58 protein-coding genes and 1 tRNA gene (2 of these 59 only partly in view) are annotated in these 54614 nt (G+C 62.4%); 32 read left to right on the top strand and 27 right to left on the bottom strand.

Annotation, left to right across the window (positions count from 1 at the left end; genetic code table 11):
• Nucleotides 1-100: the 5' portion of a signal peptide peptidase SppA gene (gene sppA, locus HNR59_RS15375; protein WP_183831901.1), read on the bottom strand. Its footprint begins 851 nt before the window's first position; only the first 100 of its 951 coding nucleotides appear in the window; its start codon is at nucleotides 98-100; its stop codon lies off the left edge, out of view.
• Between the two features lie 258 nt (nucleotides 101-358).
• On the opposite strand from sppA, the gene lptC reads away from it, so the two are divergent.
• The 6 genes from lptC to ptsN all read left to right on the top strand — a co-directional run bounded on the left by lptC (nucleotide 359) and on the right by ptsN (nucleotide 5542).
• Nucleotides 359-1060, top strand: coding sequence for an LPS export ABC transporter periplasmic protein LptC (gene lptC / locus HNR59_RS15370; protein ID WP_183831900.1), 702 nt, complete (start codon nucleotides 359-361; stop codon nucleotides 1058-1060).
• A complete protein-coding gene (locus HNR59_RS15365) occupies nucleotides 1047-1619 on the top strand; it encodes an LptA/OstA family protein (RefSeq protein ID WP_183831899.1) in 573 nt (190 codons plus the stop codon). Before lptC ends, HNR59_RS15365 begins: the two co-directional genes overlap by 14 nt.
• Before the next feature lie 8 nt (nucleotides 1620-1627).
• Entirely contained in the window at nucleotides 1628-2440 is an 813-nt protein-coding gene (gene lptB / locus HNR59_RS15360) for an LPS export ABC transporter ATP-binding protein (RefSeq protein WP_183831898.1), read from the top strand.
• A gap of 206 nt (nucleotides 2441-2646) precedes the next feature.
• Nucleotides 2647-4173 carry an RNA polymerase factor sigma-54 gene (gene rpoN / locus HNR59_RS15355; protein WP_183831897.1) on the top strand — a complete coding sequence of 509 codons (1527 nt, stop codon included), beginning with the start codon at nucleotides 2647-2649 and terminating at the stop codon, nucleotides 4171-4173.
• Between the two features lie 251 nt (nucleotides 4174-4424).
• On the top strand, nucleotides 4425-5006 hold the full coding sequence (gene hpf / locus HNR59_RS15350) for a ribosome hibernation-promoting factor, HPF/YfiA family (protein ID WP_183831977.1): 582 nt from the start codon (nucleotides 4425-4427) through the stop codon (nucleotides 5004-5006).
• A gap of 71 nt (nucleotides 5007-5077) precedes the next feature.
• The gene (gene ptsN, locus HNR59_RS15345) at nucleotides 5078-5542 is read left to right on the top strand and encodes a PTS IIA-like nitrogen regulatory protein PtsN (protein WP_183831896.1); all 465 of its coding nucleotides are present in this window, start codon (nucleotides 5078-5080) and stop codon (nucleotides 5540-5542) included.
• Between the two features lie 139 nt (nucleotides 5543-5681).
• Here ptsN and HNR59_RS15340 read toward each other — a convergent pair whose 3' ends face one another.
• The 5 genes from HNR59_RS15340 to HNR59_RS15320 all read right to left on the bottom strand — a co-directional run bounded on the left by HNR59_RS15340 (nucleotide 5682) and on the right by HNR59_RS15320 (nucleotide 9055).
• Nucleotides 5682-5951, bottom strand: coding sequence for a BQ00720 family protein (locus HNR59_RS15340; RefSeq protein ID WP_183831895.1), 270 nt, complete (start codon nucleotides 5949-5951; stop codon nucleotides 5682-5684).
• A gap of 59 nt (nucleotides 5952-6010) precedes the next feature.
• Nucleotides 6011-6436: an Hsp20 family protein gene (locus HNR59_RS15335; RefSeq protein WP_183831894.1), complete on the bottom strand. Its 426-nt coding sequence runs from the start codon at nucleotides 6434-6436 to the stop codon at nucleotides 6011-6013.
• A 168-nt stretch (nucleotides 6437-6604) separates the two neighbouring features.
• Nucleotides 6605-7513 carry a ribokinase gene (locus HNR59_RS15330; RefSeq protein ID WP_183831893.1) on the bottom strand — a complete coding sequence of 303 codons (909 nt, stop codon included), beginning with the start codon at nucleotides 7511-7513 and terminating at the stop codon, nucleotides 6605-6607.
• 69 nt (nucleotides 7514-7582) lie between these two features.
• Nucleotides 7583-8473: a methylated-DNA--[protein]-cysteine S-methyltransferase gene (locus HNR59_RS15325; RefSeq protein WP_183831892.1), complete on the bottom strand. Its 891-nt coding sequence runs from the start codon at nucleotides 8471-8473 to the stop codon at nucleotides 7583-7585.
• Between the two features lie 87 nt (nucleotides 8474-8560).
• Nucleotides 8561-9055, bottom strand: a complete 495-nt coding sequence (locus HNR59_RS15320) for a DUF2244 domain-containing protein (protein WP_183831891.1) — start codon at nucleotides 9053-9055, stop codon at nucleotides 8561-8563.
• A 22-nt stretch (nucleotides 9056-9077) separates the two neighbouring features.
• Here HNR59_RS15320 and nth point away from each other — a divergent pair, with 22 nt between their 5' ends.
• On the top strand, nucleotides 9078-9878 hold the full coding sequence (gene nth / locus HNR59_RS15315; protein WP_183831890.1) for an endonuclease III: 801 nt from the start codon (nucleotides 9078-9080) through the stop codon (nucleotides 9876-9878).
• A gap of 30 nt (nucleotides 9879-9908) precedes the next feature.
• On the opposite strand, the gene HNR59_RS15310 is transcribed toward nth, so the two are convergent.
• The 4 genes from HNR59_RS15310 to HNR59_RS15295 form a co-directional block, all read right to left on the bottom strand.
• Nucleotides 9909-10400, bottom strand: coding sequence for an NUDIX hydrolase (locus HNR59_RS15310; protein WP_183831889.1), 492 nt, complete (start codon nucleotides 10398-10400; stop codon nucleotides 9909-9911).
• 61 nt (nucleotides 10401-10461) lie between these two features.
• Nucleotides 10462-10731 (bottom strand): hypothetical protein, encoded by a 270-nt coding sequence (locus HNR59_RS15305; protein WP_246374734.1) that lies wholly within the window; start codon nucleotides 10729-10731, stop codon nucleotides 10462-10464.
• 155 nt (nucleotides 10732-10886) lie between these two features.
• Entirely contained in the window at nucleotides 10887-11078 is a 192-nt protein-coding gene (locus HNR59_RS15300; RefSeq protein ID WP_183831887.1) for a Flp family type IVb pilin, read from the bottom strand.
• Nucleotides 11079-11319: 241 nt separating this feature from the next.
• The gene (locus HNR59_RS15295; protein ID WP_183831886.1) at nucleotides 11320-12210 is read right to left on the bottom strand and encodes a phosphatase PAP2 family protein; all 891 of its coding nucleotides are present in this window, start codon (nucleotides 12208-12210) and stop codon (nucleotides 11320-11322) included.
• Between the two features lie 168 nt (nucleotides 12211-12378).
• On the opposite strand from HNR59_RS15295, the gene HNR59_RS15290 reads away from it, so the two are divergent.
• Both HNR59_RS15290 and msrA read left to right on the top strand, forming a co-directional pair.
• Nucleotides 12379-12702, top strand: coding sequence for a hypothetical protein (locus HNR59_RS15290; protein WP_183831885.1), 324 nt, complete (start codon nucleotides 12379-12381; stop codon nucleotides 12700-12702).
• A gap of 47 nt (nucleotides 12703-12749) precedes the next feature.
• Complete coding sequence (gene msrA / locus HNR59_RS15285) at nucleotides 12750-13415, top strand: peptide-methionine (S)-S-oxide reductase MsrA (RefSeq protein WP_183831884.1); 666 nt, start codon at nucleotides 12750-12752, stop codon at nucleotides 13413-13415.
• Between the two features lie 31 nt (nucleotides 13416-13446).
• Here the strand turns inward: msrA and HNR59_RS15280 are convergent, their stop codons facing one another.
• Together HNR59_RS15280 and upp are read right to left on the bottom strand one after the other, a co-directional pair.
• Complete coding sequence (locus tag HNR59_RS15280; protein ID WP_183831976.1) at nucleotides 13447-13665, bottom strand: SlyX family protein; 219 nt, start codon at nucleotides 13663-13665, stop codon at nucleotides 13447-13449.
• A 7-nt stretch (nucleotides 13666-13672) separates the two neighbouring features.
• On the bottom strand, nucleotides 13673-14302 hold the full coding sequence (gene upp, locus HNR59_RS15275) for a uracil phosphoribosyltransferase (protein WP_183831883.1): 630 nt from the start codon (nucleotides 14300-14302) through the stop codon (nucleotides 13673-13675).
• Between the two features lie 212 nt (nucleotides 14303-14514).
• On the opposite strand from upp, the gene ubiE reads away from it, so the two are divergent.
• The 3 genes from ubiE to coaBC all read left to right on the top strand — a co-directional run bounded on the left by ubiE (nucleotide 14515) and on the right by coaBC (nucleotide 18197).
• Nucleotides 14515-15291 (top strand): bifunctional demethylmenaquinone methyltransferase/2-methoxy-6-polyprenyl-1,4-benzoquinol methylase UbiE, encoded by a 777-nt coding sequence (gene ubiE / locus HNR59_RS15270; protein ID WP_183831882.1) that lies wholly within the window; start codon nucleotides 14515-14517, stop codon nucleotides 15289-15291.
• A gap of 13 nt (nucleotides 15292-15304) precedes the next feature.
• Nucleotides 15305-16879: a 2-polyprenylphenol 6-hydroxylase gene (ubiB, locus tag HNR59_RS15265; protein WP_183831881.1), complete on the top strand. Its 1575-nt coding sequence runs from the start codon at nucleotides 15305-15307 to the stop codon at nucleotides 16877-16879.
• 79 nt (nucleotides 16880-16958) lie between these two features.
• A complete protein-coding gene (gene coaBC / locus HNR59_RS15260) occupies nucleotides 16959-18197 on the top strand; it encodes a bifunctional phosphopantothenoylcysteine decarboxylase/phosphopantothenate--cysteine ligase CoaBC (RefSeq protein WP_183831880.1) in 1239 nt (412 codons plus the stop codon).
• A gap of 221 nt (nucleotides 18198-18418) precedes the next feature.
• On the opposite strand, the gene HNR59_RS15255 is transcribed toward coaBC, so the two are convergent.
• The 4 genes from HNR59_RS15255 to HNR59_RS15240 form a co-directional block, all read right to left on the bottom strand.
• Nucleotides 18419-18895, bottom strand: coding sequence for a DUF992 domain-containing protein (locus HNR59_RS15255; RefSeq protein ID WP_183831879.1), 477 nt, complete (start codon nucleotides 18893-18895; stop codon nucleotides 18419-18421).
• Nucleotides 18896-19061: 166 nt separating this feature from the next.
• Nucleotides 19062-19898 (bottom strand): tetratricopeptide repeat protein, encoded by an 837-nt coding sequence (locus HNR59_RS15250; RefSeq protein WP_183831878.1) that lies wholly within the window; start codon nucleotides 19896-19898, stop codon nucleotides 19062-19064.
• Between the two features lie 149 nt (nucleotides 19899-20047).
• On the bottom strand, nucleotides 20048-20299 hold the full coding sequence (rpsU, locus tag HNR59_RS15245; RefSeq protein ID WP_183831877.1) for a 30S ribosomal protein S21: 252 nt from the start codon (nucleotides 20297-20299) through the stop codon (nucleotides 20048-20050).
• Nucleotides 20300-20465: 166 nt separating this feature from the next.
• Complete coding sequence (locus HNR59_RS15240; RefSeq protein ID WP_183831876.1) at nucleotides 20466-21974, bottom strand: helicase HerA domain-containing protein; 1509 nt, start codon at nucleotides 21972-21974, stop codon at nucleotides 20466-20468.
• Between the two features lie 215 nt (nucleotides 21975-22189).
• On the opposite strand from HNR59_RS15240, the gene HNR59_RS15235 reads away from it, so the two are divergent.
• The 6 genes from HNR59_RS15235 (at nucleotide 22190) to HNR59_RS15210 (ending at nucleotide 28062) form a co-directional block, all read left to right on the top strand.
• Nucleotides 22190-23443, top strand: a complete 1254-nt coding sequence (locus HNR59_RS15235; protein ID WP_183831875.1) for a sarcosine oxidase subunit beta family protein — start codon at nucleotides 22190-22192, stop codon at nucleotides 23441-23443.
• A complete protein-coding gene (locus HNR59_RS15230) occupies nucleotides 23443-23874 on the top strand; it encodes a hypothetical protein (protein WP_183831874.1) in 432 nt (143 codons plus the stop codon). Before HNR59_RS15235 ends, HNR59_RS15230 begins: the two co-directional genes overlap by 1 nt.
• An 18-nt stretch (nucleotides 23875-23892) precedes the next feature.
• Complete coding sequence (locus HNR59_RS15225) at nucleotides 23893-24183, top strand: sarcosine oxidase subunit delta (RefSeq protein WP_183831873.1); 291 nt, start codon at nucleotides 23893-23895, stop codon at nucleotides 24181-24183.
• Between the two features lies 1 nt (nucleotide 24184).
• A complete protein-coding gene (locus tag HNR59_RS15220) occupies nucleotides 24185-27181 on the top strand; it encodes a sarcosine oxidase subunit alpha (protein ID WP_183831872.1) in 2997 nt (998 codons plus the stop codon).
• A complete protein-coding gene (locus HNR59_RS15215; RefSeq protein ID WP_183831871.1) occupies nucleotides 27174-27749 on the top strand; it encodes a sarcosine oxidase subunit gamma in 576 nt (191 codons plus the stop codon). Before HNR59_RS15220 ends, HNR59_RS15215 begins: the two co-directional genes overlap by 8 nt.
• Before the next feature lie 85 nt (nucleotides 27750-27834).
• Nucleotides 27835-28062, top strand: a complete 228-nt coding sequence (locus HNR59_RS15210) for a hypothetical protein (RefSeq protein WP_183831870.1) — start codon at nucleotides 27835-27837, stop codon at nucleotides 28060-28062.
• A 109-nt stretch (nucleotides 28063-28171) separates the two neighbouring features.
• On the opposite strand, the gene HNR59_RS15205 is transcribed toward HNR59_RS15210, so the two are convergent.
• The 6 genes from HNR59_RS15205 to HNR59_RS15180 all read right to left on the bottom strand — a co-directional run bounded on the left by HNR59_RS15205 (nucleotide 28172) and on the right by HNR59_RS15180 (nucleotide 35626).
• Nucleotides 28172-28411, bottom strand: a complete 240-nt coding sequence (locus tag HNR59_RS15205) for a DUF680 domain-containing protein (RefSeq protein WP_183831869.1) — start codon at nucleotides 28409-28411, stop codon at nucleotides 28172-28174.
• A 586-nt stretch (nucleotides 28412-28997) separates the two neighbouring features.
• Nucleotides 28998-29669 carry a WHG domain-containing protein gene (locus tag HNR59_RS15200; protein WP_183831868.1) on the bottom strand — a complete coding sequence of 224 codons (672 nt, stop codon included), beginning with the start codon at nucleotides 29667-29669 and terminating at the stop codon, nucleotides 28998-29000.
• Between the two features lie 76 nt (nucleotides 29670-29745).
• On the bottom strand, nucleotides 29746-30216 hold the full coding sequence (locus HNR59_RS15195; protein ID WP_183831867.1) for a MaoC family dehydratase: 471 nt from the start codon (nucleotides 30214-30216) through the stop codon (nucleotides 29746-29748).
• 108 nt (nucleotides 30217-30324) lie between these two features.
• On the bottom strand, nucleotides 30325-33453 hold the full coding sequence (locus HNR59_RS15190) for an efflux RND transporter permease subunit (protein WP_183831866.1): 3129 nt from the start codon (nucleotides 33451-33453) through the stop codon (nucleotides 30325-30327).
• 31 nt (nucleotides 33454-33484) lie between these two features.
• Entirely contained in the window at nucleotides 33485-34627 is a 1143-nt protein-coding gene (locus tag HNR59_RS15185; protein ID WP_183831865.1) for an efflux RND transporter periplasmic adaptor subunit, read from the bottom strand.
• A 171-nt stretch (nucleotides 34628-34798) separates the two neighbouring features.
• A complete protein-coding gene (locus HNR59_RS15180; protein ID WP_183831864.1) occupies nucleotides 34799-35626 on the bottom strand; it encodes a MurR/RpiR family transcriptional regulator in 828 nt (275 codons plus the stop codon).
• Nucleotides 35627-35768: 142 nt separating this feature from the next.
• Here HNR59_RS15180 and HNR59_RS15175 point away from each other — a divergent pair, with 142 nt between their 5' ends.
• From HNR59_RS15175 to HNR59_RS15125, 11 genes are all read left to right on the top strand, one after another.
• Complete coding sequence (locus tag HNR59_RS15175; protein ID WP_183831863.1) at nucleotides 35769-36557, top strand: N-formylglutamate amidohydrolase; 789 nt, start codon at nucleotides 35769-35771, stop codon at nucleotides 36555-36557.
• Nucleotides 36550-37062, top strand: coding sequence for a TRAP transporter small permease subunit (locus tag HNR59_RS15170; RefSeq protein ID WP_183831862.1), 513 nt, complete (start codon nucleotides 36550-36552; stop codon nucleotides 37060-37062). The genes HNR59_RS15175 and HNR59_RS15170 overlap by 8 nt, the downstream gene beginning before the upstream one ends.
• On the top strand, nucleotides 37059-38387 hold the full coding sequence (locus tag HNR59_RS15165) for a TRAP transporter large permease (protein ID WP_183831861.1): 1329 nt from the start codon (nucleotides 37059-37061) through the stop codon (nucleotides 38385-38387). Before HNR59_RS15170 ends, HNR59_RS15165 begins: the two co-directional genes overlap by 4 nt.
• Nucleotides 38388-38496: 109 nt before the next feature.
• A complete protein-coding gene (locus HNR59_RS15160) occupies nucleotides 38497-39567 on the top strand; it encodes a TRAP transporter substrate-binding protein (RefSeq protein WP_183831860.1) in 1071 nt (356 codons plus the stop codon).
• Nucleotides 39568-39661: 94 nt separating this feature from the next.
• Entirely contained in the window at nucleotides 39662-41032 is a 1371-nt protein-coding gene (locus HNR59_RS15155) for a glutamine synthetase family protein (RefSeq protein WP_183831859.1), read from the top strand.
• Nucleotides 41033-41147: 115 nt separating this feature from the next.
• A complete protein-coding gene (locus tag HNR59_RS15150; RefSeq protein ID WP_183831858.1) occupies nucleotides 41148-42536 on the top strand; it encodes an aldehyde dehydrogenase family protein in 1389 nt (462 codons plus the stop codon).
• 94 nt (nucleotides 42537-42630) lie between these two features.
• Nucleotides 42631-43803: an iron-containing alcohol dehydrogenase gene (locus HNR59_RS15145; protein ID WP_183831857.1), complete on the top strand. Its 1173-nt coding sequence runs from the start codon at nucleotides 42631-42633 to the stop codon at nucleotides 43801-43803.
• A gap of 271 nt (nucleotides 43804-44074) precedes the next feature.
• Nucleotides 44075-45127, top strand: a complete 1053-nt coding sequence (locus HNR59_RS15140) for an ABC transporter substrate-binding protein (protein WP_425488670.1) — start codon at nucleotides 44075-44077, stop codon at nucleotides 45125-45127.
• A gap of 166 nt (nucleotides 45128-45293) precedes the next feature.
• Nucleotides 45294-46181, top strand: a complete 888-nt coding sequence (locus HNR59_RS15135) for an ABC transporter permease (RefSeq protein ID WP_183831855.1) — start codon at nucleotides 45294-45296, stop codon at nucleotides 46179-46181.
• A complete protein-coding gene (locus HNR59_RS15130) occupies nucleotides 46178-46969 on the top strand; it encodes an ABC transporter permease (protein WP_183831854.1) in 792 nt (263 codons plus the stop codon). The genes HNR59_RS15135 and HNR59_RS15130 overlap by 4 nt, the downstream gene beginning before the upstream one ends.
• Nucleotides 46970-46989: 20 nt before the next feature.
• Nucleotides 46990-48054: an ABC transporter ATP-binding protein gene (locus HNR59_RS15125; protein ID WP_183831853.1), complete on the top strand. Its 1065-nt coding sequence runs from the start codon at nucleotides 46990-46992 to the stop codon at nucleotides 48052-48054.
• Here HNR59_RS15125 and HNR59_RS15120 read toward each other — a convergent pair.
• The 3 genes from HNR59_RS15120 to HNR59_RS15110 form a co-directional block, all read right to left on the bottom strand.
• Nucleotides 48028-49764 (bottom strand): ABC transporter permease, encoded by a 1737-nt coding sequence (locus HNR59_RS15120; protein WP_183831852.1) that lies wholly within the window; start codon nucleotides 49762-49764, stop codon nucleotides 48028-48030. The genes HNR59_RS15125 and HNR59_RS15120 overlap by 27 nt on opposite strands.
• A 41-nt stretch (nucleotides 49765-49805) precedes the next feature.
• Nucleotides 49806-50828 (bottom strand): Fe(3+) ABC transporter substrate-binding protein, encoded by a 1023-nt coding sequence (locus tag HNR59_RS15115; protein WP_183831851.1) that lies wholly within the window; start codon nucleotides 50826-50828, stop codon nucleotides 49806-49808.
• 114 nt (nucleotides 50829-50942) lie between these two features.
• Nucleotides 50943-52016, bottom strand: a complete 1074-nt coding sequence (locus HNR59_RS15110; RefSeq protein ID WP_425488667.1) for an ABC transporter ATP-binding protein — start codon at nucleotides 52014-52016, stop codon at nucleotides 50943-50945.
• Nucleotides 52017-52212: 196 nt separating this feature from the next.
• On the opposite strand from HNR59_RS15110, the gene HNR59_RS15105 reads away from it, so the two are divergent.
• Nucleotides 52213-53058 (top strand): EamA family transporter, encoded by an 846-nt coding sequence (locus HNR59_RS15105; protein ID WP_183831849.1) that lies wholly within the window; start codon nucleotides 52213-52215, stop codon nucleotides 53056-53058.
• 123 nt (nucleotides 53059-53181) lie between these two features.
• Nucleotides 53182-53433 carry a GlsB/YeaQ/YmgE family stress response membrane protein gene (locus HNR59_RS15100; protein WP_183831848.1) on the top strand — a complete coding sequence of 84 codons (252 nt, stop codon included), beginning with the start codon at nucleotides 53182-53184 and terminating at the stop codon, nucleotides 53431-53433.
• A 269-nt stretch (nucleotides 53434-53702) separates the two neighbouring features.
• On the opposite strand, the gene HNR59_RS15095 is transcribed toward HNR59_RS15100, so the two are convergent.
• Nucleotides 53703-53777 (bottom strand) — tRNA-Val (locus HNR59_RS15095).
• Nucleotides 53778-53845: 68 nt separating this feature from the next.
• Complete coding sequence (gene cpdR / locus HNR59_RS15090) at nucleotides 53846-54208, bottom strand: cell cycle two-component system response regulator CpdR (protein WP_183831847.1); 363 nt, start codon at nucleotides 54206-54208, stop codon at nucleotides 53846-53848.
• Between the two features lie 163 nt (nucleotides 54209-54371).
• Between cpdR and HNR59_RS15085 the strand changes: the two genes are divergently transcribed.
• A protein-coding gene (locus HNR59_RS15085; RefSeq protein ID WP_183831846.1) for an N-formylglutamate amidohydrolase crosses the window boundary here: on the top strand, nucleotides 54372-54614 show its 5' portion. 699 nt of this gene lie beyond the right edge of the window; only the first 243 of its 942 coding nucleotides appear in the window; it begins with the start codon at nucleotides 54372-54374; the stop codon falls past the right edge of the window.

The raw sequence follows: 54614 nt of genomic DNA, 5'->3' as shown, positions 1-54614 counted from the left end.
CTATGGCAAGCAGGATGACGATGATTGTCAGTGCGCGCCAGAATGTCAGCTTGCGCCGAAGTCTGCGCCGGTCGATCAGGTCATCGGCTCTCTGTGCCATGCTCAGCCTCTTGGATGGGATATGGGCAGTGCCTATCTAGATCATCGTGCCGCCGGCGACCACCACTTTTGCCCGTTTTGCGCCGTAAAGGAGGTCTTGCGGGCCATTTGCGCCATCGTGTATCCTTAGACTGGTCATATTTTTACGGTTTTGATCCGTCCGGACTTGTTTGAAACGTTCCGCCTCCCGAATTACTGGGCATAAGGCGTGAGCTTCCTTTTGTAGAAAGTAGTTGTTTTGTCACCAGTGACAGATCCGATGGGCATGGAAGACAGACTGCCGCGGCCCGCGCTTGCCCAGGCGGGCGACGGCCAGCGCGAAGCAGCCTTCGACCGCGCCCAGCAGCATTCGCGCCGGGTGCGCAGGCTTAAATTCGTGGTTCCGGCGATCGCCATTGCCATGGCCGTCGCCTTTCCGCTTTATTCTTATATGGTTGCTCCCGACGAGGTGCCGGTCACGACCGAGAGCAGCGCTTTTTCCGATGGCAAGCTGGTGATGTCCAATCCGAAGCTGGAAGGCTTCACCAAGGCGCTTCTGCCTTACGCGATGACGGCGGTTCGGGCCGTGCAGGATACCGCCAAAGAAGGCGTGATCGAGCTGGAGGGCATCAGCGCCCGGCTGCCGCTGAATGCGGAGACCACCGCGAAGGTGGATGCGTTAAACGGTTCTTATGATCGTTCGGGCAATACGCTGCAGCTGGACAACGAAATTACGGTCACGACCACCGACGGAATGGTTGCAAAGCTGAAATCGGCCTTTCTCGACATGGACAAAGGCAATATGAAGACGGAGCAACCCGTCGAAATCAGCCGGGCCGGATCGCGTATCACTTCCGACACGATGTCGGTGGAAGATGGCGGCAAGGTCATGATATTCGAGAAGCGGGTTCGCGTGAGCATCGACCCCGCCGCCCGGAAGGCGGATCAGAAAAAGAGCGGAGACACCAATGCTACGCAGTGATTCGATGAGGCTTGCAGCGCTTGCATCTGCCTTGTCCCTTGTCGTGGCGGGCTCCGCCTTTGCCCAGTCGGGCGGCACCGGCACCATGTCGGGCCTGAAGCTGGCGGGTGATCAGCCAATCGAGATCGAAAGCGACAAGCTGGAAGTGCGTGAGAACGAAAGTCTCGCCATTTTCACCGGCAATGTGCAGGTTATTCAGGGGCCGACCCTGCTCAAGGCCGGTTCCATGGATGTTTATTACGTCAACGACAAGGGCGGTAATGCCGACGCTGCTGCGGGCTCCGCCACCACCGGCACGGCCAACATCGACCGGCTTGAGGTCAGGGACAAGGTTTACATCAAGTCCGACACGCAGGTCGCCACGGGCGATCGCGGCACCTTCGACATGAAGACCGAGGTTCTGGTTCTGTCGGGCGACAAGGTGGTCCTGTCTGACGGCGACAATGTTCTTACCGGCTGCAAGCTGACCGTGCAGATGAAAACCGGCCTCGCTCAGGTGGAGGCCTGCGGCAAGAGGGTCATGATGTCGATCTCTCCGGGTTCGCAGAAGAAACCGTAGGATCGCGGATGCTTTCACTTCAGAAGTTCGGCCTGTCCGGACGCAAGGCCAGCGAGACTGCTTCCCCGCCGAAGGATGAGGCCGTTTCGTCCGGGCTCAAGGGTACGCTGATCGCCCGCGGCCTGACCAAGAGCTATAAGGGCCGAAGGGTCGTCAACGGCGTTTCGCTTGGCGTGCGCGCCGGCGAGGCCGTGGGCCTGCTTGGGCCCAATGGCGCCGGCAAGACGACCTGCTTCTACATGGTTACCGGGCTGGTTCCGGTGGACGAAGGCACCATCGAGATCGATGGTTACGATGTCACCTCGATGCCCATGTATCGCCGGGCGCGGCTGGGCATCGGCTATCTGCCGCAGGAAACCTCCATCTTCCGGGGGCTGAGCGTCGAGCAGAACATACGCGCGGTGCTGGAAGTCGTCGAAAAGAGCCGCAAGCAGCGCGAGAAGAACCTCGATGAGCTGCTCGAAGAGTTCCATATCAGCCATCTTCGCCATGCGCCGTCGATGGCGTTGTCTGGCGGCGAACGCCGGCGACTGGAGATCGCGCGGGCGCTGGCCAGCCGGCCGGCCTATATGCTGCTGGACGAGCCATTCGCGGGTATCGATCCCATTGCTGTGGCCGATATCCAGCAACTGGTGCGCCATCTCACCAAGCGCGGCATCGGCGTGCTGATCACCGATCACAATGTGCGCGAGACGCTGGGGCTCATCGACCGCGCCTACATCATCCACGCCGGCGAAGTTCTCACCCATGGTCGGGCCGAGGAAGTGGTCGCCAACGCCGATGTGCGGCGTCTCTATCTCGGCGAAGGCTTCACGCTCTGAAGCCTCTCGCTGCGATAGCGCCTTTTCTTCCGAAAGCTGTCTTTTCCCTCCCGAACGCTGCTCCGCCTGACGCTTTCTGATGCAAATGCGGGCGCGAGCAGGGTTTGCGCGTGCCATCGCGCTTGACAAGCAAAAGCCGGGCCAGTTTGAATTGCTGGCACGGAAAATCTCTTTTCCCGTTGCTTCGTGGGAAGAAACGCTACCGGATGGCACTCTCGGCAAAATTGCAGGTCAGGCAGACGCAGTCGCTGGTGATGACGCCGCAACTGCTGCAGTCGATACGCCTGCTGCAGTTTACCCATGCCGAGCTGGAGCATTTCGTCGACGAAGAGGTTGAGCGCAATCCTCTGCTGGAGCGGGCGGAGAGCGTCCCCGAAGATATGGCCGGACCGGAGCCGGAATCCGGATCGAACAGTGCCGGCGAAACCGGCGACGACTGGTTCGGCAAAGAAGCGGGGCTCTCTTCCGAGGCGATATCGGAGCGGTTGGATTCGTCTCTTGAAAATCTGTTTCCGGATGATCCGGGGCGTTCCGAACAGCTTGACCCTTCCTTGTCGATGCAGTGGAAATCCGCCGCTGGCGGATCCGCCGGTGGAACTTCCGAGGGGTTCGATCTTGAGGATCTGGCGGCCGCACCCGTCACATTGCGCGATCACATCGCGGAACAGATTGCCTTTGCGTTCACCGATCCGCGGGAACGGATGATCGCGGCCGAGCTTGCCGATTGTCTCGACGAGGCCGGTTATTTGCGGGCCGATCCGGGCGAATGTGCCGAACGGCTCGGCACGGATGCCGACAGCGTCGAGGCCGTGCTCTCCCGTTGCCGGAATTTCGATCCGCCGGGGCTGTTCGCACGTGACCTTGCCGAATGCCTGTCCATCCAGCTTCGTGCCCGCAACCGGCTCGATCCGGCCATGCGGGCGCTGCTGGAGAGGCTCGATCTTCTCGCCCGCAGGGATTTCCAGTCGCTCAGGCGCATCTGCGGCGTCGATGAGGAAGACCTTCTGGATATGCTGGCCGAGATCCGGGGGCTGGATCCGCGTCCGGGCCTCGCCTTTTCCGGAGGGAACAGCGAGACGCTCGTGCCCGATGTCGAGGTGCGGCCCGCCAGCGATGGTGGGTGGACGGTGGAACTGAATGCCGATGCCCTGCCGCGCGTGCTGATCGACCAGACTTATTTTGCACGGGTGTCCGCCCAGACGCGGGATCAGGGCGAAAAGGATTTTCTCGGGCAATGTCTGCAGAGCGCCAACTGGCTGGCGCGCAGCCTCGACCAGCGCGCGAGGACCATCCTGAAGGTGGCTTCCGAGATCGTGCGCCAGCAGGATGCCTTTCTGGCTCATGGCGTGCGGCACCTGCGGCCGCTCAACCTGAAAACCGTGGCCGACGCCATCGGCATGCACGAATCGACTGTCAGTCGGGCCACCGCCAACAAGTACATGAACACGCCGCGCGGCGTGTTCGAGATGCGCTATTTCTTCACCGTGGCGATCGCAGCATCCGGCGAGGGCGAATCCCATTCCTCCGAAGCCGTGCGTGACAGGATTCGCGAACTGATCGAAGCCGAGGAAATGAGCTGTGTACTTTCGGATGACACGATTGTTGATCGCCTGAAGGAGGAAGGCATCGATATCGCTCGACGCACGGTCGCCAAGTATCGGGAAGCTATGAATATTCCCTCTTCGGTCCAGCGCAGGCGCGAGAAGCGGGCGCGCGCCGGCCTGAAAGGCTGACGCCGGGGCACAGCGCTGCCGGTCGCCGTTTCGTTGACAAGCACCCATGAAGTGTCTAGAAGCCCGCCCGCATGAGGCGGGTCTGACCCGCGCAGGGAATGGCCATCGATGCTTGGACGGCAGGCTTTGAGAGTCGGCTGCGACGTTCTCGGGCAAATTCGGCACAAGGGGTGCCGTGTGGCTTGTACGAACGGACTACGCGTATAAACTCCGGTAAGTTTGAAGTCTGTACAGGGAAGGTCGGTAATCAGATGGCATTGCGGATTGCAGGAAAACATATGGATGTCGGTGATGCGTTCCGGACGCGCATCGATGAACGTGTTACTGACATCATTGCGAAATATTTCGACCGCGGTTTTTCGGGCCAGGTCACTGTCATCAAGTCCGGCTCGCGTTTCACCTGCGATTGCGTTGTGAGGCTTGATTCGGGCGCCTCCCTGCAGGCTGCAGGCGAATCCCACGATCCCATTCAGGCTTTCGAGGCTGCCGCTGAGCGGCTGGAAAAGCGTCTGCGCCGCTACAAGCGCCGTCTGAAGTCGCATTATCCGGTGAATGCCTCTTCCGAGGGGCAGAATATCGCCTATACGGTGGTGGAAGCGCTGGCCGAGGATGACGAGGAGGATATCCCGGAGGATTTCGCTCCCACCATCGTCGCCGAATCGAGCCTTGCGCTGAAGACGATGTCCGTCGCTTCGGCTGTCATCGAACTCGACACGACGGGCAGCCCCGTCCTTGTGTTCCGTAACGGCGGGACAGAACAGCTCAACATCGTCTATCGCCGGCCGGACGGGAACATCGGCTGGATTGATCCCGCGACGGTAAAAACCGCGTAAGGGTAGAAAAGACGGCCGGTACCTGCGTTCTTAGGGCCGGCCGCGGCAGGCGAAGCAGAGGAATTTCAAAAATGGCTCTGAACGATCTTGTCGACGTTCCGGCAATCCTGCCGGCGTTGAAGGCCAGCTCCAAGAAGCAGGTGCTCCAGCTTCTGGCCGAGCGCGCATCCGCTATCTCGGGTATTCCCGAGCGCGACATTTTCGAAACGATCCTGCAGCGCGAAAAGCTGGGATCCACCGGTGTCGGCAACGGCATCGCCATTCCGCACGGCAAGCTGGCCGGCGTGAAGGGCATCACTGGCGTCTTCGCGCGACTGGAAACGCCTGTCGATTTCGAGGCGCTGGACGATCAGCCGGTCGATCTCGTATTTCTGCTGCTGGCGCCCGAGGGTGCCGGCGCGGACCACCTCAAGGCCTTGTCGCGCATTGCGCGTGTGTTGCGCGACACCGACACCGTGAACAAGATCCGCGGCACCCGCGATGCGCAGGCAATTCACGCGCTGCTTTCCGAAACGCCGGCTTCGCACGCAGCCTGAAGGACAGGCCGCGCCGAGCGCCGTTTTTCCTGATTGAACCCGTACCGCAGGGGCCGCACACAGCGGCCCTTCTGCTTCATGATGGCTTCGGGAGCGTTCCGCCTCCGGCTCCGGCATCATTGCCGAACTGTCATGGAGCTCAGTGCGTGGCAACCGTGGTCAGGTCGTTTTCCATCGCTCCGGCAAGTGCGCGGTCGCGTTCGTCGGCCAGCAGGATCGGCTGGCCGTTCGCCGCGAACAGTGCCCACAGCTCAAGTCCGGGCGTGATCTGCGCCAGGCCGGGGAAGCGACCCCGCAGGTCGTCGCTTGACATCTTTCGCAGATAGGCAACTGTACCTTCGCCGAGATGGGCCAGTTCGCCTTCGCTCATCACCTGGCTGTCGGCAATCGTGTCAACGGTTCTGGTCATATCCAGGCCTCCTGTCTATGAGCCGCCTTCCAAGGCCGGCTCTTCAGCATCGGCAAAGATCAGTCTTTCACCGATATGTTTATTTTTCGTACCAGCCTTTCGGCTTCGGGCCGGTCGAGATCTATGGACAGAAGCCCGTTCCTGAGCTCTGCCCCGATCACGCGCATTCCATCAGCCAGCACGAAACAGCGCTGGAACTGGCGGGCAGCGATGCCACGGTGGAGGAATTCGCGCTCGGAGTCGTCTGTCTGCCGGCCCCTGACGATCAACTGGCTTTCCTCCGTGGTCACGTCGAGGTCGCTTTCAGCGAAGCCTGCGACTGCCAGCGTGATCCGCAGCTTTTCTGTGGTGCCGTCTGCGCCGCGAAGGCGCTCGATATTATAGGGAGGGTAGCCGTCACCCGACTTTGCCAGGCGTTCCAGCGTTTTTTCCATGGCATCGAAGCCGAGGAGAAGCGGGCTGGAAAAAGGCGTCATTCTGGTCATGCAATCCTGTCCTCTTGAGAGCGACAAATTCCGGAAGAACCCACACGGCATTCTTCCATGCACCAGATATGGTCTGCCGCAGCCCCGAGTTCAAGATTTGGCCGTCCGGGCTGCACAGGAAAGGCAGGCTTGCCTTCGGCTTTCGCCGGTTTGCGCCGATGGTGACCTTCACCGGGCCCTGCGGGAGAGGGCAGTATCCACCTCGCTCGCGAGTGGGATGGAAGGCTGGGCGCCGGCTTTGAGGCAGGCGAGGGAACCTGCCGCAGCCGCGCGCGCAAGCACCTTTTCAAGAGACAGGTCCATGCTGAGGCCCGCTGCCAGATAACCGCAGAAGGTGTCGCCCGCACCAACCGTATCGACCGGCTGTATGTCCATGGCTGGCACCTCCAGAAAATTGTCGGGCGTCGCGGCCAGAACGCCGTCGGGGCCCAATGTAACGATGATCGTTCCGCCGGTCCGGGATATGAAGCTCCGCATGCGTCGCTTTACGTCGCTGCCTTCAATCCCGATGGTGCGGCAGCACTGGTCGAACTCCGTTTCGTTTGCGACTATGAAGTCCGCTTTGGTGAGGCACCGGCCTGACTCATCGCGGTAGGGCGCGATGTTGAGCACGCTGAGCGCACCCGCGTCCCGGGCCATATCGAGTGCAGCCTCGACGGTTTCGGGTGGTATCTCCTGCTGAAGCAGCAGGACATCACCCTTCTTCAGCTCTGCCTTTCCAAGATCAGCGGGACGAACTTCGCTGTTGGCGCCCGCTACCAGCGCGATCATGTTTTCACCATCGGCGCCGACGAAGATAAGCGCGGTGCCGGTCGGGGCCGTGCTGACGGCCACGCCGGAAAGATCGAGCCCGCCGGCGCGTAGAAGGCACAAAGCCTCACCGGCGAAGGCATCGTTGCCGACGGATCCTATCATGCGCACTCTTGCGCCGGCGCGCGCTGCCGCCAGAGCCTGATTGGCACCCTTGCCTCCGGGAGCTTTGTCAAAGCCGGTGCCCTGCAATGTCTCACCGGGAGAGGGCAGGCGATCCAGCCTGACGATCAGATCCAGATTGATCGATCCGACAACGATGATCATGCCCGCAAAACTCCCTGACCTTGCGAGCTTATCGTGCGCCGCAGAAAGCGCAAAGGCGCGCTTCCTGCGTCAGGCTACCTGTCCCGCTTCCCAGCCGAGGATGGCCCGCTTGCGGGTCAGGCCCCAGTGATAGCCGGTGAGCGCACCGGATTTCGCCAGGGCGCGGTGACAGGGCACCACGAAGGAGATGGGATTGGCCCCGCAGGCAGCGCCCACGGCGCGCGAGGCCTTCGGTTCCCCGATCTGTCCGGCGAGATCGGAATAGGTTCTGGCCGTGCCCATGGGGATAGACAACAAAGCCTCCCATACCCGCACCTGAAAGTCGGTGCCGATCATGACCACGCGCAGGGGCTGGTCGGCGCGCCAGCGGGACGGATCGAAGATGCGCTGCGCATAGGGCAGGATGGCGGCCATGTCTTCGATGTAGGTGGCGTTGGGCCAGCGGCCGGCCATATCGTCGAACGCGGCCTTTTCATCGCCGGGATCGTTGAAGGAAAGGCCGGCAAGCCCCCGGTCGGTTACCATGATCAGCGCGATGCCGAAGGGCGAGACGTGGTAGCCATAATTTATGGTCAGGCCTTCGCCGCGGTTCTTGTAGGCACCCGGCGACATCGCCTCATGGGTGACGAACAAATCGTGCAGGCGGGCAGGGCCAGACATGCCAACTTCCATGGAGGCTTCCAGCAGCGGCGCGCCCGATTCGAGCAGTCGCCGCGCATGATCGAGCGTCACCGCCTGCAAAAAGCCCTTGGGCGAAAGTCCGGCCCAGCGGGTGAACAGTTTCTGCAGGCCGGTCGGGGTCTCGCCCACATCGGCGGCCAGCTCTTCCAGTGAGGGCTGGTCGCGATATTCGAGGCTGATCTTTTCGATGACCTGGCGCACGATCTCATAATCGCTGCCTTGCGGGGTGATGTCGCGTTCGAGAACGGGTACGGGCTTCATCTGGGTGCGGGCGTTCATGGCCTGTCTCGCTGATATCTGTCTGTTCTCAAATATCGTCCCAAAAGAGCGCCATTCCCACCCGTTTCCTGCCGGATGCGTGCTTTCTTAACGGGCCTTTGCTGTGGCAAGGGCGCGGGAAAACGCGGTGGCGAAGCTTTCGCGGTCGTCCGGGTTGAGGAAACTGCCGATCGCCACGCTTTGCTCGCGCGTTTCCACCGCCATGCGGGTGATGCCGATTTCGGTGTGGCGGGCCACGGAAAAGCGCGTCCAGAACGGATTGAAGCGATGCTGCTCGGATTTGCCGGAAGGCGAAATCTTGCGAATATGCAGTTCGGTGCGGGAAACCGACACTTCCTCGCGAGCGCGGGCAGCCCGATAGTTGAACCGGAATGCGACATAGAGGGCCACCACGTCGAGACCGAAGAAGCCGAAGATCGGCCATGCGCCGTGGCTGAGGAAAATGATGCCGATGATGGCCCAAGCAGACAGCATGGCACCGAACAGGATCAGAAAGCCGGTGCGCCCAAGCGATCTGTACGGCGTCAGCAGCGCTGTGAAGAAGGGCTGATCCGCGGCAAAGTCGGCATTTGTCTCGCTCATGCGGCGATACTATAGGATGAGGATGAGCAAGCCCAAGTCAAAAGATCGGCCTGTGCCCGGAAATGAGGTCGCGCAGCCGGAGCCCAAAGCAAAGACGGTGAACGCGCGGCCCGCGCCGCGCCGTCCGCGTTCACTGTACACGCCGGCCGAGGTTCATGAGATTTTCCGCCGGTTCTCGGTGCAGCGCCCGGAACCGAAAGGCGAACTCGAGCACGTCAACGCCTTCACCCTGCTGGTGGCGGTGGTGCTGTCGGCGCAGGCCACCGATGCCGGCGTCAACAAGGCGACACGCGCACTGTTCCAGGTCGCCGACACGCCGCAGAAGATGCTGGCGCTGGGTGAGGAGAAGGTGGGCGACTATATCCGCACCATCGGCCTGTGGCGCAACAAGGCAAAGAACGTGATTGCCCTTTCGCAGGCGCTCATTCGCGATCATCACGGTGAAGTTCCTGATGATCGCGACGAACTGGTGAAGCTGCCGGGTGTTGGCCGCAAGACCGCCAATGTGGTGCTCAACATGGCTTTCGGCCAGCATACGATGGCGGTGGACACCCACATCCTGCGCATCGGCAACCGCATCGGACTGGCTCCGGGCAAGACGCCGGAGCAGGTGGAGGCGGAGCTTGTCCGCATCATTCCCGACGAATTCATGCGCCATGCCCATCACTGGCTCATCCTGCACGGGCGCTATGTGTGCAAGGCACGCAAGCCGGATTGCCCGGCATGTGTGATTGCCGATATCTGCAAATCTGCGGAAAAAACCACCTCCATACCCGCTCCGCTGGTGGAGCTGGCGCCGCAGGAAATCCCGCAGTCACTTTAAAGAGCTATAGAACCTGGCAGACCTGCCGGATCAGGCTTTGGCTTTTTCGGGCTTTGCCGGCACGGTCTCCTGCGGAATTTTCAGCTGGCGCACGAGGCTTGCCAGTTCCGGCTCATCGATCAGCACGGCTGCCTGCGCGGGTGAAAGCCATGCCCGCTGGCGGCGGGCGGATTCCGGCCACTGCTTCATCTGTTCGGAGACTTCCAGAAGATAGACGGTGACATCGATGCGCACGAAGGCTGCCGGCAGGCGCTTCCAGTAAGTGTAGGTTCCTGCGGGTTCCTTGAGTGTCTTGCCGGCTACGCCGGCCTCCTCCTCGGCCTCGATGGTGGCGGCCTTGCGGCCGCTCTTGCCTTTCATCGGCCAGCCTTTGGGCAGAATGAAGCGCTGGGTTTCGCGCGAGGTGACCAGCATGACCTGCAAATCGCCATCGGCTCCGATCCTGAAAGGGATCGCCGCCACCTGGCGAATCTTCTCGCCTTTCTTCGCTTTACGAAGGACCTGCTTCTTCTGTTTCGCCATATTCCGTCGATTCGATCTGTACCGAACAGAATAGTCGGCTAATCAATTGAGGCAAGCCGCGTCAGCGGCAATTCCTTACATAACCGCTGCTTGTCACCTGATTTTGACAGTTTTGCTGAAAAGCAGGCACCTGCGGGCGCTGCACGGGAGGCTGGGTAACCTGCTGGCGGTCGATCTGCCGGTTAAACTGCTGCTGCTGCTCGAACTGCTGTCGCTGGATGCGGTTCTGAAGCTGGATGATTTCAGACGGGTTCTGCACGACGGGCGGGCGCTGTTGGGCCGAAGCCGGACCGCTCATGGCCAGAAGCGCTGCGGCGAAGACCGCCGCCAAGCATGAATTTCCGAGATGGTTCAGCATCTGTTTGCGACCGTTGATACTGTCTGAATATAGGCCTGATGCATCATTGTTCCAGATGATTGAGGCCGAAAACAGAAAAGGCCGCCCGAAGGCGGCCTTTCGCGATTTGCTTAATCCCTTATCCGTTATCAGGTATCAGGGGTTTCCGTGATGGCAGTTCCGAGTTCCGTGCTCACGCGGCCGAAAGTCGCGCTGATCTGCGAGCCAAGCGTCGTTGCGGCACCGATGATGCCAACGGCGATCAGAGCTGCGATCAGGCCGTATTCGATGGCGGTGGCGCCGGACTCGTCCTTGGCGAAGCGTGCGAAAAGCTTGGTCATATCTGTATTCCTTGTTGCCCAGGTTGTGACTTGTTTGAACGGCTTCTTGATGAACCGTGACCCCACTATCGCGGGTGCAGCTTTCGGTTGTGTTAAGCCCGATGGTAAACGAAAAATGTCGAAAAAATGTACTTAACAAAGGCGCAACAGAGCAGGTTGAATTGTTGGAATCCGGGTCCCTCAAACAGGCATGAAAGGTCAGAGGCTATCGCGCTCGCCTTTTATGCCCGCATTTCTCTATTCAGGTGTTTGATGCGGGAGTTACGGCGAACCTGCCGGGCCCCACGGGATAGCCAAGGGTCATTACTTTTCCTGTCGCCATGAGCGCCAGTACCATCAGCGTCAGCCCGGCGGGAATATCGACCAGGTGATGACCGCCATGCACCAGCACGCCGGGAATGACCATGATCACGATAGCCAGATAGGGGAAGAACAGCCACTTCATCGGCCGCGAAAAAAGCAGAGACAAACCGGCCATCACGATATGCATCGATGGAAATGCGATCATGCCGCGGATTTCGTCCGGGCTTATTATGGATGAGCCATGCTTGAAATGGGACAGGATCGTTGCCCTGTATTCTGTCGATACGACAGGGTGTACACGCAGCAATATGTCTTTCGGCACCTGATAATACGCACTTGGTCCAAGACTTGGAAAGAAAGCCCAGAAAATAACGGCGATGAGGCCTGAGATAGACAGGCTCAATGTAAATGCGTGCAGGTGCCGGATGCGATTGGTGAAGACCAGAGCAATGATGAGGACCGCGACTTGTATCAGAGTGGCGTTGTAGGCCAGACGCATCGCCTGGCTGATCAACGGATAGTCGGCCGCCCATGCGATTATCTGCGGCCAGGAATAGCCGAGCAGAGTGTCCATTCGGATCAGCCAGTCGTCGATCAGAGGCCTGCTGTTGGGCGTCAGCAGGTAATTGAGCAGCGAAACCGAGTTGGAAAACAGAATGAAAATGCCCACTGTGGTGATCGCGCTGCCCAGTTCCCGGCTTCTTCCGCTGTGGCGATACCACGAACCAAGACCCAGAAAGAGCATCACCAGCAGACCGAGCACGGCATAGGAGCCCCAGGCAACCTTTGCAGGGTGCAGCAGGATCAACATCGCATCGATGGCCAGCACCGTGAACGTGATCCGGAACAGGAAAAGCTCGGCCGGAGGATAAAGGCGATCAGATGTGAACATGGCTGATTTTGATCACAACATGGCTTACAAATCTCTAATGGCCACTCTGTCGAACTTGTGTAGACGGGCCTCTGCTCATATCTCTTGTGCCAGAAAGGTGCACTGATGTTCCGTTTCCTGTTCCGGCTTGCCGCGATGGTTTCACTTTCGGTCGCCGTGATCATGGCGGTGCTGGATGCGACGCGTACGGTTGCGGCTTCTCAGCTGATCACCACGCCGCTGAAAACCAGCTGGAACGCGGTGTCGCCACAAACACTCGGCACGGCCGAAATGTTTGTGCGCGACAAGATCGGTCCGCTGGTGTGGGATGTGGGCGTGAACTTCATTCTATCTCTGCCGGGTTTTGCGGTGTTCGCGTGCCTGGCATTGCTGCTCTATGCCATCGGCTACCGGCGCGAACGTCCGGCCATACGCTACGCAGCTGGCTGATCGGTGATAGCCCTTTGGCGCTAACCCTTTAAGGAAGGAAGACCGACATGTTTTCCCTGAATGATCTCCTGAGCAAGAAATCCTCCATGCCGAAGCCTGAGGAGGCGTTGCCGGGACGCGATCAGCCGCTCCCGACCGCTGAAACCCATTACGTCAACGGCAATCCGCTCAAAGGGCCTTATCCGGCGGGCATGCAGAGCGCCGTGTTCGGCATGGGCTGCTTCTGGGGTGCGGAGCGGCTGTTCTGGCAGGTGCCGGGCGTCTGGGTCACCGCCGTCGGCTATGCGGGTGGCCTCACGCCCAACCCGACCTATCGTGAAACCTGCACCGGGCTCACCGGCCATGCCGAAGTGGTGCTGGTGGTCTTCGATCCGGCCGTTGTGTCCTATTCCGACCTGCTGAAGCTGTTCTGGGAAAATCACGACCCGACGCAGGGCATGCGTCAGGGCAACGATATCGGCACCACTTATCGCTCCGTGGTCTTCACCACCAGCGAGGCGCAACTGGAGCAGGCAAAGGCTTCGCGCGATGCCTATGAGGCCTCATTGCTGGCAAGCGGCCGCGGCAAAGTCACCACGGAGATTGCGCAGGCGCCGGAGTTCTATTTCGCTGAAACCGAGCACCAGCAATATCTGGCGAAGAACCCGGATGGCTATTGCGGCTTGCAGGGCACCGGCGTTTACTGCCCGATCCCGACCGGCGTGCGCGCCTGACCGTCTATTCTTGTCGCGGCCGCCTTTCTGGTCACCAGTGGGGCGGTTTGGTAACCGGTATGTCGGGCGAGGCCTGTTCTTCCAGTTCCAGAAAACGCTCGGTCAGGGCATCGAGCTTCTTCTGAAGCCGGTCGATCACCTTCCACTGTTCGGCAAGCTGGCCGGACAGTTCCTCGATGGTCTTTTCCTGTTCTGTCGCGCGGATTTCCAGCGCGACCAGCCGGTCCCCATCCTTGCCATTGTCGCTCATGGCGGGTCTATTTCGTGCCATACATGCGGTCGCCCGCATCGCCGACGCCGGGCATGATGTAGCCCTTCTCGTTGAGCTGGCGATCGATGGAAGCGGTATAGACCGGCACGTCCGGATGGGCGGCGGTGAAGCGGGCAATGCCTTCCGGTGCTGCCAGCAGGCACAGGAAGCGAATGTTGGTGGCGCCGCGCGCCTTCAGCCTGTCGATTGCCGCCGTGGCCGAGTTGGCCGTCGCCAGCATGGGGTCGACCACGATCACCAGCCGGTCGGCGAGGTCGCTGGGCGCCTTGAAGAAATATTCGATCGCTTCCAGCGTATCGTGATCGCGATAAAGCCCGATATGGGCGACGCGCGCGGCCGGTACGAGATCGAGCAGACCCTCGAGCAGCCCGTTTCCGGCGCGCAGCACCGAGGCGAACACCAGCTTCTTGCCTTCCAGCACCGGCGCTTCCATTTCCTCGATCGGCGTTTCGATGGTCGTCGTCGTCAGTTGCAGGTCGCGCGTCACCTCATAGCCGAGCAGCAGCGAGATCTCGCGCAGCAGCCGGCGAAAGCCTGCCGTCGAGGTGTTCTTGTCACGCATGATGGTGAGCTTGTGCTGCACCAGCGGATGATCGATGACGGTGACGCCCTTCATGGTGTTCTCCGGCTAATTCACAGCTCGATTGTGAATGGTGGAAAGAAATTAGAAAAGGCCTATGCGGGCTGAGCCTCATAAAGTCCACAGGTGGGCTGCGACCTTTTACCGGGTAAATGCGGGGCACCGGGTAAATGAAATGACGGCTAAAGCCATGGCGCGGCCAAATTCGTTCCTGTATGGTCCGCGCGCATAAAAGGCGGATCATGATCATGTCAGTTGAAAGAACCACCGCCCGTGGCGGCATGGAAACCTCCTATGGATTCCGCCAGGTCGGCGCCGGCGAAAAGCAGCCTCTGGTCAACGAGGTGTTCCACAAGGTCGCCAATCGCTACGACCTGATGAACGACCTGATGTCGGCGGGCATGCACCGCATCTGGAAGGACGCCATGATCGCCTGGCTCAACCCGCCCAAGCGGCCGGGCTGGAAGGGGCTGGACGTGGCCGGCGGCACCGGCGACATCGCCTTCCGCATCATCGAGGCCAGCCGGCGCAATGCTCACGAAACGGTGCTCGACATCAACGGTTCGATGCTTCAGGTGGGGCGCGAGCGCGCGGAAAAGAAGGGGCTTTCGCCTTATCTCGATTTCGTCGAGGCCAATGCCGAGGAACTGCCTTTCGCCGATTCCACCTTCGATGCCTATACGATCGCCTTCGGCATCCGCAATGTGCCGCGCATCGATGTGGCGCTGTCGGAAGCCTTTCGCGTGCTGAAGCCCGGCGGACGTTTTCTCTGCCTCGAATTCTCCGATGTCGACATGCCGCTGCTCGACCGCTTCTATGAGGCATGGTCGTTCAACGCCATTCCGAAGATCGGCGAAATGGTGACCGGCGACGGCGAGCCTTACGCTTATCTGGTGGAATCGATCCGCAAGTTCCCCGACCAGAAGAATTTCGCCGAGATGATTTCCTCCGCCGGCTTCGAGCGCGTGAGCTTCCGCAACTATTCGGGCGGTATCGCCGCACTTCATTCGGGCTGGAAGCTTTGACTGGACAGCCTTCATGAGCAGTGTGATTGCGGGTTTCCGGCTGGTCAGGGCCGGCTGGGTTCTGGTGCGTGAGGGTGTGGTTGCCGCCCTGCCGGGCGATCAGCTTTCGGGTCTGCCGAAACTTGGCTGGCGGGTCGCCACGATGTTTACGCGGCGGCGCGCGCTGAGAGAGCAGCGCAGCGACCGGCTGGCGCATGCTGTGGCGCGGCTCGGGCCATCCTATGTCAAGCTCGGTCAGTTCCTTGCTACCCGCCCCGATGTGGTCGGCAACGACATCGCGCTTGAGCTTGCGCTGTTGCAGGACAAGATGCCGACCTTCCCCAAGGCGGCCGCGCAGGCAGCTGTCGAGGCGTCGCTGGGGCGCACGATCGGCGATCTCTACCATGACTTCGGGGATGCCGTGGCCGCCGCCTCCATCGCGCAGGTGCATCCGGCCGACGTCGATTATCCCGAAGGCCGGCGCAAGGTGGCGGTGAAGGTCATCCGCCCGGGCGTGCGGCGGCGCTTCAATCAGGATCTTGAAAGCTATTTCCTCGCTGCCCGCCTGCAGGAGAAGTACATTCCTTCAAGCCGGCGGCTGCGCCCCGTGCAGGTCACCGAAACGCTGGCGCAGACCACCCGCATCGAGATGGACCTGCGGCTCGAAGGGGCAGCTCTTTCCGAGCTTGGCGAAAACACGAAGGACGATCCCGGCTTTCGCGTGCCGGCGGTTGACTGGGAGCGTACCGGCCGCGACGTGCTCACCATGGAGTGGGTCGACGGTATCAAGATGAACGACATCGCCGCGCTCGCTGCGGCAGGTCACGATCTGAGGGCCATCGCCACCAATCTGATCCAGTCTTTTCTGCGCCATACGCTGCGCGACGGCTTTTTCCATGCCGACATGCACCCGGGCAATTTGTTCGTGGAGGCAAATGGCACAATCGTCGCAGTCGATCTCGGCATTTCCGGGCGTCTCGGCAAGAAGGAGCGTCGCTTCCTTGCCGAAATTCTCTACGGCTTCATCACGCGCAACTATCTGCGCGTGGCGGAAGTGCATTTCGAGGCCGGTTATGTGCCTGCCAGGCACGATGTCGCCGCCTTCGCGCAGGCCATCCGTGCCATCGGCGAGCCGATCCATGGCCAGCCGGCCGAGACCATCTCCATGGCCAAGCTGCTGACGCTGTTGTTCGAGGTAACGGAGCTGTTCGACATGCAGACCCGGCCGGAACTGGTGTTGCTGCAAAAGACCATGGTGGTGGTGGAAGGTGTGGCCCGTACGCTCGATCCGGCCTTCAACATGTGGAAGACGGCGGAGCCGGTCGTCGGAGACTGGATACGGGACAATCTGGGCCCGCGCGGTTTGCTGACCGACGCCCGGGACGGGCTCTATGCGGTTACGGCGCTGGCGCGTCAAATGCCCGAATTTGCCAAGCGCACGGAGCGCCTGTCGCGCGAAATCGATCATATGGCCGAGAACGGCCTGCGGTTCGATGCCGAGACCGCGCTGGCGATCGGCGAGGCCGAAGCCCGCCACACCCGCTCCGGCCGGCTGGCGCTGTGGGTGATCGCGCTGACGCTCATCTACATTGCGTGGAAGGTGTTCTGAACGGCAAATTGACCGCACCGGCAGTCCTGCCTAATTTGCTTTTCCAGTCAGGACGCTGCTTACGGAGTTGATCAACGGCATGTCGAGCACCCTTTCCGGCAAGCGCATCCTGCTTATCATTGGCGGCGGCATTGCCGCTTATAAAACGCTGGATCTCATCCGGCGGCTGCGCGAGCGCGGTGCGGCGGTGCGGCCGGTGATGACGCAGGCGGCGCAGCAGTTCATCACGCCGCTGGCAGTCGGGGCGCTGGCGGCGGACCATGTGTTCACCGACCTGTTCGACCGGCAGGACGAGCAGGATGTCGGCCACATCAGACTGGCGCGCGAGGCCGATCTGGTCGTGGTCGCGCCGGCAACAGCCGATCTGATGGCAAAGCTTGCCAATGGTCTGGCCAATGATCTGGCTTCTGCCGTTTTGTTGGCAACGGACAAGCCCGTGCTGATCGCACCAGCGATGAACCCGAAGATGTGGGCGCACCCGGCAACACGCCGCAACCGCGAGACGCTGGCAGGCGATGGCGTTTCATTCGTCGGGCCGAAGCGGGGCGAAATGGCCGAAAGCGGCGAGGCGGGCGAGGGCCGCATGGCGGAACCGCTGGAAATCGTCGCTGCCATTGAGGCGCTGCTGGAGCCGGCGGCGAAACCGCTGGCGGGACGGCGCATTCTCGTCACCTCCGGCCCCACGCATGAGCCGATCGATCCGGTGCGCTACATCGCCAATCGCTCGTCGGGCAAGCAGGGCCATGCCATCGCGGCCGCCCTTGCCCGGCTGGGAGCCGATGTGCAGCTCGTCTCCGGCCCGGTGACGATTGCCGATCCGGCTGGTGTGTCGGTTACGCATGTGGAAAGCGCGCGCCAGATGCGTGACGCCGTCGAAAGCCTGCTGCCGGCCGATGCGGCGATCTTCGTTGCCGCCGTGGCCGACTGGCGCACGGCCGATGCTGCCGGGGAAAAGATCAAGAAGGTGGCGGGCGAGGGACCGCCGGCACTTCAGATGGTGGAAAATCCCGACATTCTGGCCCGCATTGGTCACCATTCGGGGCGACCATCGCTGGTCATCGGCTTCGCCGCCGAGACGCAGGATGTTGTGAGAAACGCACAGGCTAAGCTCGACAAGAAGGGCGCCGACCTGATCGTCGCCAATGACGTGTCGCATGACAGCGGCATCGGCGCTGGTGGGGTGATGGGCGGTGATCGCAACCGGGTGCGCATTGTGTCGCGAACCGGCGTGGAGGAGTGGCCGGAACTCACCAAGGATGAGGTCGCGGCCCGGCTTGCTGCTCTGGTTGCAGATCGTCTGGGCGGTGCAACCGGCTAAAGCGCATCGCCAGAAAATGGCCAGCGGATGCGACCCGACGACAGATGTGACAAACGAATAGTAAACTAAAGCTTTGGGAACGAATCTGAAGGATCGCGACGCGCTTTAAGCCTGCAGGCATTCGGCAGGACGCCGTAGATGGCCCTGCAGTGTGTTCGGCCCGGCTGCCCGATACCGTGAAGGACGCCGGCGAAACGCTGGGTTCCGCCGGCGAAATTTACTTATTTCAGCGAGTGAACCAGTTCTAGCGACTGCACGGCCACCGCGAGGTTGAGGCCGGTCTGCGCCTGAACGCTGAGCGGCTGCAGGGCATAAGAGCGCTCGAAGCCGCCAAGCAGCAGATTGGCGCCGCCACCGGTGATGACGCTGGCTTCGGCGTTCACACCGAAATACTTGCCGGCGATGCGGCCGCTGTCATAGTTGCGGTTGGCGGCAAGCACTGCCCAGACGAGATTGCCCTGATGGGTCTTGCCGAGATCCACGCCAAGCTTGGAGACGACGCCGCTGTAATACTCGGTCGCGCGGCCATTGGAGGGCTTGAAGGAGCAGGCCAGGCCCTTGTTCGAGGTGATGAGGTAGCCAACGCCGCCGTCGATCTTGCAGTCGAGAATGCCGAGTTCGAACATGTCGGCTGCATTTGCGGTGGCGGTCATCGAAGCAAGGCCGACCACTGCGGCGGCAACAAATTTCCTGATCATGAGAGAACTCCTGAATTCCTGATCGCGCATTGGCAGAATCGCCATGGCGATCAACGCCTGAAAGCGCGATACGTTGCGTCGAACCATGGCGCGATCATGGCGCGGCGATGCCGGATCGCCGCGATATGGCTGACGCTGCGGAAGAATATGTGCCCTTATCGGGTGCTTACTGGGTGCGGGAAAGCCCGTCCTTGGCCGGCTGATAGGCCGGCTTGAGGCGTACCGCCTCGCGATAGGATTTGGCGGCCTTCGCCTTTTCGCCGCGCCGCTCATAGATCAGCGCCTGATTGGTCCACGCTTCGGCGTTCTTCGAATCGAGCTTGATCGCCATGTTGAAGTCGGCGAAGGCGTTATCCTCCTGGTTCATGGCCAGATAGGAAAGGCCGCGGCCATTGTAAGGCTCGGAGGCGTCCGGGGCGAGGGAAATGGCCGACGAGAAGTCCTCGATGGCATAGCTGTGCTGGCCCTGTCCCTGATAGATCAGGCCTCTGTTGTGATAGGCGCGGGCATCGGTGGTGTCGAGCTGGATCGCCTTTTCGAAGTCGTTGAAGGCTTCCTGCGTGCGGCCTCCCTGCCGGTAGACATTGCCGCGGCCGATATAGGCTGCGTCATAGCTCGGGTTGATCTGCAGGGCGCGGTTATAGTCGGCCAGCGCCTTGCCGCTGTCGTTCATGAAGCGATAGATCAGGGCGCGGTTTGCATAAGCCTGATAGAAATTCGGATTGAGCGAGATGGCGGTGTCGAAATCCTTCAGCGCCTGCTGGTAGCGGCCGCCGCGTCCATAGGCGGAGCCGCGCACATTGTAGCCTTCGGGATCGCGCGGATTGGCGTTGATCACCTGCGTCAGCGAAGAAATGTTCTCGCTCGAAGCCTGCGTGACGTCGACATTGCTGAGGTCGATGGCGGAGCCAGACTGGCAGGCGGCCAGAATCAGTCCGCTCAGGGCGAGCGCGGCGATGGAAAATCCGTGACGCGCGGCGCGCCGTTCGTTCACTGTTTCCATGGCAGTCTGTCCTCGCTTTGTCTTGTGTAGACCCTAGCCTGCAGCTAAAGCCCTGTCCCGGCTAAATTGCCCCGGTAAAAACAAAAGGTGGCCGCGACCGAAATCGCGCCACCTCGATACCCTGCAAAAAGGGCGAAAGACAGATCGTATCAGCGCGCGGCGCGGGCGGCCGGAGCCGGGCGGGGAGCGGCGCCGGGAAGCAGGCCTTCGCGCTGCGCGCGCTTGCGGGCCAGCTTGCGCGCACGGCGCACGGCCTCAGCCTTTTCGCGCGCCTTCTTCTCGGAAGGCTTCTCGTAGTGGCCGCGCATCTTCATTTCACGGAAGATGCCTTCGCGCTGCATCTTCTTCTTGAGGGCGCGGAGCGCCTGATCAACATTGTTATCGCGAACGAGTACCTGCACGGGCGTTCCTGTCTCTCAGGTTAGGATGCATAAAACTGGCGGACAAAGCCTCCAGCTTCCGTGACGGCTCCCGCCACGAATTTGCGGCGGCTAGTATCAGAATGGGGGTTTGTTGTCCATACCATATTTCGCCGGTGGACCTGAGATTGCAGCGCTGTGGCGCATGTTATTCGGCAGCATCGGCCGAAGGTGCGGCTTCATCGGGCGCGTTGGGATCTCCGGGCGCGGTTTCGCAGCCGAGATCCGGGAAGGCCACCACGCGGTTGTGGTGGAAATCGGTGCGCACGACGATCAGGTCGCGCTCCTCGAAATAGGTGAGAAGCCTGCGGGCACGGCGCGCCGAATGGGTGCCGTAGGCGCGCGCCAGCGTGGCGTCGGAGGGGCAGGGCGCGCCGGTGACGGCGGCCTGCGCCACCATCAGGAACACGCCCTGCACGTCGTCGGGCAGGCTTTCGGACAGCTGGAGCGCCTGCGGCCAGGCTTCGCCACCGGCGGTCTTGCGGTCGACGCCCGCACGGGCGACGGCAAGACGCCTGCGGAAGGCGGCCAGTTGTAGCGGCTCCCCCACGACCCGGCGAATGCGGCAGCGCACCAGAAAATCCTGATAGAGAACGGCATCGGTGCGGAAGCCGGCGTCAGGATCTTCGAGGATTTCCTTCAGCACGGTGTCGATGCCCGCCTCGCGCTCCGCCTCGTCGATTTCGGGGAACATCGGCTCGACCGGGGGCGGCATCGGGGCCGGTTGCGGACGCGCAAGCTGGGCCATCAGATCGGCGGTGGGAATGGGTTGCGGCGCGGCCTTGCGCACCGGCATGCGCGCCTCTTCCGGACCCGGCGTGAACACCAGATCGGCCATGTCCTCCGTCTTCTCGGGAAGCGGCATCAGCTTCGGGCTGACCGAGCGGGCCGAGGTTTCAACCGCGCCGATGGTGATCGGCAGGGGGCGGCGCGACATGGCGGGCCCCAGCGCCACGAAACGGCCACGCGCCAGATCGCGGAACATTTCGGCCTGCCGCCGCTCCATGCCCAGAAGGTCGGCGGCGCGGGCCATGTCGATGTCGAGGAAGGTTCGTCCCATGAGGAAATTGGAGGCTTCCGCCGCGACGTTCTTGGCGAGCTTGGCGAGCCGCTGGGTGGCGATGACGCCGGCAAGGCCGCGCTTGCGGCCGCGGCACATCAGGTTGGTCATGGCGGCGAGCGAGATGCGGCGCGCCTCGTCGGAGACTTCGCCGGCTGCGGCCGGTGCGAAGAGCTGCGCTTCGTCGACCACGACAAGAACCGGATACCAATATTCGCGCTCGGCATCGAACATGCCGCCGAGGAAGGCGGCGGCGGCGCGCATCTGCTGGTCGACGTCGAGACCTTCCAGATTGAGCACGGCGGAAACGCGATGCTGGCGAATGCGGCCGGCGATGCGGGTCAACTCGGCCTCGGTGCGCTGCGCATCGACCACCACATGCCCGAACTTGTCGGCCAGCGTGACGAAATCGCCTTCCGGGTCGATCACGCATTGCTGCACCCAGGGCGCGCTCTGCTCCAGCAGGCGGCGCAAAAGATGCGACTTGCCCGAACCCGAATTGCCCTGCACGAGCAATCGGGTGGCCAGCAGTTCCTCAAGATCGATCATGGCCGGCTTCCCGGGGGAGGCCGTGCCCATGTCAATGTCGACTCTCATTGCAGCTCCTTGTGCAGGGGCTTTACCACTCCTGCGCCCCGGTTGCGAAGCCGTGCGGGGCGATACCCACAGGCGCGCTTCGCCGCAGCCGCTGACGGCGTGTATTGCGGCGGGCTCCGTCGCAAACAGCGCATGGGTGGCCGGGCGGTTTGGCTAGTGATAAGAAAAAGCACCTTCGTCGAAAAACTTGCCGTCCAATCGCGAGGCGTCGGAACGTGAAGAAATATTCGGTATTCGCCATCGCGCGGGAGGCCATGCGCGGCCACAAGGGGTGGGAGCAGCAATGGACCTCGCCGGAACCGAAGGCGGAATATGATGTCATCATCATAGGCGCGGGCGGGCATGGGCTGGGCACGGCCTATTATCTCGCCAAAGAGCACGGCATCACCAATGTCGCGGTGCTCGAAAAGGGCTGGCTCGGTGGTGGCAATACGGGCCGCAACACCACCATCATCCGTTCCAACTATCTCTATGACGAATCGGCCGGCATCTATGACCATGCGCTGAAGCTGTGGGACGGGCTTTCGCAGGACCTCAACTACAATGTGATGTACTCGGCGCGCGGCGTCATGATGCTGGCGCACAATGTCCATGACGTGCAGTCGCTCAAGCGCCATGTCCATGCCAACCGGCTGAACGGCATCGACAATGAATGGCTGACGCCGGAACAGGCGAAGGAATACTGTCCGCCGCTCAACATATCGCGCGATGCGCGCTATCCGGTCGTCGGCGCTTCCTTGCAGCGGCGCGGCGGCACGGCCCGCCACGATGCGGTGGCCTGGGGTTATGCGCGCGGCGCCTCGGCGCGCGGCGTCCACATCATCCAGAACTGTGAGGTCACGGGCATCAGGCGCGGGCCGGATGGTGCGGTGACGGGTGTCGAAACCTCGCGCGGGCCGATCGGCGCGAAGAAGATCGGCGTGGTCGCGGCCGGCAACACCTCCGTCGTCATGAACATGGCCGGGGTGCGCATGCCGCTGGAAAGCTATCCGTTGCAGGCGCTGGTGTCGGAGCCGGTCAAGCCGGTGGTGCCCTGCGTGGTCATGTCCAACACGGTTCATGCCTACATCTCGCAATCGGATAAGGGGGAACTGGTGATCGGGGCGGGAACCGACCAGTACTATTCCTATTCGCAGGCAGGCTCGCTTCACAATCTGGAACACACGCTCGATGCGATCTGCGAGATGTTTCCGGTGTTCACCCGCATGAAGATGCTGCGCTCATGGGGCGGCATTGTCGACGTGACGCCCGACCGCTCGCCGATATTGGCGAAGACGCCGGTCAGCGGGCTTTACGTGAACTGCGGCTGGGGCACCGGCGGCTTCAAGGCGACCCCCGGCTCGGCGCATGTTTTCGCCCACACCATCGCGCGCGACGAGCCGCATCCGATCAACGCGCCGTTCTCGCTGGAGCGTTTCCGCACCGGCCGGCTGATCGACGAGGCGGCGGCCGCCGCCGTGGCGCATTGATGCCGGTGCTTTCGGCGATCCTGCTGGCGGCGCAGACAGCGGCAATCACGCCGGCGCGTGACGAGCGCAGCCTGTTTCATCTGCCCGGCCCCGAAGAGGTGCGCGTGCAGTCGGTGGCCCGCACGGAAAATGAGCAGCACTGGCCCTTTGTGCCCGAAGAGGGGCTTTTGATGTGCGTCTGGAGCGGAGGACGCAAGGTCGTGATGTTTGCGGCGAAGCCGGACGGGAGCGAGACCGAAGCAAGGCCCGATCTGGTTTTCGTCTCCACCAATCCTTTCGATGCGACGCTGATGAACATGGGCAGCACCCATCTGATCGCGAAGACAGAAGGTGTCGGGGAACTGATCAGGCGCTTTGCGCCCTTCGAGCAACTTGGCCAGCGCCTGTGCAACCAGCCACAGGGCGCGAGGATCGGCCATGGCGAATTATAGGACAGGAATGGCGAGCCCATGCTTTTGATCCGCTGCCCCTATTGCGAGGAAGAACGCCCGGAGACCGAGTTCCGGCATGCGGGCGAGGCCCATGTGGCGCGTCCGTCCGAGATCGCTTCGATCAGCGACGAGGCGTTCGAGGCGTTCTTCTTCATTCGCGCCAACACGCGCGGCACCATCTATGAGCGCTGGCGTCACATTCACGGCTGCGCCCGCTTCTTCAACGCGGTGCGCGATTCGGTGAGCGACCGCCTTATCGTGACCTACAAGGCCGGCGAGCCGAAGCCGAAGAAGCTTCCGGGGGTATAACATGGCCGAATCCTTCCGACTTCCGGGCAAAGGTCGCCTTGCGCAGGCCAGAACCGCCCGCTTTACCTTCGATGGCAAGAGCTACAGCGGCGTTGCGGGCGATACGCTGGCCTCGGCACTGCTTGCCAACGGCGTGCACCTTGTCGGCCGCTCGTTCAAATATCACCGGCCGCGCGGCATTCTCTCGGCCGGTGCGGAAGAGCCCAATGCTCTGGTCGGCATCCATCGCGATGCTTCGCGCAAGACGCCAAACGTGCGCGCCACGGTGCAGGAGCTTTATGACGGACTGACCGCCGTTTCGCAGAACCGTTGGCCGTCGCTCGGCTTTGATGTGGGTGCGGTCAACGACCTTGCCTCGCCGCTGTTCTCCGCCGGCTTCTACTACAAGACATTCATGTGGCCGAAGGCGGCCTGGAAATCGTTTTATGAGCCGTTCATCCGCTCCGCCGCCGGCCTTGGCGTTGCGCCGGACCAGCCCGATCCGGATCATTACGCCGCGCGCTTCGCCTATTGCGAGGTGCTGGTTCTGGGGGGCGGTGCGGCAGGACTCGCGGCGGCTCTGGCCGCGGCGGAATCCGGCCTGCGGGTCATCATCTGCGACGAACAGGCCGAACTTGGCGGTTCCCTGCGTTTCGAGAGCGCTGCGGTAATCGACGGTGAGAGCGGCTGGCAGTGGGCGCAGGCGGCGCGGGCGAAGCTGGCCGCGATGGACAATGTGAAGGTGCTGACCCGGACCACGGCCTTCGGATATTATCTTCAGAATTTCGTCGCGCTTGCCGAGAGGGTGAGCGACCACCTTTCCAATCCGTCCGGCGGCCTGCCGCGAGAACGGCTGTGGCAGGTGCGGGCGAAGCGCGTAGTGCTCGCCACCGGCTCCATCGAGCGGCACATGGTGTTCGCGGACAACGACCGGCCGGGCATCATGCTGGCATCGGCGGCGCGCACCTATCTCAACCACTACGGCGTCGCGGTGGGCAAAAATGTCGGCGTCTACACCGCCAACGACAGCGCCTATGCGGCGGCTATCGACCTGAAGAAGGCCGGTGTCGGGGTGGCGGCGATCGTCGACCTGCGCGACAATCCGACCGGCGAGCTGGTGGACGAGGCGCGTGCGCTCGGCATCGAGATCCATGGCGGGCGCGGCGTGGTCCGCGTCGGCGGGCGGCTGCGCGTCAGTTCCATGACGGTGCGCCCGCGCACCGGCAGAGGGGGCGAGCGCACCATTCCCGTCGACGCGCTTTTGATGTCGGCCGGCTGGACGCCGTCGGTGCATCTGTTTTCGCAATCGCGCGGCAAGGTCGCCTTCAACGACGAGGTCAAGCGCTTCCTGCCCGGCACCTATGCGCAGGAGTGCATCTCGGTCGGCGCCTGCAACGGCACCGACGGACTTTCCGCCACCATCGATGAAGCCTATGCGGCCGGCATAAAGGCTGCGAAGGAAGCCGGTGGCAAGGGGACGAAACCGGCAAAACCGAAGGTGGAAGCCAGCGAGAACTGGTCGCGCGGCATGCTGGGCGCGGGACCGGGGGCGGAGGCCGGCACCACGGTCAAGGCGTTCGTGGATTTCCAGAACGATGTGACCGCCAAGGACATCCGCCAGGCGGTTCACGAAGGCATGCAGTCGATCGAGCACGTCAAGCGCTTCACCACCAACGGCATGGCGACCGATCAGGGCAAGACCTCGAACATGCACGGTCTGGCCATCGCCGCCGAGGAACTCGGCCGGACGATCCCGGAAGTCGGCCTGACCACGTTCCGCGCGCCCTACACGCCGGTGACGTTCGGCGCGATTGTCGGCCACGCACGCGGAAAACTGTTCGATCCCACGCGCCGCACCGCCATGCATGGCTGGGCCGAACGTCATGGCGCGGTGTTCGAGGATGTCGGCCAGTGGAAGCGCGCATGGTATTTTCCGCGCGCCGGTGAGGACATGCAGGCGGCCGTCAACCGTGAATGCGTGACGGTGCGCAAGAGTGCCGGCCTGTTCGATGCCTCGACGCTGGGTAAGATCGAGGTGGTGGGGCCGGATGCGGCGGCTTTCATGGAACTCATGTACACCAATCCGTGGCAGAAGCTGGAAGTGGGCCGCTGCCGCTATGGCGTGATGTTGCGCGAGGATGGCTTCATCTATGACGATGGCGTTGTCGGGCGCCTCGCCGCCGACCGCTTCCATGTGACGACGACCACCGGTGGTGCTGCCCGCGTCATGAACCATATGGAGGACTATCTTCAGACCGAGTTCCCGCATCTCAAGGTGTGGCTGACCTCGACCTCCGAGCAATGGGCGGTGATCGCCGTTCAGGGGCCGAAAAGCCGCGACATCATCGCGCCACTGGTCGAGGGCATCGACCTTTCAGATGCGGCCATGCCGCATATGTCGGTGCGCGAGGGCCGCATCTGCGGCGTGCCGACGCGGCTGTTCCGCATGTCCTTCTCCGGCGAGCGCGGCTTCGAGGTGAACGTGCCGGCCGATTATGGCGAAGCCGTGTGGGAGGCGCTGTGGGCCGAGGGGCAAAAGCATGGGGCCTGCGCCTACGGCACCGAAACCATGCATGTGCTGCGCGCCGAGAAGGGCTACATCATCGTCGGGCAGGACACGGACGGGACGGTGACGCCGAACGATGCCGGTCTCGACTGGGCCGTGGGCAAGAAGAAGGCCGACTTCGTCGGCATACGGGGGCTGAAGCGGCCGGATCTGGTGGCGGAAGGGCGCAGGCAGCTCGTTGGCCTGAAGACGCGCGATCCCGATGTGGTGCTGGAAGAGGGCGCGCAGATCGTCGTCGATCCGGAGCAGGCGGTGCCCATGAAGATGATAGGCCACGTTTCCTCCAGCTACTGGTCGGAAAATTGCGGCCGTTCCATCGCGCTGGCGCTGGTGGAAGGCGGCGCCAGACGAACGGGCGAAACGCTTTACGTGCCGATGCCCGGCCGAACCATCGAGGTGGAGGTCACCGGCACGGTATTCTTTGACGAGAAGGGGGAACGCCTCAATGGCTAAGGCGGCCAAGACCGTAAAGGCGGAATCGTCGGCCGAGAGGCGGCCTGCGCTCGCCGGGCAGGAGGTATCGGCCAGCGGGGTGCGGGTCGCGGTGCTGCCGCCTGCTAATCGCGTGTCGCTGCGGGTGCCGGAGGAAGCGGTTGCTTCGCTGTCGCGGGCGCTCGGGCTTACCCTGCCACAGAAGCCGAAAACTTCCGTGGCAAAAGCCGCGCGGACGGCGTTCTGGCTGGGGCCGGACGAATGGTTCGTCCTCGACACGGCGGGCGGCGACCTGCTGGCCGATTGCGGCAAGGCGAAGGGCCTTCATTCGGCGGTCGATATCTCGCACCGCAATGTCGCCTTTTCGGTGAGCGGCCCGGCTGCGGAGGCAACCCTTGCCGCCGGCTGCCCGCAGGATCTGTCGTTGCAGGCCTTCGGCGTGGGGGCGTGCTCACGCACGGTGTTCGGCAAGGCGGAAATCCTGCTTTACAGGGTGAGCGAACAGGAATTCCGGGTGGAGTGCTGGCGGTCCTTCTCCGATTATGTGTTCGGCCTGCTGTCGGAAGGCGCACGCGACGCGGCCGCCTGAGGGAACCCGGAGCCGGGGAACCGAGTTTCTGTATGGTCCCCTGCTTTAGGACAGGTCCGGGAGAAACTGGCCGGGAGAAACTGGAATGGCAAGCAACGTGAAAACCGATAACAAGACACGCAGCAAGACGTCTGCCGTGAAGTCGCTGGAGCATGAGCGGCAGGTGCAGGATCAGACCGAAGAGCTGGAGGAAGGTCTCGAAGACACTTTTCCGGCCAGCGACCCCGTTTCGGTCACGTCTTCCGCCATTCCCGGCGGGCCCAAGAAACCCGGGCAGGCCAAGACGGTCACAGGTCGAAAGCCGGGACGCTAAGGCGACATTTTCTCCGTCGGCTGGAAGAGTTACCGGCGATGTGTAGGCAAAAATAAAAAAAGGGCGGCTATCCGGGGGAAGGATGCCGCCCTTTCCGTGTCGTGCGTACTCAGAGACCAGGCACGAACGGGTTTACGCCGATTCCGAGACGAGGGCCGGAGGTCTTGCCTTCGCTGGTGGCGTTGTTGATCGACGCGGTTTTGGCGCAGTCGATCTTCACTTTCTTGCCAGTGGTGGGGCTGACCGCGACGCACTCGGTCGTGGCCTTTGCCTGTGTCGTGGTGGAAGCAGCCATGCTGACGCCGGACAAGGCGAGCAGGGCGGAAAGCGCGATGAGGACGGTTTTCATTTCCTTCTCCGATCGTACGTGTATTTTATGACGTACGTGTATAATTAATGAAAACGTAAATCAAGAAGAAATTGTACATGTACGGAAATTGGTGCGAGGCAACGTTCCTGCAGCTTTGGCAGGCAGCCGCGGATCATCCGTGCGTTCATCTGCGCTTCACCCAGCGTGATGCAATCCGGGGCAGGATAGTGTTCAAACGCAGAGACCTGATGCCCTTGGCCTGAGCGCCTGCACCCCCCGCCTCAGGATGATGACGCAGAGCCGGGGAAACAGTCGGGCGGAAGAGGAAGGGAAATATCAGAGCGTGTCGCGATTTTTCAGATTCGCTCCGGACGCCTTAAGTCCCTGTTTTCACTCATACCGCTCCAAACTGTTCTCACTTTCGGGCGAGATGCGTCAGAGCATTGTGCAGTCAGACGTCATCGTCTGACGAAGCACGGTGGAGTGGCGGGGTGCCTTCGTCGTAATGCCCGCTGTTCTTGTGCTGCAAACGCGCTTGCCGGATCGGGCCCATCGGCTGACGAGCCCTCTGGCATGACCAGAAGAAAGAGCTGCGCTTTTTCTTGCCGATTTGAAGATCGGCGGATTAGGCGGGGGGAGCGAGCCGCGCCCGGCACATCGATCCGGGATTGTCACTCAGCGGCTTGATGTCCTGACCCTCAAGAGCACCGAGCGCGAAATCGCACATCTGCTTCAGGAAAGCGTCGCGATCGCCGAACTCGTGGAAGGGGAAGGTGATCATCAGGGAGATGGTGCCGTGGGCTATGCTCCACAGCATGGTGGCGATGGCGAAGGAATCGCCTTTCAGCTTTCCGGCCGCGATGCAGGCTTCGACACGGGTCAGAAGCGCCAGCATGGCGGGGTTGTTGGCCTCCATTTCCTCGAAGGTCATGCCCTCGGGAGGTCTGGTCTTCTCGGTCATGAAGACGATGCGGTATTCGTTCGGATTGCCGAGGCCGAAGGCTGCGTATTCGGTCATCACCGCGCGCAGCGCCTCGACCGGATCGTCGGATGTGTTTTCCTCGATGCGTCGCGCAAGGATGGCGAAGCGGTCTTCCGCCAGTGCCAGCAAAATATCCTGCTTGTCGGCGAAATAGGAATAGACGGACATCGGCGCATAGCCGACGCGCCTGGCGAGCTTGCGGATGGTGAGGCCATCATAGCCTTCTTCCTGCACAAGCTGGCGCGCCGCCTCGATCAGGTCTGATCGAAGCGTTTCTCTGTGTCGTTCGCGCCGTTCCTGAACGGTGGGCGACACGGTCTTTGTTTTGCGAGTGTCCTCCACAGGAGCGACTATATCCCTGATATGAGTGGGGGCAAGCCGTGCCGCAGCGTCAGGCTTGCGGTTCGGCGAAGGTGAGCGTGAGCCAGCGTGCGGTGAAGGCGGGCTTCTTCGATCCCTCGATCTCAACGGTCACATCGTGCATCACCTGCACCCAGCCGGACGGGCGGGCCTTGACATCCGCCAGCACGAAGCGGGCGCGGATGCGCGATCCGGTCTTGACCGGCGCCATGAAGCGAACTTCGTCGAAGCCCTGATTGACGCCCATCTTGCCTTTCTCCAGCGGCGGCAATGTCTCGAAGGTCATGGCCGAGAGCAGCGAAAGAAGCAGGAAGCCATGGGCGATGGTGCCGCCGAAGGGGGTTTCCTGTGCGGCGCGTTCAGGATCGCAATGGATGAACTGGTGATCGTCTGTCGCGTCGGCGAACTGATTGATCATGGTCTGGGTTACGGTGCGCCACGGCGAGACGCCCACTTCCGTTCCGACGCTTGCCAGAAGCTCATCGAGCGTGATCGGTTGCATGGCTGCCGCTTCTCCTGATGCCCGCATATGACCTTGGTTCGGGCAGGAGCAATACAGGGCCGTGCCCGCCCTGTCACCCTTCCGGTGTTCGCTTCACCTGAAGGTTTGCTATTCCGCGGGCTCTACATTGGTGTAGGCGGCTTCTTCAAGCTCGCGGCGCAGGCGGTTCTGTTCCTCGACCTTCGGCGTGACGAAGCGGCCGAGCAGCAGATAGGCGACCGGCGTGAGGAAGAGGGTGGAGACGGTGGCAAGGCCGAGGCCGCCGACGATGACCCAGCCGAGCGCGATGCGTGCCTCGGCGCCGGCGCCGCTGGCCAGCACCAGCGGCAGGCCGCCAAGCACGGTGCAGATCATGGTCATGAGCACCGGGCGCAGGCGCACGTTGGCCGCCTCTTCGATCGCCTGACGCACATTGGCGCCACGGTCGCGCAACTGGTTGGCGAACTCCACGATGAGGATGCCGTTCTTGGCCATGACGCCGACCAACAGCACCAGTCCGATCTGGCTGTAGGCGTTGAGGCTGGTGCCGGTGAGCACCAGCGCGACGATGGCGCAGGCCAGGCCAAGCGGCACCGTGGCCATGATGATGATGGCCGATACGAAGCTTTCGAACTGTGCGGCCAGCACCAGAAGGATGATGACCAGCGCGAAGCCGAACACGGTGATCATGCCCGCATTGGTTTCGCCAAGCGTCGCGGCTTCGGCCAGTGGCAGGATCCGCACCCCGGCCGGTATCAGCGGTTCGGCGATGCGCTGCGCTTCGACATAGGCGTCGCCAAGCGCGAAATCGGCGCGCAGGTCGGTGGTAATGGCCACCGAGGCCTGCCGCTGCTCGCGCGTCAGGGTCGGCGGCACTGCCTTCTCGGTCAGCGTGGCGATGGTCGACATCGGCACGAAGCGGCCGTCGCCCGTCCTGAGGAACAGGTTCTCCAGGTCGGTCGGGTCGTTGACAGGATTGGTGGTCGAGACGAGTTTGACGCCGAACGCGCGGTCGCCGATGAAGACGTCGCCGATCTCGTTGCCGTCGAGCATGGCCTGCAGCGTATTGGCCAGCCCGTTGATGTCGATGCCGAGGTCGGATGCCCGCTCGCGGTCGATGGCGACCGAGAGCTGCGGCTGCGACGGGTCGATGGACAGGCGCGGCTTCTCGAAGCGCGGATCCTGCTCCATGGTGGCGATGATGTTGTCGGCGATGGCGCTGAGCGTGGCGCGGTCATTGCCGACGAGGGCGAACTGCAGGCCGTTGCCCGCGCCGCGGATGCCGAGGCTGTTGGGCTGGATGGGGAAGACGCGTATGGCCGGCATCTGGCGCGTCAGGGCATTGATCTGCGACCAGATTTCCTGCTGGCTGCGGCTGCGCTTGTCCCAGGGCGCGAGCGTGATCACCATGAAGCCGCTGTTGTAGTTGCCGCTGTTGCCGGCATACTGGAACGTGCTTTCGATCTCGCCCGTCATGCGCATGGGTTCGATCAGTTGCTCGATGGTGCGCATCTGCGCGGCCGTATAGTCGAGGCTGACGCCCTGAGGGGCGCTGACCCGCAGCAGCACCATGGAGCGGTCTTCGCTCGGCGTCAGTTCCTGACGGATCGTTCCGAACAGGATGACCGCGAGGCCGGCAAACAGAACCGCCACCAGCACCACCAGCCATGGGGCGTTGAGGCAGGCGTTCAGGCAGCGCTTGTAGAGGCTGCCGAGCTTCGCGCCAATACGGCTTCCGATGCCGGTTCCGCCCTCATGGTGCAATGACGCCGAGGTCAGCATGCGCGACGCCAGCATCGGGCACAGAGTCAGCGCCACCACGCCCGAGAGCAGGACGGAGATCGCCAGCACGAAGCCGAATTCGCGGAACAGGCCGCCCGTCTGGCCCGGCATGAAGGAGATCGGCACGAAGACGGCGATGAGGGTTGCCGTGGTTGCCACCACGGCGAAGAACACTTCCTGCGTGCCAAGTACGGCGGCGGCGCGGGGGCCTAACCCCTGATTGCGCCGGCGCACGATGTTTTCCAGCACCACGATGGCGTCGTCGACGACGAGGCCGGTGGCGAGAACCAGCGCCAGCAAGGTGAGGATGTTGATGGAGAAGCCGGCCAGATAGATGGCGGCGATGGTGCCAATCATGGCCACCGGCATGGACAGGCCCGGAATGAGGGTGGCGCGCCAGTCGAGCAGGAAGGCGTAGATGACGATGAGCACGATCGACACCGCCAGCGCCAGCGCGATCTCGACCTCGTGAACCGCGCCGTTGACGAAGACGGCATCATCCGAGGTGATCTTGATGGTCATGCCTTCCGGCAGGTTCTGCTGGATGTTTTCGACCGCGGCCCTCACGCCATTGGAAATTTCAAGCGTGTTGGATTCGGCGGCGCGCACGATGCCGATGCCGATGCCGGTCTTGCCGTCCGAGCGCAGCATGCTCTGGCCGATATCGGGGCCGAGCGTCACGGTCGCCACATCGCCGATGCGGGTGTTGCCGTCGATGTAGATCTGCTCGAAAGCTTCGGGCGTGTTTACTTCGGCGCTGGTGCGCACGACCAGATTCTGGTCGGAGGTGGAGATCGATCCTGCCGGCTTGTCGAAGGCGACGGAGGCCAGCGCCGCGCGCAGGTCCGCCACGGTGAAGCCAAGGCTCGCGAGCCTTGCCTGGTTGACGTCGATGCGGAAGATCTTCTCGCGATCGCCGTTGATCTGGACGTCTGCCACGCCCGGCACGGCGGCCAGCGTGTCCTCGATCTGGTCCTCGACGATGACGGTCATGTCCTCGACGGTCATCGAGTCGGAGGTGACGGCCAGACGCATGACCGCTTCGGCATTGGCGTCGGCCTTCACGATGCGCGGCGCGTCGGCCTCGTCGGGCAGCTGGTTGGTGACGCGCGAGACGGCGTCACGCACGTCGGAGGCGGCGACGTTGAGATCGACGCCGTCATTGAACTCGATGGTGACGCGGCTCGACCCATAGGACGAGCGCGACGAGATGGACTTCACGCCGGAGACGCGGGCAACCGCGCTTTCGATGACGTCGGTCATCTCGCGGTCGACCGTTTCGGCCGCCGCGCCGGTGAAGTTGGTGTTCACGGAAATGACGGCGCGGTCGACGTCCGGCAACTCACGCACCTCGACGCCGTAGAAGGCGGCGACGCCGGCCACTGCAATCAGCACGTTGAGCACGAAGGCCAGAACCGGGCGGCGGATGAAAAGCGCCGTCAGGCCGTTCTGGCCACTCTTGATCTCGTCATTCATGGCATGGTCTCGTTATTTCCGGGGACGGCCTTCAGCCGTCCGCATCCACGCTTCGGGCCGTGTCGCCAGCGATGCGCACGCCGCCGCCATCACGCACGCTCTGCACGCCTTCGATAACGACGACAGTGCCAGCAGCGATCGGTGCGTCGATCAGCACATTTTCGGTATTGCGCTGAACGATGCGCACGGGCACGCGCTTTGCCTTGCCGTCATCCACGGTCCAGATGAATGCGCCTTCCGAGCCCCACTGCACGGCAAGCGGGCTGACCGCCGGGTAGGATTCGCCGGGGAACGACATGTTGATCTGGAACGACATGCCGGCACGCAAAGAATCCGAGGGATTGGCGATCGTTGCCTGCACCCAGAGCGTGCGGCTTTTCTCGTCAATGCGATTGTCGATGGCGCTGACCGTGCCCGCATATTCCCGGTCGGGATTGGCAAGCGGCGTCGCCCTGATCGGAGCGCCGATCTCGATCATCGATGCGAAACGTTCAGGGACGTGAAAATCGACAAGAATCGAGGAGCGGTCGTCGATGGTGGCGATCGACGTCTGGCTGGTGACATAGTTGCCGGCCTCGATCGGCAGAATGCCGACGACGCCGGAAATGGGCGACGTGACGGAGCGGCGGTCCAGCGCCACTTCAGCGTCGTGCAGGCTCAGTTCGGCGTTGCGCAGCGCAAGTTCTGCATCCGTGAGCTGAACCTGCGTGGCGGCGTTGGACGAACGGAGCTGACGGATGCGCGCAACCTTGGCAACGGCATCCTCGTGAACGACTTTCGCGCGCTCGACGGCGATTTCCTCGGTGGCGGAATCCAGTCTGGCAATGACCTGTCCGGCTTCCACGCGCGAGCCCGAGACGACCAGAAGTTCAGTCAGGCGGCCGGAGCCATAGGGTGTCACGGCCACCGTGGCTTTGGCGCGGCCGGTGCCGATGGCGTTGAGCCTGTCGTTGATTGTCGCGGTGGTGGCGGTGGCCGCGACGACCGAAACGCTGCGCGGGCCTTCACCCTGTTCGCCGGTCGCGATGGAGCCGGTGCGGGTGGCAGGGTTTTCTGCCGTGCCGATGCCGAGACGGGCCAGAGTGTCGGTCGAGGCAGGCATGAACATATAGCCCCCAACTGCGATTGCAGCGAGAATCGCTATTGAGAACAGGATCTGCTTCCAGGCTGCCATCGAAACTCCGGTCGTCTGCCAAACTGCGCGCCGCATTCCGAGCGTGGAATTCAAGCGCAGGGTACCACGAAATGCACATCGTGCCCGGTACCCAACCTTTATGACAATTCTCCGGTGTCAAAGCACATTAAATCTGCGTAAGGTTGCTCAACCCCTTGCAGAAGATGCGTTTCAGCGCAGGCCTTCCATCTCGCGGATACGTCTGGCGCCTTCCGTTTCAAGGCGTCTTGTGACGGCGTCGATCAGCGATTCCGCTATGACGAAAAGCGAAGCCGAGGAATCCCAGGCCGAAGGCATGGCGGTGCGGCCTGCCACCACATATTTGGCGAAGCGCGATATGGGCGACAGCCACTGATCGGTGACGAGCACGATGGCAACGCCGCGCTGGTGCGCTTTTTCGGCGAAACGCAGCAGGCTGTCCTGATAGCGGCGGATGTCGAAGATCAGCACGATATCCTGCTTGCCCATGTCGATGAGCCGGTCGCGCCACATGCTTTCCTGCCCCGCCAGATGAAAGACGTTCGGGCGGATGATGGCCAGATGGGCAGCCGTGTAACGGGCCAGCGGATCGGTAAAGCGGCCGCCAATCAAAAACAGATGCCCGCGCTTTTCCGCCAGACAGGCGGCGATATCCTCAAGCTGGCGGTCGGAAATATGACGGAATGTCTCACGCAGATTGTCGAGGGTTGCCTCCAGCATCGGCGAGACCGCGCCCTTGCCGCGGCTGCTCGGCGCATAGGTGCGCGAGGCGGGCGATTGCAGCTGCGCGGCAAGCTCGTCCTGAAGCGTGGCCTGAAACTCGGCGTAGTTGTGAAACCCCAGCCGGGCGACGAAGCGCAGGATGGTGGGGGACGACACTCCGGCCTGCTGCGAGAAGTCCGCCACCGTCTTCAGACCCAGCAGCGGATAGTTGGCGATCAGCGTCTGTGCTGCCCGCCGTTCGCCGGCCGGCATGTCATCGATGCGCTCCGTGATAAGCTCGGCGATGCTGGAGTTCATGATATCCCCATTTGGAAGCGATTGGGCCAGAGCCCGATAAAACGGATTTGACAAAGCTGAGCAATGTGTATGAAATCATCCGTCAAGGCGAAATGAAAAACAATAAGTAACATATGATACGTCGCCTGGGGAACGGAGAGCTATGGGGAACGAGCGTTCATCAGAGCAGGCTGTCAGGGTTACGAATCCGGGAGGGCAAAGCCCTTATGTGTTCACCTGCGACCATGCATCCAACTACATGCCGGCCGAAATCGGAACGCTTGGCCTGTCGCAGGATGATTTTCAGCGTCACATAGCCTGGGACCCCGGCGCTTTGGCGGTCGCGACCGTGATGGCGAATGCGCTCGATGCCACGCTGATCGAAACCTGCATGTCGCGTCTGGTGATCGACTGCAACCGCCCGCTCGATGCGCACAATCTGATCCCGGCAACCAGCGAAACCACGACCATACCCGGCAATGCCGGCCTGACGCCCGATCAAAGGCAGGCGCGCGTCGATCTTGCGTGGAGGCCGTTTCACAACACGATCGCCGCCACCATCGAGGAGCGGCTGGCCGCGGGACGCGAGACGCGGCTGGTATCCGTCCATTCCTACACGCCGGTCTATTTCGGAGAAAAGCGGCCCTGGCACATCGGAATCATCCACGATGAGGACGAGCGCATTTCAGCGCCATTGCTGCGCGCGCTGAATTCCGTGGCCGGCATCAGGGTGGGGGCGAATGAGCCCTATTCACCCGCTGATCTGGTTTATTTCACGCTGGAGCATCACGCCCGCGCGCGTGGGCTTGCCTGCGCGATGATCGAAATCCGCAATGACGAGATCGCCGACGCGGCCGGCCAGCGCAAATGGGCGGAACTGCTCGGCTCGCTGCTCGCCAACATCCATGTCGGCGGCAACACTGGGGGAGACAAGGGAGGCGTCAATGCCTGAACCCATCAGGCTCTACGTTCGCTGGGTCGATGCGATCGGCTATCGGGTCGGTCGTTTCGCGATGTATCTGATCTTTCCGATGGGCGCGATACTGCTCTACTCGACGGTCATGCGCGTCGTCTTCGGCTACCCGGTCAACTGGGTCATGGAGATGTCGCAGTTCATGCTGTCGGCATATTATCTGCTGGGCGGAGCCTATTCCCTGCAGATCGATGCGCATGTGCGCATGGACCTGTTCTACGGCATGATGTCGCCGCGCCGCCGTGCGATGACCGATGCTTTCACCATTCTTTTCGTCATCTTCTATCTGGCGGTGCTGTTCCGTGCGGGCATGTCGTCCACGGAATATGCCATCACCTACGGCCAGAAGAATTACACGGCCTGGGCGCCGCCTCTGTGGCCGATCAAGACGATCATGACATTCGGCATCTTCCTGATGCTGCTGCAATCCATTTCCACCTTCTTCAAGAACGTGGCTGAAGCGCGTGGGAAGCCGCTGACATGAGTTCGGAACTGATCACCCTTTTCATGTTCGCGTCCATGCTGCTGCTCATGGCGACGGGGCAGCGCGTGTTCGGAGTCATCGGCGCGGTGGGCGCCGGTGCGGCACTGTGGCTGTGGGGCGATGGCGCGGCCGAAATGCCGTTCAATGCGGCTTTCCAGGTGCTCAACTGGTATCCGCTGATCACCGTGCCGTTCTTCGTCTTCATGGGCTACATGCTCTCGGAATCCGGCATCGCCACCAATCTCTACCGCATGTTCCATGTCTGGTTCGGGTCTGTGCGCGGCGGTCTTGCCATTGGCACCATGGGCCTGATGATCATCATTTCGATGGTCAACGGCCTGTCGGTGGCGGGCATGGCCATAGGAGCGACGGTGGCGCTGCCGGAACTGCTGCGCCGCGGCTACGACAAGACGATGATCACGGGCGTCATTCAGGGCGGCTCGTCGCTCGGCATCATGGGGCCGCCTTCGGTGGTGCTCATCCTCTATGCGATGATCGCGCGCCAGCCGGTTCTGCAACTGTGGCTTGCCGGCATCGGGCCGTTCATCCTGATGGCGATCATCTTCACCGCCTACATCTATATACGCTGCCGCCTGCAGCCCGAGATGGGACCAGCGCTCTCGAAGGAGGAACTCAGCCAGATCACCATGCGCGAGAAGCTGGTTCTGCTGCGCGCGGGCCTGCTGCCTTTCGGCCTGTTCGCCACGATCATGGGCCTGTTCCTCACCGGCACCACCAGTCTGGTTGAAACCTCGATGGTCGGTGCGCTTCTGGCGCTGCTGGCCGCGCTGTTCACCGGGCGCCTGACGAAGAGCGTGATGGAGGAGACGACGCGCAACACGCTGTCGGTCTCGGCGATGTTCCTGTGGATCATCCTTGGCGCGTTGTGCTTCAGTGCCGTCTACGACGGTCTGGGGGCCATCAAGGCGATCGAGAACCTGCTGCTTCACACCTGGGAGCTGAGCCCGTGGGGCGTGTTGTCGATGATGCTGTTTTCCTTCATCATCCTTGGCATGTTCCTCGACGACACCGCGATGCTGGTCATCGTCGCGCCGCTCTACATTCCGCTGGTCAAGGCGCTCGGTTTCGATCTGATCTGGTTCGGCATTCTTTATACGATCACCTGTCAGATCGCCTATATCGTGCCGCCCTTCGGCTACAATCTGTTCCTGATGCGCGCCATGGCGCCGCCGGAAATCACCATTGTCGACATCTACAAGTCGATCATTCCGTTCTTCTTCATGATGGTGTTGACGATGATCATTATCATGATCTTCCCGGACATCGCGATGTGGTTGCCTGAGACCTACATGGGCAAGCGCTGAGATGAGCCATATGCGCCTTGTTTCCGGAAGGCGTGGGGCGGGGCGAAACATGCCGGCCCGCCCGAGTGAGTGAAGCGTTGACGGTTCGACATAACAGAGGGAGCAACTCATGACCGACAGCAAGAAGACCATCAGCAAGCGCGATTTCCTGCGCAAATCCGTTCTGACAGGGGCTGGCGCCGTGGGCGCCACGGCACTTGCCACCCCCTATGTGAAGGCGCAGGCGCCGATCAAGTGGCGCCTCCAGACCTATGCCGGCCCGGCGCTTGCCGACCACGTCTGCAAGCCGGCCATCGACGCGTTCAACAAGGCGGCCAATGGCGAGATGGTGATCGAGATGTACACCGCCGACCAGCTCGTGCCGCAGGGCGAACTGTTTCGCGCCGTGCAGACTGGCACCATCGACGCCGCCCAGAGCGACGATGATTCCATGGCGTCGCCCGTGGATGTCGCCGTGTTCGGCGCCTACTTCCCATTCGCCTCGCGTTACAGCCTCGACGTTCCGGTGCTGTGGAACTGGTATGGCCTGAAGGAGATCTGGGAAGAAGCCTATGGCGAGGTCCCCGGCGTGACCTGGCTCAGCGCCGGCGCATGGGATCCGTGCAACTTCGCCACCACCAAGCCGATCCGCTCGGTGGCGGACCTGAAGGGCCTGCGTGTCTACACCTTCCCGACCGGCGGCCAGTTCATCTCGCGCCTTGGCGTGGTGCCGGTTACCCTGCCGTGGGAAGACATCGAAGTCGCGCTCCAGACCGGCGAGATCGACGGTATCGCATGGTGCGGCGCCACCGAAACCTACACGGTGGGCTGGGCGGATGTCACCAAATACTATCTCACCAACAACATCTCGGGCGCATGGTCAGGCTCGTTCTTCGCCAACACCGACAAATGGAACGCGGTGCCCGATCATCTCAAGACGCTGTTCAATCTGGCGATGGATTCCTCGCACTATTATCGCCAGCACTGGTACTGGTGGGGCGAGGCGCACTACCGCACCACCGGCGGCAAGCTCGAACTCACCACCATTCCCGAAGAGGAGTGGAAGGGCGTCGAGGACATGGCGATGGAGTTCTGGGACGAAATCGCCGCCAAGAGCGAGCGCAACGCCAAGGTCGTTGAAATCCTGAAAAAGTATCAGGACACGATGCGCAAGGCCGGCGCACCTTATCGCTACGGCTGATGTATTTCGGTCCGGCCGCTCCGGTGGCCGGACCTCTTTCCAGATTTTGAACTGAATTCGCAATCATGCAGCTGCAGGGGCGGCGGAGAAGAGAATGGCCGGAAAACTTTCGTTCGATCAATTGAAGAGCGCAGTCGCCTCGGGCGAAATCGATACCGTTCTGACGGCATCTGTCGACATGCAGGGGCGTCTCATCGGCAAGCGCTTCGTGGCGCAGTTCTTCGTCGATTCCGCCTATGAAGAGACGCATGGCTGCAACTATCTGATGGCAGACGACATCGATATGGAGCCGGTGCCCGGCTACAAGGCGGCAAGCTGGTCGAAGGGCTATGGCGACTTCGTCATGAAGCCCGACCTGTCGACCATCCGCCCCGTGCCATGGCTGGAAAAGACGGCGCTGGTGATCTGCGACGCGCAGGATCACCATACCCGCGAGGATCTGCCGCATTCGCCGCGCGGCATTCTGCGCCGCCAGCTCAAGAGGTTGGAGGAGCGCGGCTACATCGCCTATTTCGCCTCCGAGCTGGAATTCTTCCTGTTTTCGGAAACCTATGCGACTGCCCGTGACAAGTACTGGCAGAAGCTCGACACGGCCTCTCCCTATATCGGTGACTATCTGATCGATATCACCTCCAAGGAAGAGGGGTATATGCGGCGGCTGCGCAATGAGCTGAGCGCGGCGGGCATCCCGATCGAGTGTTCCAAGGGCGAATGGGGGCCAGGCCAGGAGGAAATCAACGGCCGCTATGCCGAAGCGCTCGAAATGGCCGACCGCCATGTCTTCATGAAGAACGGGGCCAAGGAGATCGCCCATCAGGAAGGCAAGGCCGTGACCTTCATGGCCAAGTACAATTACGATCTTGCCGGCAATTCCAGCCACATCCACAATTCGGTGTGGAGCGCCGACGGCAAGACGCCGCTGTTCTTCGACAAGAACGCACCGTGGACATTGTCCGAACTCGGTCGCCAGTGGTCGGCCGGCCAGATCAAATACGCACGCGAGTATACCTATTTCCTCGCGCCCTACATCAACTCCTACAAGCGTTTTCAGGCCGGCACCTTCGCGCCGACCAAGATCATGTGGTCGGAAGACAACCGCACCGCCGGCTTCCGCCTGTGCGGCGAGGGCAGCAAGGCGATCCGCATGGAATGCCGGATCGGCGGCGCGGACCTCAATCCCTATCTGGCATTCGCTGCGCTCATCGCCGCCGGCCTTGCCGGTCTCGACGAGAAGCTGGAACTGCAGAAGCCGTTCGTGGGCGACGCCTATCAGGCCTCCAGACTTCCCGAAATTCCCAAGACATTGCGCGACGCGACCGAGACCCTGAACAAGTCGAAGCTGCTGCGGCAGGCCTTCGGCGACGATGTGGTGGAGCATTATGTCCATACGGCCCGCTGGGAGCAGATGGAGTATGACCGGCGCATCACCGACTGGGAACTGCATCGCGGTTTCGAGCGCTACTGAGCACAGCCAGATTCCGGAGGGAGCGGCTGCAGGGCAGCGGCTCTTTCCGGAACAGCCGGAACTGCAGGAAATGGGGCGGTGTGTCCGCCCGGACAACTGACGAAGGACGACAACCATGACCGAAACGGTCAAGCTCATCTCTCCGATCGACGGCTCGGTCTACGCCGAACGATCGGTCGCGACCGATCAGGCGCTCAACGCTGCCGTCGAGCGCGCCCGCGCTGCCCAGTCCGGCTGGGCGCAGGTATCAGTCGCCGAGCGCGGCAAATACATGCTCGCCATGCTGGAAGCGCTTTTCTCCATGACCGACGAGGTCGTGCCGGAAATCGCGTGGCAGATGGGCCGTCCGGTTCGCTATGGCGGCGAATTCGGCGGCGTGCGCGAGCGCGCTTCCTATATGATCGAAATTGCCGAACAGGCCCTGAAGCCGGTCGCCGCAGCCAATCCGAAGGACGGTTTCCGCCGCTATGTGAAGAAGGAGCCGCTGGGCGTGGTGATGGTCATCGCGCCGTGGAACTATCCTTATCTCACGGCGGTCAACACCATCGTTCCGGCACTGATGGCCGGCTCGACGGTGATCCTCAAGCACGCGGCCCAGACGCTGCTGGTGGGCGAGCGCTTCGCCAAAGCCTTCGAGATGGCCGGTCTGCCGAAGGGCGTGTTCCAGAACGTCGTGCTCAACCACGGCCAGACCGAGAAGCTGCTCGGTTCCGGCAAGATCGACCATGTCAACTTCACCGGATCGGTGGGGGGAGGGCGTGCCATCGAAAAGGCAGCCGCCGGCACCTTCATGACGCTCGGCCTCGAGCTCGGCGGCAAGGATCCCGCCTATGTGCTGCCGGATGCGAGCATAGAAAATGCGGTCGCCAGCCTTGTCGACGGCGCGTTCTTCAATTCGGGGCAGTGCTGCTGCGGCATCGAGCGCGTCTATGTGCACGAGAAGGTCTATGACCAGTTCGTGGAAGGCTTCATTGCCGAGACGAAGAATTATGTGGTGGGCAATCCGCTGGAGCAGTCCACGACGCTCGGGCCGATGGCGCATGCGCGCTTTGCCGACCTGATCCGCGAGCAGAAGGCCGAAGCCCTGCGCAAGGGCGCGGTTGCGCATATCAACATGAAGGTCGACGGCGACGTCGCCGGTTCGCCCTATATCGGGCCGGAAGTGCTCACCAATGTCGATCACCAGATGAGCGTTATGCGCGAAGAGAGCTTTGGCCCTATCGTCGGCATCATGAAGGTGCGCAATGACGAAGAGGCCATCGCGCTGATGAACGACAGCCCGTATGGTCTCACGGCCTCGATCTGGACCAGCGATACAGAGCACGCGATTTCGATCGGCGACCGGGTCGAAACCGGCACCGTCTTCATGAACCGCTGCGACTATCTCGATCCGGCGCTGGTGTGGACCGGCGTGAAGGACACCGGCAAGGGCGCGGCATTGTCGGCCATCGGCTACGACAACCTGACACGCCCGAAGAGCTACCATCTGAAGGAAAAGATCTGATGTTCGCCGTCATTCCGGATACAGGCTTCGCCGCGTTCCACGGAATGACGGACATCGGCTCCCAATCTGGCTTCCCCATCGAAAGATCATCTACATGACCAATCCCGTCTCCAAATGGAATTATCCGACCACCGTTTTCTTCGGAGTCGGCCGCATCAACGAGTTGCCGGCAGCGCTTGCTTCCACCGGCATCAGCAACCCGCTCTTCGTCACCGATCCGGGTCTGGCGAAGCTGCCCGTGGTTGCCTCGACACTGGCCATTCTCGATGCCGCCAAGGTGCCCTACGGCGTGTTCTCCGACGTCAAGCCGAACCCGGTTGAGTCCAATCTGACGGCCGGCATCGAGGTCTTCAACAAGGGCGGCCATGACGGCGTCATCGCCTTCGGCGGCGGCTCGGCGCTCGATCTCGGCAAGCTGATCGCCTTCCAGGCCGGGCAGAGCCGCCCGGTGTGGGACTTCGAGGACATCGGCGACTGGTGGACGCGCGCCGACGCGGACAAGATCGTGCCGATCGTGGCGGTGCCGACCACGGCCGGAACCGGCTCGGAGGTTGGCCGCGCGGGTGTCATCACGCATGAGGCCTCGCACACCAAGAAGGTCATCTTCCACCCGAAGATGATGCCGGCCATCGTGATTGCCGATCCGGAGCTGACCGCCGGAATGCCGCCCTTCATCACCGCCGGCACCGGAATGGATGCGCTGGCGCACTGCCTCGAAGCCTATTGCGCACCGGGCTATCACCCCATGGCCGACGGCATTGCCGTGGAAGGTGTTCGTCTGGTTCTGGAAAACCTGCCGAAGGCGTTCCATGACGGCTCGGATCTGATCGCCCGCGCCAACATGATGTCGGCGGCGGCCATGGGCGCCACCGCGTTCCAGAAGGGGCTTGGCGCCATCCACTCGCTGTCGCACCCGAGCGGCGCGCTTTACGACACCCACCACGGCATGACCAATGCCGTGTTCATGCCCTATGTGCTGGCCTTCAACCGCGAGGCGATCGAGGAACGCATCGAGCGGCTCGCAGCCTATTGCGGCATTGAGGGCGGGTTCGATGGATTTGCGGCGGCAATCATCAGGCTGCGTGAGGAACTGAAAGTTCCGCATACGCTGCCGGGCCTGATCAAGGACCTCGATATGGATGCCACACGCAAGGACCTCATCGCGGAAATGGCCATCGTCGATCCGACCGCTGGCGGAAATCCGCTCAAGCTGACCAAGGAAGGCGCGCTCAGACTGCTTGAGGGCGCTCTCACCGGAACCGTCTGAGAAGCGGCATAAGCTGCCCGGACCGCAACAGAAACTCCAGAGGGGAAGCAGGAGGGTATTATTTAGCCGGAAAATAATAGGGGCCGATTGCTAGTATCGGTCAAAGTAGTTTAGCCTTTCACTTTGTGGCGGGCGGGTTTCATCTGGCTTTCATCCAAACGTCACATGAACTCGCTACCGCGTCGCAGGCGTCACAAGGCGTCAGCTCAATGGAGATAACGAGATGTTCAAGTTTGCGGGGAAGGTACTGTCCGTAACGGCAACCGCTCTGATGGTCACGTCGGCCATTTCGTCCGCCCAGTCGCTGGATGAAATCGTCGAGGCGGCCAAGAAGGAAGGCATGCTGACCACCATCGCCCTGCCGCACGACTGGTGCGGATGGGAAGGCATTCTGGCCGGTTTCAAGGCCAAGTATCCGGAAATCACCATCAATGAACTGAACCCGGACGCCGGCTCGGCCGACGAGATTGAGGCGATCCGCGCCAACAAGGGCAACACCGGTCCGCAGGCTCCTGACGTGATCGACGTCGGTCTCGCCTTCGGCCCGTCCTCCACCAAGGAAGGACTCCTCCTGCCTTACAAGGTTTCGACCTTCGACGGCATCGAGGTCAAGGATCCGGATGGCCACTGGTACGGCGGCTATTATGGCGTTCTCGCCTTCGAGGTGAACACCGACATCGTCAAGGAAGTGCCGCAGGACTGGGCCGATCTGCTGAAGCCCGAATATGCCAATTCCGTTGCGCTGGCGGGTGATCCGCGCGCGGCGAACCAGGCGATCCTGTCGGTCTATGCTGCGGGTCTTTCGGCTGCCGGCGGCGACGCCTCCAAGGCTTCGGAAGCCGGTCTCGACTTCTTCAAGCAGCTCAACGAGAAGGGCAATTTCGTGCCGGTCATCGGCAAGGCCTCTTCGCTTGCGCAGGGCACCACGCCGATCATCGTGCGCTGGGACTACAACGCCCTTGCGGACCGCGACACGCTGAACGGCAACCCGCCGGTTGAGGTCGTGGTGCCGAAGAGCGGTGTTCTCGCCGGCGTTTACGCGCAGGCGATCAGCGCCCATGCGCCGCATCCGAACGCCGCCAAGCTGTGGCTGGAATACATCTATTCCGACGAGGGCCAGATCGGCTTCCTGAAGGGCTACTGCCACCCGGCCCGTTTCAACCAGCTGGTTTCCGAGGGCAAGGTGCCGCAGGAAATCCTCGACAAGCTGCCGCCGGCGGAGGCCTACACCAAGGCCGTGTTCCCGACGCTTGAGGAACAGGATGCCAACAAGAACGCCGTCACCGGCGGCTGGGACAGCGTCGTCGGCGCCAACGTCCAGTAAGGCGGCCTGAACAATCCGGCGCGGCTCCGCAGGGAACCGCGCCGGAGCGACCGGGCATTGTGCGAAGCCGCACCGGTTTCGCCCATTGCCTCTACAGAGGGGTAAGATCGCCAGAGCGTGGCTGTTAAAGTGCGCGGTGATCGCGGGAAGAAGGCATGTGTCGCGCATGAGCCAATCGATCGCCGCGCCGGCTTCTGCGGTAACACGCCCGCGCATGTCGTTTGCGTGGCTTGGCGTGATGCCGTTTCTGCTGTTCGCGCTTCTGTTTCTTGTCTTGCCGACCATGCAGATCATCGTCGGCTCCTTCCGCAATGCGGCGGGCGAATTCACGCTCGACAACATCATCAACCTGTTTCAGCCGTCGATCATGGCGGCCTACTGGATTTCGATCCGCATCAGCGTGGCTTCCGCGCTGCTCGGCTGCCTTGTCGGCTTCCTCATGGCATGGGCAATGGTGCTGGGCGGGCTGCCCGTATGGTTGCGCTCGCCGATGCTCACCTTCTCGGGCGTCGCTTCCAATTTCGCCGGCATTCCGCTGGCCTTTGCATTTCTCGCCACCTTCGGGCGGCTCGGCCTGGTCACGCTCATCCTGCGCGACTGGTTCGGCATCAATATTTACGGAATGGGCTTCAACATCCTATCCTTCGGCGGGCTGACGCTGACCTATCTGTTCTTCCAGATTCCGCTGACCATCCTGATCATGACGCCGGCGCTGGACGGCATGCGCCGCGAATGGCGCGAGGCTGCCTCCATTCTGGGGGCATCGCCCTTCCAGTACTGGCGCATGGTGGCGCTGCCGATCCTGTGGCCCAGCCTGCTCGGCACCTTCGCGCTGCTGTTCGCCAATGCCTTCGGCGCGGTCGCAACCGCCTATGCGCTGACCGGCAGCTCGCTGTCCATCGTGCCGATCCTGCTGTTCGCGCAGATCCGGGGCGATGTCTTGCAAGACCCGCATCTGGGCTATGCGCTCGCTTTCGGCATGATCGTCATCACCGGCATCGCGAACTTCATCTATATCTGGCTTCGCGCCCGCAGCGAGAGGTGGATGAAATGAAGATCAACCGCATCTGGTCCTGGCTGTTCTTCGGCATTGGCGCGCTTTATTTCATTTTCCCGCTGGTCAGCACGGCCGAATTCTCGCTCAAGATGCGTCGCGGCGCCTACACGCTCGATGCCTACTGGACGGTGCTGGCCGATCCGCGCTTCCAGCAGACCTTCACCTATTCCGTGCTGATGGCGCTCGCCACCATCGCCTTCGGCGTGCTGCTTGTGGTGCCAACCGCCTACTGGGTTCGGCTGAAGCTGCCGCGCTGGCGTCCGGTTCTGGAATTCGTCACGCTTTTGCCGCTGATCATTCCGCCGATCGTCATCGTGTTCGGCTATATCCGCCTCTACAACACCTCGTCATGGCTGCCGCTGACCGGCTCGGCCATGGGCACCAATCTGCTCCTGATGTTCGGCTATGTGATCCTTTCGCTGCCTTACATGTACCGGGCGGTGGATACCGGCCTGCGCGCCATCGACGTCGCCACGCTGACGGAGGCCGCGCAGAGCCTTGGTGCCGGATGGATCACGATCCTTGCGCGGGTGATCCTGCCGAATGTGGCGGTGGCGGTTCTGTCGGGCGCCTTCATCACCTTCGCCATCGTCATCGGCGAGTTCGTCATGGCGGCGCTGCTCAACCGGCCATCCTTCGGCCCGTACATGCAGTTGCTCGGCGCCAACCGCGCCTATGAGCCGGCGGCACTTGCCGTGATCGCCTTTGCCATAACCTGGGGCTGCATGGCCCTGATCCAGTTCGTCTCGAAGTTCGCGCCCAAGGCGCCGGGCGTTCAGCACTGAGAACGGAGACCGCACAGCCAATGCCAGAGCCCTTCCTGTCGATCCAGCACGTGCGCAAATCCTTCGGTGCCACCACCGTCGTGCAGGATTTCAATCTCGACGTCGAAGCGGGTGAATTCGTTTCCTTCCTCGGCCCTTCCGGCTGCGGCAAGACCACGGTTCTGCGCATGGTGGCGGGTTTCGAGGAGCCGAGTGCGGGGCGTATCGTCATTGGCGGCAAGGATGTCACCGCATTGAAGCCGAACCAGCGCAATATCGGCATGGTTTTTCAGGCCTATGCGCTGTTTCCCAACCTCACCGTGGCGCAGAACATCGGCTTCGGCCTGAAAGTGGCCGGGGTGCCGAAAGCCGAAATCGACAGCCGCGTCGCCGAGATGCTCGACATCATCAAGCTGCCGGCCGGCGAGTTCGGCAATCGCTACCCCTATCAGCTCTCCGGCGGCCAGCAGCAGCGCATCGCGCTGGCGCGTGCGCTCGCGCCAAGGCCGAAGGTGCTGCTGCTCGACGAACCGCTGTCGGCGCTGGACGCAAAGGTGCGTGTGTCGCTGCGCGAGGAAATCCGCTCCATCCAGAAGAAGCTCGGCATCACCACCATTTTCGTCACCCATGATCAGGAAGAGGCGCTGTCGATCTCGGATCGCATCGTGGTCATGTATGGCGGCAAGGTGGAGCAGGTCGGCGCTGCCTTCGAGATCTACAACCGCCCCGCCACGCGCTTCGTGGCCGGTTTCGTCGGCACGCTGAACGTGCTCGAAGGCACGCTGGGGCCGGCAGGCAAGGTGCAGCTCGGCAGTGGCGCGTTTTCGCTGCGGCAGGAGCCTGAAGGGGTGAGGGCGGGCGATGCGCTGTCGCTGGCGCTGCGCCCTGAGGCGATTGCCCTCGGCCACCGCGAGGGCAACGACGCGATGCTTTCGGGCGAGATCGCCGACGTGCATTTCCTCGGCTCGGTCATCCGGGTCCGGGTCAGGGTGGGCGACAGCATCGTCTCGCTGGATACGTTCAACAATCCTGCGACGCCACCGCCGCAGATCGGCGATCATGTCGAGATCAGCTTTTCGTCAGGCGATGTTCTGCTGCTGAACTGACGGCAGCGACTGCGGCACAAGCGGCGTGTCTGCCTGCCGCAGATTGCGCTCCGCGCCAACGCGCGACAGGAGCACCACCGGCAACAGGGCGATCAGCACGATGGCGAGCGCCGAAATCGACGCCTCCTCATAGGTGCCGCGCGCGGCCTCGCCATAAAGATGGGTGGCCAGCGTCTCCACATTGAGCGGGCGCAGCAGCAGCGTTGCCGGCAGCTCCTTCACGCAATCGACGAAGACGAGCAGGGCGGCGGCGGCGAGCGCCGTCTTCGACAGGGGCAGATGCACGCGCCGCAGGGTGCCGGATGCGGTTTCGCCGAGCGTGCGCGAAACCTCGTCCAGCGATTGCGGGATGCGGCTGAGGCCGGCAGCCATTCCGCCCGCCGAAATGGCGAGGAAGCGCGCCGTATAGGCGTAGACCAGCGCCGCACCCGAACCTAGGAAGATGAGGCCGGTGGAGATGCCGAACCATGACCCGGCCAGTGCGTTCACCGTGCGGTCGAAGGCTCCCAGCACGATAACGAGCCCGATCGCGATGACGGTTCCGGGCGCGGCATAGCCGATGGTGGAAAGGCGGAAGGCTGAAGCGGAAAAGCCGCCCGGCCGAATGCGCGCCGCATAGGCCGCTGCCGCACCGAGCGCCAGCGTGAGCAGGGTGGCTGCCGCCGAAAGCAATATCGTGCCCGATACGGTCGACAGGAAGCGTGGCGGTACGCCGGCATAGCCGATGCGGGCCCAGGCTTCCGTCGCCAGATAAAGCGCTGGCCCGATGAAGCCGATCAGGACAGGTATCAGGCCGAGCACCAGCAGCAGCGCTCCGGTGGAGACGGACACGCGATGGCGTTCAAAGCTCTTGCCGCCGCGCTGTGCGCCGGCCGCGAAGCGCTGGCGCCGCCGCGCATAGTGTTCAAGCGCTACGACCGCCACCACGACGACCAGCAGCGAAAGTGCGATCTGCGATGCGCCCGGCAGGTCGGAGCGGGTGATCCATGTCGTGTAGATCGATACGGTCAGCGTGCGCACGCCAAGGAATTCGGCGGCGCCGATGTCGTTCAGCGTCTCCATCAGCGCAAGGCTGATGCCGACCGCAACGGCCGGCCGGGCCAGCGGCAGGGCGACACGCCAAAACACAGCCCGGCGCGAGACGCCGAGCGTGCGGGCCGCCTCGATCAGGCTTGCCGGCTGCGTCAGGAACATGGCGCGGGTGGCGATGTAGACGTAAGGGTAGAGCACGAAGGAAAGCAGGATTATGCAGCCCGTCATCGAACGGATGTCGGGCAGGCGGAATTCGCGCGGGCTGGAATAGCCGAGAACGGTGCGAATGGCGCCCTGAACGACGCCGATCGGGTGCAATATGTCGAGATAGGTATAGGCGACGATATAGGTCGGGACCGCCAGCGGCAGCAGCAGCGCCCATTCCAGCGTGCGGCGTCCGGGAAATTCGTAAGCGGTGACCAGCCATGCCGTTCCGGTGCCGAGAACGGCGACCAGAATGCCGACACCGGCAAGCAGGATCAGCGTATCACGCAGGGCAACCGGCAGGATGGTGGAGAAGAGATGCGCCCATAGCCCTTGCGAGCCGTGCAGCGCCTCGAAAAACAGGGCGAGAAAAGGCAGCGCGACGCCAAGGGCGGCAAATCCCGCCACAATGAGCCAGGCGGCGCCGGAGCGCCGCCTTCTGTTCGATCCTGAACCCCTTGCTGCCATGGTCATTAAAAATGGAATGGCATCCGCGAGGATGCCATTCTCCCATGTCAGTTGTCGAAGCCGACCTTGTCGACCAGTTCGCTGGCAGCCTTGCGGTTGGCGACGATTTCGGTGAGCGGCTTGGAGTCGATCTTCAGGTCGCCGAGTTCGGCTATCAGCGGATCGGCGGCGACGCCGGCCTTGACCGGATATTCATAGTTCGCTTCGGCGTAGATCTTCTGCGCCTCGTCCGAAACCAGATATTCCAGCAGCTTGACCGCCTCGTCCTTGTTCGGTGCGTGTTTGGCGACGGCAGCGCCCGAGATGTTCACATGGGTGCCGTCGTCCTTGAAGGTCGGCAGGATGACCTTGATGGCATCGGCCCATTGCTTCTGCTCGTCGCCGCCGGACCCCGAACGCATCAGGCCGACATAGTAGGAGTTGGCGACGGCGATGTCGCAGACACCGCCCAGAATGTCCTTGGCGCCTTCGCGGTCGCCGCCGGCTGCCTTGCGGGCGAGGTTGCCCTTCAGGCCGGTCAGCCACTTCTCGGTTTCTTCAGCACCGTAGTGGGCGATGTAGTCGGCGATCAGGGCGGTGTTGTAGGGGTGCTGGCCCGAGCGGATGCAGACCTTGCCCTTCCATTTCGGATCGGACAGGTCCTCATAGGTGACCGCGTCCAGATCGAGATCCTTGGCGGTGTAGAGCACGCGGGCGCGCATCGACAGGCCGAACCAGTGACCGTTGGCATCGCGAAGCTGGGCCGGAATCGCTTCGCTCAGTACGGCCGATTCCACCGGCTGCGTCACGCCCTTGTCGACCAGATCGACGAGGTTGCCGGCATCGACCGCCATCAGGATGTCGGCCGGCGAGCTTTCGCCCTCAGAGGCCACGCGCTCGGCGAGGCCATCCTTGAGGAAGACGGTGTTGACCTTGATGCCGGTCGAGCTGCTGAAGGAATCCAGCAGCGGCTGGATCAGGCCGGGTTCGCGGGTGGTGTAGATGCTCACCTCCGCTGCCGAGGCCACATTGGCAACGGCAAGCAGTGAGGCGGCGGCGAGAAGCGTCGTCTTGAAATGTGCGTTGCGCATGGAACCTCTCCTCCTGTGTTGGGCTACACAAGCTGAGCACCATTTATGATCCAGATAGTCAAGTTTTCTTGGGCCAGTTTGGCGTCGATCACGGAAAGTTTATTGCCGAAATCGTCAGGAAGCGGCGAAGGCCAGAACCGTGTTCGGATCGATCTGGAAGTGCAGCCTGCCGTCCCGTATCTGCAAGGGCTGCGTGGTGCGCATGGTGAGCGGTGTTTCCAGTCCCTCGACCTCAAGTTCGAGCTGCTCGATCTCGCCGCGGAAGCTGCGGGCGCGGACCGCGCCGAAAAAGGCGTCTTCGGCAAGGCAGGGGCATACGGCCTGCGGGCGGATGAAGGCGAGCGCCTGGCCGCCCTCGGCAAGATCCAGCCTGCACGGAAAGGCGCCGAGCGCCGTGTGCAGCCGGCCATTGCGATAGGTGCCGGGAATCCGGTTGAAGGTGCTGAAGAACTCCGCCGCATAACGATCGACCGGCCGGTCATGCAGATCGCGGCCGGTGCCGCTCTGGACGATGCGGCCCGCCTTCATCAGCACGACGCGATCGCCGGTGGACAGTGCCTCCTCGGGGTCGTGGGTAACGATGATGGCGGTCGTGCCGGTGCGTCGCAGGAGGGCGATGGTGTCATGGCGCACCCGTTCGCGCAGGTCGCGGTCGAGATTTGAGAAGGGTTCGTCCATCAGCACAACCGCGGGCTGCGGCGCCAGCGCGCGCGCCAGTGCCGCCCGCTGCTGTTCTCCGCCGGACAGCATGTGCGGATAGCGGTCTGCCATCGCCGAGAGCGCCGTCATTTCCAGCAGCATGGCAGCGCGCGCTCGGGCGGCTTCACGCGACCATTTGCGCAAGCCGAACATGACATTCTGTTCGATGGTCAGATGCGGAAACAGGGCATAGTCCTGAAAGACAAAGCCGATATTGCGCTTTTCGGGCTCGACGAACACATCTGAACCGGCGAGTTCCCTGCCGTCCAGCCGCAAGGTTCCGCTGTCCGGTTGCTCGATGCCTGCGATCAGGCGCAGCAGCGTGGACTTTCCGCAACCCGAATGGCCGACGAGGCAAACGATCTGCTTCGGCTCGATGGCAAGATCGACCGGGCCGAGCGCAAATCCGGGCCCGAGCCTGCGCGCGAGCCTGTCGATCTCCAGAACCGGTTCCGGAGGATTCCCGCTGCCATGAAGTTGTTCCGCCACGAAACGATCCCCTCCAGCTTCAGCCATCTGAACCGGGCTACATGGCCATGGCGTCCAAATCAAGGATGGCGCGGGTTCAGTGGACCAAAGGATCGCGTGGTTCATGCGCATTGCAAGAGAGGTTGCAGACCTTTACGGCGGGTAACGGATTTAAGCTGGCTCTTTGCAATCCGGAGGCGACAGCAGGTGAAATGACATGAGCCTTGCCGTTTTCAGCGCCGTTCTTGCCGCGGCGCTGATGCATGCTTCGTGGAATGCCCTGATCAAGGTCAGGCTGGACCGTTTCGCCTCGATCTCTTTGACGTCGCTGGGCATGGCCATCACGGCGCTCCCGGTGCTGCCCTTCGTTGCATTTCCGGGCAGGATGGCGTGGATGTGGATCGGCGTTTCGCTGTTCATGCACATCGGCTACCGGCTGTTCCTGATCCGCGCCTATGAGGTTGGCGATCTTGCCCAGACCTATCCGCTGGCGCGGGGAACGGCGCCGCTCATCACCACGGTCGGCGGTATCGTCCTCATTCAGGAGGTGCCCGGCCAGTTTGCCCTGATCGGCATTCTGCTGTTGTCGGCAGGCACATTTCTCATGTGCCTGCGTGGGGGAGGGCGGCTGGCCGCTCTCAACCCGGCCGCCGTCTTCTACGCGCTGACGACCTCGCTGTTCATTGCCGGTTACACGCTGGCGGACGGATTGGGGGCGCGCGCAGCGCGGACCGCGCTCTCCTATGCCGCGTGGCTGTTCGTGTGCGACGGCATCGTCGCCACAACCGTTGCGCTGATCTATCGTGGCCGGCGGCTGGCCAACACGCTGGCGCTGGAATGGCGTATCGGCCTGCTCACGGGGTTTCTCAGCGGTGCGGCCTATGCGATCGCCATGTGGGCGATGACGAAGGCGCCGATCGCCTCCGTGGCGTCGCTGCGCGAGACCTCTATTCTTTTCGCCATGGCGATCTCGGTTTTCGCGCTGGGCGAAAAGATGACCGGCTGGCGCGCCGCTTCCGCCTTGTGCATCGTGGCCGGGGTGGTGGCGCTTCGGCTCAGCTGAGGGCTGCCATCTCGTTGAAAAAGGCGCGGCGCAAGCCGGCGCCCGCAGGCCTTGCGGGGTCGTCTTGACGAACACCGCATCGTTCCGCATTCTCTGCCCTGTGGTTGGGAATGGAGATTGTCCATGGATGACGCAGGCGTAGGCTGGATTGCAGCCATCATCATCGGCGGCCTTGCAGGCTGGATCGCTTCAAGGTTCATGAACAGCGACACCGGCGTGTTCATGAACGTCATACTCGGTATCATCGGCGCGGCTGTCGCCAGCTTCATCTTCGGTTTTCTTGGCGTGTCGTTCGGCGGCTGGCTCGGATACCTCGTCGCAGGCTTCGTTGGCGCATGCATCCTGATATGGGGCGCCCGCGCCGTCAGGAGTTGACGCCGGACGTTTTGGCCGTGCGCTGAGCGCTGCCGGCAAACCGTGGTGAGGAAAGGCGATGGCCCGTAGTGGTCGTCGCCTGTCCGGAGAGCAATTATTCGCTGTGGGCGAGTGGCGATGCGCCTCGTTCCGGGCAGGCCGTGCGTGAAGAGGGCGGGGTCGGCAAGCTGCATGCCGCGCTGGCGCAGGCCGGGTCGACGCTGCTCTGCCGTGAGGTTCGGAGAACCCACGGGGACCTATATGAAACTTTGCTAAGTTATTGAAACGGATGGTGGGCGTGACAGGGATTGAACCTGTGACCCCTACGATGTCAACGTAGTGCTCTCCCGCTGAGCTACACGCCCATCCGATGGCGGGCTTACATCATTTTTGCTGGAGCCCGTCAATAGCGCAAATTGGAAAATTGCGCTCCTTATGCAGCCTGCAGCATCTTTTCCACCTCGTTGACGAGGTCGCGCAGGTGGAAGGGCTTGGACAGCACCTTGGCGTCGCGCGGGGCCTTGGAATCGGGGTTCAGGGCAACGGCCGCGAAGCCGGTGATAAACATGACCTTGAGGTCGGGATCGATCTCCGTGGCCCGGCGGGCAAGCTCGATACCGTCCATTTCCGGCATGACGATATCGGTCAGGAGGAGAGAGAATGGCTCCTCGCGCAGCCGCTCATAGGCGCTGGCGCCATTGTCGAAGTCGCTGACCTGGTAGCCGGCGCGTTCCAGCGCCTTCACCAGAAAGCGGCGCATATCGTCGTCGTCTTCTGCAAGCAGAATGCGTGCCATGATTTCCCGTCCGAATCACTAACCCGGCCGGCGTGTGCCCCAGCCTGATAATCTGATTGTATATGAGCCAGCGCCGGTAAAGATCAAGTGAAGACAGCGCCATACGTGCCGGTTCCTGGCTTCGTGAAGCTGTGGGTGAAGCTATGGACAGGCCCGGCCGCGAATGGCACTTTCCGGGAATGACGTTTCACGGTTCAGAGGTTTACCGACATTGACAAGCGCGGCCGAGGATTTTTCGGTTGTTCCCGCCTTCGAGGTGAGATCGGCCGCCGAGCAGCGGGTGCCGTTCGTTTTCAGCTCGCCGCACAGCGGGCGCCATTACCCGCAGCGCTTTCTGGCGATGAGCCGGCTCGACGAGCACAATGTGCGCCGCTCCGAGGACTGCTATGTCGACGAACTGTTCGGC

It is taken from the genome of Aquamicrobium lusatiense, from assembly GCF_014201615.1.
Lineage (GTDB): Bacteria > Pseudomonadota > Alphaproteobacteria > Rhizobiales > Rhizobiaceae > Mesorhizobium > Mesorhizobium lusatiense.
The sequence above is the reverse complement of the archived record's forward strand: the minus strand, read 5'-3'. Positions and strand labels throughout refer to the sequence as shown.

Coding starts and splice junctions, on each gene's coding strand:
- HNR59_RS15365 (WP_183831899.1), top strand. CDS start 1,047: ATGCTACGCAGTGATTCGATGAGGCTTGCAGCGCTTGCATCTGCCTTG.
- HNR59_RS15330 (WP_183831893.1), bottom strand. CDS start 7,513: ATGATCATCGTTGTCGGATCGATCAATCTGGATCTGATCGTCAGGCTG.
- HNR59_RS15320 (WP_183831891.1), bottom strand. CDS start 9,055: ATGAGCGAGACAAATGCCGACTTTGCCGCGGATCAGCCCTTCTTCACA.
- coaBC (WP_183831880.1), top strand. CDS start 16,959: ATGTCGAGCACCCTTTCCGGCAAGCGCATCCTGCTTATCATTGGCGGC.
- HNR59_RS15160 (WP_183831860.1), top strand. CDS start 38,497: ATGACCGACAGCAAGAAGACCATCAGCAAGCGCGATTTCCTGCGCAAA.
- HNR59_RS15325 (WP_183831892.1), bottom strand. CDS start 8,473: ATGAACGCCCGCACCCAGATGAAGCCCGTACCCGTTCTCGAACGCGAC.
- HNR59_RS15165 (WP_183831861.1), top strand. CDS start 37,059: ATGAGTTCGGAACTGATCACCCTTTTCATGTTCGCGTCCATGCTGCTG.
- HNR59_RS15155 (WP_183831859.1), top strand. CDS start 39,662: ATGGCCGGAAAACTTTCGTTCGATCAATTGAAGAGCGCAGTCGCCTCG.
- HNR59_RS15225 (WP_183831873.1), top strand. CDS start 23,893: ATGCTTTTGATCCGCTGCCCCTATTGCGAGGAAGAACGCCCGGAGACC.
- HNR59_RS15145 (WP_183831857.1), top strand. CDS start 42,631: ATGACCAATCCCGTCTCCAAATGGAATTATCCGACCACCGTTTTCTTC.
- rpoN (WP_183831897.1), top strand. CDS start 2,647: ATGGCACTCTCGGCAAAATTGCAGGTCAGGCAGACGCAGTCGCTGGTG.
- HNR59_RS15115 (WP_183831851.1), bottom strand. CDS start 50,828: ATGCGCAACGCACATTTCAAGACGACGCTTCTCGCCGCCGCCTCACTG.
- hpf (WP_183831977.1), top strand. CDS start 4,425: ATGGCATTGCGGATTGCAGGAAAACATATGGATGTCGGTGATGCGTTC.
- HNR59_RS15125 (WP_183831853.1), top strand. CDS start 46,990: ATGCCAGAGCCCTTCCTGTCGATCCAGCACGTGCGCAAATCCTTCGGT.
- HNR59_RS15180 (WP_183831864.1), bottom strand. CDS start 35,626: ATGAACTCCAGCATCGCCGAGCTTATCACGGAGCGCATCGATGACATG.
- HNR59_RS15170 (WP_183831862.1), top strand. CDS start 36,550: ATGCCTGAACCCATCAGGCTCTACGTTCGCTGGGTCGATGCGATCGGC.
- HNR59_RS15100 (WP_183831848.1), top strand. CDS start 53,182: ATGGATGACGCAGGCGTAGGCTGGATTGCAGCCATCATCATCGGCGGC.
- HNR59_RS15195 (WP_183831867.1), bottom strand. CDS start 30,216: ATGCAACCGATCACGCTCGATGAGCTTCTGGCAAGCGTCGGAACGGAA.
- ptsN (WP_183831896.1), top strand. CDS start 5,078: ATGGCTCTGAACGATCTTGTCGACGTTCCGGCAATCCTGCCGGCGTTG.
- HNR59_RS15210 (WP_183831870.1), top strand. CDS start 27,835: ATGGCAAGCAACGTGAAAACCGATAACAAGACACGCAGCAAGACGTCT.
- HNR59_RS15205 (WP_183831869.1), bottom strand. CDS start 28,411: ATGAAAACCGTCCTCATCGCGCTTTCCGCCCTGCTCGCCTTGTCCGGC.
- HNR59_RS15230 (WP_183831874.1), top strand. CDS start 23,443: ATGCCGGTGCTTTCGGCGATCCTGCTGGCGGCGCAGACAGCGGCAATC.
- ubiE (WP_183831882.1), top strand. CDS start 14,515: ATGTCAGTTGAAAGAACCACCGCCCGTGGCGGCATGGAAACCTCCTAT.
- HNR59_RS15150 (WP_183831858.1), top strand. CDS start 41,148: ATGACCGAAACGGTCAAGCTCATCTCTCCGATCGACGGCTCGGTCTAC.
- HNR59_RS15335 (WP_183831894.1), bottom strand. CDS start 6,436: ATGACCAGAATGACGCCTTTTTCCAGCCCGCTTCTCCTCGGCTTCGAT.
- HNR59_RS15240 (WP_183831876.1), bottom strand. CDS start 21,974: ATGAGAGTCGACATTGACATGGGCACGGCCTCCCCCGGGAAGCCGGCC.
- HNR59_RS15215 (WP_183831871.1), top strand. CDS start 27,174: ATGGCTAAGGCGGCCAAGACCGTAAAGGCGGAATCGTCGGCCGAGAGG.
- lptB (WP_183831898.1), top strand. CDS start 1,628: ATGCTTTCACTTCAGAAGTTCGGCCTGTCCGGACGCAAGGCCAGCGAG.
- msrA (WP_183831884.1), top strand. CDS start 12,750: ATGTTTTCCCTGAATGATCTCCTGAGCAAGAAATCCTCCATGCCGAAG.
- HNR59_RS15340 (WP_183831895.1), bottom strand. CDS start 5,951: ATGACCAGAACCGTTGACACGATTGCCGACAGCCAGGTGATGAGCGAA.
- cpdR (WP_183831847.1), bottom strand. CDS start 54,208: ATGGCACGCATTCTGCTTGCAGAAGACGACGACGATATGCGCCGCTTT.
- HNR59_RS15190 (WP_183831866.1), bottom strand. CDS start 33,453: ATGAATGACGAGATCAAGAGTGGCCAGAACGGCCTGACGGCGCTTTTC.
- upp (WP_183831883.1), bottom strand. CDS start 14,302: ATGAAGGGCGTCACCGTCATCGATCATCCGCTGGTGCAGCACAAGCTC.
- HNR59_RS15130 (WP_183831854.1), top strand. CDS start 46,178: ATGAAGATCAACCGCATCTGGTCCTGGCTGTTCTTCGGCATTGGCGCG.
- HNR59_RS15255 (WP_183831879.1), bottom strand. CDS start 18,895: ATGATCAGGAAATTTGTTGCCGCCGCAGTGGTCGGCCTTGCTTCGATG.
- HNR59_RS15250 (WP_183831878.1), bottom strand. CDS start 19,898: ATGGAAACAGTGAACGAACGGCGCGCCGCGCGTCACGGATTTTCCATC.
- HNR59_RS15140 (WP_425488670.1), top strand. CDS start 44,075: ATGGTCACGTCGGCCATTTCGTCCGCCCAGTCGCTGGATGAAATCGTC.
- HNR59_RS15310 (WP_183831889.1), bottom strand. CDS start 10,400: ATGGCGAAACAGAAGAAGCAGGTCCTTCGTAAAGCGAAGAAAGGCGAG.
- HNR59_RS15185 (WP_183831865.1), bottom strand. CDS start 34,627: ATGGCAGCCTGGAAGCAGATCCTGTTCTCAATAGCGATTCTCGCTGCA.
- HNR59_RS15280 (WP_183831976.1), bottom strand. CDS start 13,665: ATGAGCGACAATGGCAAGGATGGGGACCGGCTGGTCGCGCTGGAAATC.
- lptC (WP_183831900.1), top strand. CDS start 359: ATGGGCATGGAAGACAGACTGCCGCGGCCCGCGCTTGCCCAGGCGGGC.
- HNR59_RS15135 (WP_183831855.1), top strand. CDS start 45,294: ATGAGCCAATCGATCGCCGCGCCGGCTTCTGCGGTAACACGCCCGCGC.
- HNR59_RS15290 (WP_183831885.1), top strand. CDS start 12,379: ATGTTCCGTTTCCTGTTCCGGCTTGCCGCGATGGTTTCACTTTCGGTC.
- ubiB (WP_183831881.1), top strand. CDS start 15,305: ATGAGCAGTGTGATTGCGGGTTTCCGGCTGGTCAGGGCCGGCTGGGTT.
- HNR59_RS15120 (WP_183831852.1), bottom strand. CDS start 49,764: ATGACCATGGCAGCAAGGGGTTCAGGATCGAACAGAAGGCGGCGCTCC.
- HNR59_RS15300 (WP_183831887.1), bottom strand. CDS start 11,078: ATGACCAAGCTTTTCGCACGCTTCGCCAAGGACGAGTCCGGCGCCACC.
- HNR59_RS15220 (WP_183831872.1), top strand. CDS start 24,185: ATGGCCGAATCCTTCCGACTTCCGGGCAAAGGTCGCCTTGCGCAGGCC.
- nth (WP_183831890.1), top strand. CDS start 9,078: ATGAGCAAGCCCAAGTCAAAAGATCGGCCTGTGCCCGGAAATGAGGTC.
- HNR59_RS15175 (WP_183831863.1), top strand. CDS start 35,769: ATGGGGAACGAGCGTTCATCAGAGCAGGCTGTCAGGGTTACGAATCCG.
- HNR59_RS15105 (WP_183831849.1), top strand. CDS start 52,213: ATGAGCCTTGCCGTTTTCAGCGCCGTTCTTGCCGCGGCGCTGATGCAT.